Raw genomic sequence first — 55161 nt, forward strand, 5'->3', positions numbered from 1 at the left:
GCCGGAGTCGGGCGGTTACGTGGGCACGCCCACGATCCATGTCGACGGCACCGTGTGGTTCGGTCCCGTCCTGCGGGCGGTCCCGCGCGGTGCCGAGGCGGCGGAACTCTTCGACAGCTTCCGGGTGCTGGCCCGCCACCCCGACTTCTTCGAACTCAAGCGCACCCGCACCGGAGCGCTCCGCTTCGACTGAGCCCCGGTCGCAGGAGGTTGGGAACACCCACATGTCAAGTCCCCGGTCACACAGAGAGATTGGCTGATAAACGTCCCTCCGGTTCGACGGCCGTCCCCGGCTGGTGACACCTGTGACGGAACCGACGCAGAACCAAGAGCCGACCGCGGTCCGACGTCACAGGGGAACGCCGGACCGTGGCGGCCCCGGTGACCGGAACTTCGCGACAGACCCGCCGGGTTGTCCCTAGGGTGAAGCGGGCGCATCAGGCCGGAGGGGGACGGATGAGTACGACGGGCAGACCGCTGCCGTCACCGCCGCGGTACCGGAAGGACTCGGTGACGCGGCGCCTGTGCGCCTCCGCGCATCTCGACGACGCCTTCGCCCTGTACGTCGACCGGGCACTCACCGGAGACCGGCTGGACGCCCTGGGACCGAGCCTCGGCATCAACTTCGCCGCCCTCGCCCGGCACGCGCGCACGGCCCGCCGTCGGCGCGCGACCCCGGACCGCCGGCCGGCCTGTCTCGCGGCGGTCGTGCCCGTGGGCGGTTCTGGTGGGCGTGCGGGTGGTGGTCAACGGACACGGTTCGCTCGGATGGGTGACGATTTTCGGCCCTCTCGGCGGGTACGCGGCCGCCTGGATCCTGGTCCACCACAAGGAGTCCGTGGGCCGGGACACGGCCCGCGAGGTGAGCGGCTCGGCCGGGAAACCCGAGCAGGCCGCACCGCCGGTGGAGCCCGAGGCGGAGGCCTGGCTGAGCGAGCCGAAGGGCGCCGACGTCCTGCCGTACGCGGACGCGGCCGCCCAGACCACGCCGTTCGTCGGCAGCGGTTCGAAGACCGAGGAGGTGGTCTGGCAGCCCATCGACGTCAGCAGGCCCGCCGCGCCCCCGGTGGCGGCAAGCTCCCCCTGCTGCCCTTCGACGCCGTCGACCTGCACACCTACGTGGCCCGGCACATGGAGACCATCTCCGGACTCCAGGGCCTCGGGGTCAAGAACCGGCTCTACGTCCTCGGAGCCACGCAGGCTTCCTCTCCGAGCTGGTGCGGGCGGGGCTGCAGAACCCGGGCGCGGGCATGCGCACCCACCTCTGCCTGGAACGCATCGGCGAGGGCGGACGGATGATCGTCTCCAGGTACCTGCGGGCGATCCTCCACCCGCCCAGCCTGACCTGGGAGGTCCCCGCCTACGGGATACCCCCGCTGGACGGCCGCTTCGACCGGGTGGACCGGTTCCCGGTGGCGCCCGGCGAACGCTCGTGGGACCTCGTCAAGTACGCCACCTCGCACACGGGCCGCGAACTGCGCGGAGCCGTCGGCCGGTTCGCCGCCCGACGGCGCCGGCAACGCGATCACGACCGCGGGCTGACCCGGACGCGCCGGGCAATCACCGAACAGCACGTGCGGTACGACTACGGCGCCAAAGGCAGCCTGCGCGAGGACCTGGACGGGTGGGACGAGGCGGGCTGTGCCGAGCGCACGACGCGCGGGACTTCCTGTTCCGGCTCCAGCAGGGCGTGCTCGTCGCCACGGAGCGGTTCCTGGAGGACCCCCATGTCGACACCAGCTCGTACGACAAAGCCGTTCAGGTCATCAGCACACAGACCTACAACATCGGTAACGTCAGCGGTCCCAGCATCTTCGGCAACGACGGCCGGATCACCATGGGCGGTCGGCAGGGCCCCGGGCCGCACGGCGGCCCAGGTCCCCAAGGCGGCCCGGGACCCGCGGGATCCGGCCCGCCCGCGCCGTAGCCCAACCCCCAACGCCCCTCGGACCAGGAGTCAGGACACGACAGTGAGCACGTACAACTTCCACGGCAACATCAACGGCCCCGCCAACATGGGCGATCAGGTCCGCATCGACATCACCCACGGACTCAACCTGGAGGGCGTCATCCGCCTCTCCGAGGGGCTCCTCGACGCGCTGCGCGCCGAGTACCCGGGGCTCGTCGGCCACGGCGAGATCATCCGCGGCGCCCTGGCGGAGTCCGAGGCCGACGGCGGGCCCCCCAACCGGGGCCGGATCCGCTCGGCCCTGGAGACCATCAGCATCGGCGCCTCGGCCGGCAGCGGCAGCCTCGCCTTCGTGCAGCAGTTCATGCACGTCATGGGCCTGTAGGCGGCGCGTGGGGCCCCGCCGCCGACACGGGGCCCCACCCCGGTTCACCTGGCCCGCACCACCGCCCGTACCCCGTCCCCGAGGTTCCAGTAGTGCCGCGGCGGCGGCATCTCGCCCGGCTCGGTGCGCGGGCATGTACGCCTCGGGCAGCAGGAACCGGTCGTCGGCGAAGTCCCGCGCGACCAGCTCCCGTACGATCCCCTCCTGTTCCCCCGTCGCGCAGGTCGGGTAGTACCACTTCAGCGCCCGCTCCCTGTCCGGAGTGCGGACCCGGTACACCTCGCCCTGCGGATCGCCGCGGTGCAGAGCGCCCAGCCGGGCCGCGAGCGCGGCCGACGGGCCGGCATCCTGGGCGAGAGAGTCCAGGAACGGGCCGTCCACCCGGTGCCGGCCGCGCCGGCCCGTCGGCACACAGAGCCCGTCCAGGATCCGTAACCCCAGGGGCGCGGGGCCGAGGACCTCGCCGAGGTGGCGTAACCCGGCCGCGTGCTGAGCGGCGGCGAGGCTGCCGTAACCGGGCACGACGGGCCGGGAGCCGTGGGGCCGGCTAGGCGCCGAGCACGGCCGGCAGCGGCAGACGGGCCGCGTCGTACCGTTCCAGGAGCAGCCGCGCCACCTCGGGCGCCGGGCCCAGCACGCCCGCGAGGACGTCCGCGCCGGCCGCGCCGCGCGTGATGCGGTCCGGCAGGAAGCCGGGGGCCAGCACATATGGTGCGACGGCGACCCGCTCACAGCCGAGGGCACGCAACTCCCGTACGGCGTCCTCGGTGCGGGGCAGGGAAGCGGAGGCGAACGCAGGCCGCACGGCGCACCAACCGGTGTGCCACCACTCCCGCGCGATGTCGGCGATCACTGCGATCGCCTCCGGGTCGGAGGACCCCGCCGAGGCCAGCACGACCCCGGTCGAGGACTTGTCGGCGGGCGTCAGCCCCGCCTCGTACAGGCGCCGTTCCAGCGCCGACAGCAGCAGCGGGGACGGGCCGAGCACATCCGCCTGCCGGATCCTGAGCCGCGCCGGAGCGTCCCGCAGGACGGCCGGGATGTCGGCCTTGGCATGGAAGGCGCGGGTCAGCAGCAGCGGCAGCGCCACGACGTCCCCCATGCCCTCCGCCGCCAGCGACTCCAGGACCCCGTTGACGGAGGGGACGTTGAAGTCCAGGAAGCCGGTCTCCACGCGCAGGCCCGGCCGCAGCGACCGCACCCGCTCCACGAGGGCGTGCACGGTCGCGGCGTGCCGCGGATCGCGGCTGCCGTGGGCGATGATCAGGAGAACCGGCCTGTGCATGGGACGTCAGCTCTTCACCAGCAGGCCGCGGCTGCGCAGCACCCACCGCTCCAGCGGGCTGAAGATCAGCAGGTCGATGGCGATGCCGACGAACAGGATCAGGAAGATCGCCTCGAAGACCATGGACATGGAGCTGGCGTTGCGGCCGTTCTCCAGGAGCGCGCCCAGGCCGATGCCCAGGTCCGGCGAGGAGGCGATGATCTCCGCGGCCATCAGCGAGCGCCAGGAGAAGGCCCAGCCCTGCTTCAGTCCGGCCAGGTAGCCCGGCAGCGCGGCCGGCAGGACGATGTGCCAGGCGCCCTTCAGACCGGTCGCGCCCATCGTGCGACCCGCCCGCAGGAACAGCGGCGGCACCTGGTCGATGCCGGAGACCAGGCCGTTGGCTATGGACGGCACCGCGCCGAGCAGGATCACCGCGTACATCATCGAGTTGTCCAGGCCCAGCCAGATCACCGCGGGCGGCACCCACGCCACCGACGGCAGCGACTGCAGACCGGACAGGACCGGGCCGATGGCGGCACGCAGGAACTTCACCCGGGCCACCAGCAGGCCCAGCGGGGTGCCGATGGCCAGCGCGAACAGGAAGCCCAGCAGACCGCGCGAGACGCTGGTCCAGATGTAGCCGACCAGCGTGCCCTCGAGCCAGGCCCGCTTGAACTCGGCGCCCACGTCGGCGGGGGACGGCAGCTTGGTCGGATCGTCGACGATCTTGAATGAGATCAGGGCCTGCCACACCACCAGGACCAGCGCGGTGGCGACGAGCGGCGGCAGGATCTTGGTGGTGAAGGTCTGCCGGAGCGGCGTCCGGCCGGTGACGGTGGTCTCCAGGGCGTCCAGGCCCGCCTCGACGCTTCCCGCGTCCGCGGGGGTCTTCGTCTCAGTGCTGGCCATGACGGCGGATCTCCCCACGCAGGACTTCGGTGATCTCTAGCGACAGTTCGGCGACCGGCGCGTCCTCGATGCGCCGCGGCTGCGGAATGTCCACCCGCCACTCGCGGGCCACCCGGCCAGGGCGGGAGGACAGCAGCACGACCCGCTGGGCGAGCCGCACCGCCTCGCGCACGTTGTGCGTGACGAAGAGGACGGACACGCCCGTCTCCTCCCAGATCCGGGTCAGTTCGTCGTGCAGCAGATCGCGGGTGATCGCGTCCAGCGCCGCGAACGGCTCGTCCATCAGCAGCAGCTGGCTGTCCTGGGCGAGCGCCCGGGCCATCGCCACGCGCTGCCGCATACCGCCGGACAGCTCGTGCACCCGCTTGCCGTACGAGCCCTTCAGCCGTACGAGTTCGAGCAGCCGCTCGGCCCTGTCGTGGCGCTCGCTCTTCGCGACTCCCCTGAGCTTCAGGGCGAGTTCTATGTTCTTGCCCGCGGTCAGCCACGGGAACAGGGCGTGCTCCTGGAACATCAGAGCCGGGCGTCCGTGGGTCGTGATGCCGCCCGCGGACGGCTTGTCGAGTCCCGCCACCAGGTTCAGCAGGGTCGACTTGCCGCAGCCCGAGGCCCCCAGGAGAGTGACGAACTCGCCCGGGGCGACATCGAGGCTGATGTCGTCGAGGACGAGCTGCTGCCCACCCGGTGTCGCGAAGGACTTCGAAACGTGCTCGATGCGGGCGGCGTACTCGACTGCCTCGGCCTCGGCGGCCTTGGCGAGGGCTGTTGCCATGGTCGTCACCTCCTGGGAACTCGGATCCGGACTTACTTCGCGCCGAGACCGGCGTCGCTGACGGAGCGCTCACCCGCGGCCACGAGGACCTTGTTCAGGAGAGTGAGGTCGTAGATGCCGTCCAGCTTCGGGTTCTCCAGCAGGCCTGCCTGGACCGCGTGCCGGGCCTCGGTGTTGAGCGTCGCCGCCAGCGGGTCGTCGGTGAACCGGACGGACTTCCAGGCCGGGTCGAGGACGTCGGCGGGCAGGGCCTTGCCGGAGTCCGCCTCCAGCTGCTTGTTGGCCGCCGCCTTCGCCTCGTCGGGGTGGGCGTTGATCCACTTGTTGGTCTCGACGGAGGCCTTCAGCACGGCCTCGACGGCCTTCGGGTGCTCCTTGAGGAACTTCTGCGACACGATGATGTTCGTGATCACGAACTTCTTGTCGGGCCACAGCGCGGACTCGTCCAGCAGCACCTTGCCGCCCTCGGCGACCAGCTTGGACGCGGTCGGCTCCGGCACCCAGGCGCCGTCGACGGAGCCGGACCTGAAGGCGTCCGGGGTCACCTTGTTGTCCGTGCGGACGACGGAGACGTCACCCTTGCCGCTCTGTGCGTCGACCTTCCATCCCTGCTGGGCGACCCAGTTGAGGAACGCCACGTCCTGCGTGTTGCCCAGCTGAGGCGTCGCGATCCGCTTGCCCTTGACGTCCTTCAGGGACTTGATCTTCTTGGGGTCGACGACCAGCTTCACCCCGCCCGAGGCCGATCCGCCGATGATGCGCAGGTTCTTGCCGTCCGACTTCGTGTAACCGTTGATCGCCGGGGACGGGCCGATCCAGCCGATGTCGACGGAGCCCGAGTTGAGCGCCTCGATCTCGGACGGGCCCGCGTTGAAGAGCTGGTAGTCGGCCTTGGTCGCGCCCAGCTCCTTCTGGAAGAAGCCCTTCTGGTTGCCGACCAGCGCGGTGGCGTGCGTGAGGTTGCCGAAGTAGCCGATCCTGACGGAGCCCAGTCCGTCGATCTTCTTGGCCCCGGCGGCGATCTTGGCGGTGCTGTCGTCCTTGGCCTGGGAGCCGTAACCGCAGGCGGCGAGGGTGAGCAGGGGAAGCGCGGCGAGCGCGGCTATACCGCGGCGAAACAGCGGGGATCGGTTGGCAGGCACGGGAGGCGTTCCTCTCGTTGGCCCGGCGGTCACGGCCTGTCAGGTCGTGGCCGGGAGATCGGCAGGTCTTCGTTCACAGCGGTGGGGGGTGAGGGCGCGCGGGCAGTGCGCGTACGTCAGCACGCACATCGCGCCACCCCGCCCTGCCCGCTGCCGAGGGCGCCGCTGCCGATGCGGCCGCCCTCCTTCGCGAACGTCGAGTAGAAATCCGTCCGGTTCATGGTCAGAAGTCCCAGCCGTCGTCCGAGGCCTCGTCCTTGACCGGGTCGGGGGCCGCGAAGGACTCGCCGACCATGCCCGCGGTGAGCGTGGTGCCGTCGGCCGGGTCGATCAGGATGAAGGAGCCGGTGCGGCGCGAGTCGGCGTAGGAGTCGACCGGCAGCGGCTCGGCGGTGCGGACCTTCACCCGGCCGATGTCGTTGGCGACGAGCTGTCCCGGGTGCGGGTGCAGGGACAGGTCGTCGAGCGTGAGCCGGGACGGGATGTCCTTGACGATCGCCTTGACCGTGCGGGTGCCGTGCTTGAGCAGCACCCGGTGCCCGACGGTCAGCGGCTGGTCGGCGACGTGGCAGACGGTCGCCTCCACGTCCTGCGTGGTGGCCGGCGCGTCCTTCGTCGGCACGATCAGATCACCGCGCGAGACGTCGATGTCGTCCGCGAGGAGCACGGTGACCGACTGCGTCGTCCAGGCCACGCCGACCGGCTTGCCGAGCAGGTCGATGCCGGAGATCGTCGTGGTACGGCCGGACGGCAGGACGGTGACCGGGTCGCCGACCCGGAACGTACCGGCCGCGATCTGGCCCGCGTAGCCCCGGTAGTCCGGGTGCTCGGCGGTCTGCGGCCGGATCACGTACTGCACGGGCAGCCGGGCGTGGCAGTGCGCCAGGTCGTGGGCGACCGGGACGGTCTCCAGGTGCTCGAGGACGGTCGGGCCGCCGTACCAGTCCATGTTCGCGGACGGCTCCACCACGTTGTCACCCGCGAGCGCGGAGATCGGGATGGCGGTGACCTCGGGGATGCCCAGCTCGCTCGCGTACGCCGTGAACTCCTCGGCGATCGCGGCGAACACGGACTCCTCGTAGTCGGCGAGGTCCATCTTGTTGACGGCGAGGACCACGTGCGGCACACGCAGCAGCGCGGCGATCGCCGCGTGCCGGCGGGTCTGCTCGACCACGCCGTTGCGGGCGTCGACGAGGATCACGGTCAGCTCGGCGGTGGAGGCACCGGTGACCATGTTGCGGGTGTACTGCACATGTCCCGGGGTGTCGGCCAGGATGAAGCGGCGCCGGGGCGTGGCGAAGTAGCGGTAGGCCACGTCGATCGTGATGCCCTGCTCCCGCTCGGCCCGCAGGCCGTCGGTGAGCAGCGCGAGGTCCGGGCCGTCCTGGCCGCGGCTCGCGGACGCGCGCTCCACGGCCTCCAGCTGGTCGGTGAGGACCGACTTGGAGTCGTGCAGCAGCCGCCCGACGAGCGTGGACTTGCCGTCGTCGACGGAGCCGGCGGTGGCGAACCGCAGCAGGGTGGTGGCCGAGAGCGCCTCGGTCGTGGTGGTCATGGCTAGAAGTACCCCTCGCGCTTGCGGTCTTCCATCGCGGCCTCGGAGAGCTTGTCGTCGGCGCGGGTCGCGCCGCGCTCGGTCAGCCGGGAAGCGGCGATCTCGGCGATGACGGCGTCCAGCGTGGTGGCGTCGGAGTCGACGGCGCCCGTGCAGGACATGTCACCGACGGTCCGGTAGCGCACCAGGCGCCTGACGACGGTCTCGGTCTCCTTCGGACCGCCCCACTCGCCCGCCGTCAGCCACATCCCGGCCCGCTGGAACACCTCGCGCTCGTGCGCGAAGTAGATCTGCGGCAGCTCGATGCCCTCGCGGGCGATGTACTGCCACACGTCCAGCTCGGTCCAGTTGGACAGCGGGAACACTCTGACGTGCTCGCCGGGCGCGTGCCGGCCGTTGTACAGGTTCCACAGCTCGGGGCGCTGGCGACGCGGGTCCCACTGGGAGAACTCGTCGCGCAGCGAGAACACCCGCTCCTTGGCGCGGGCCTTCTCCTCGTCGCGCCGGCCGCCGCCGAAGACCGCGTCGAACTTCTCGCTCTGGATCTTCTCCGTCAGCGGAAGCGTCTGCAGCGGGTTACGGGTGCCGTCGGGACGCTCCTTGAGCACACCCCGGTCGATGTAGTCCTGGACGGAGGCCACATGGAGGCGCAGCCCATGTGCGGCGACCACACGGTCCCGGTACTCCAGCACCTCGGGGAAGTTGTGTCCGGTGTCCACATGGAGCAGCGAGAAGGGGATCGCGGCGGGCGCGAACGCCTTCAGCGCGAGATGCAGCATGACGATGGAGTCCTTGCCCCCGGAGAACAGGATCACCGGGTTCTCGAACTCGCCCGCCACCTCGCGGAAGATGTGCACCGCCTCGGACTCCAGCGCGTCCAGGTGCGAGAGGGCGTACGGGCTGGACGTGTCCTCGTGGTCTCCGTGCACGGAAGCGACGGTCGTCATGCCAGTCCCCTTTCGCTGAGCACGGCGTGCACCGACGCCGCGGACTCCTGGACCGTCTGGTTCTGGGACTCGATCCGCAGATCCGGCGAGACGGGCTCCTCGTACGGGTCGTCGACCCCGGTCAGCCCCGACAGCTCGCCCGCCGCCTGCTTGGCGTACAGGCCCTTCACATCGCGCACGGAGCACACTTCGACCGGGGTGGCCACATGCACCTCGACGTACGCCGTGCCGTTCTGCTCGTGGCGCCCGCGGACCGCGTCCCGGCTGTCCGCGTACGGCGCGATCACCGGGACCAGCGCCTTGACGCCGTTGCGGGCCAGCAGCTCGGCGACGAAGCCGATGCGCTGCACATTGGTGTGCCGGTCCGTACGGCTGAAGCCGAGGCCCGCCGAGATGAACTCGCGGATCTCGTCGCCGTCGAGCACCTCGACGAGGTGGCCCTCCGCACGCAGCCGGCCGGCCAGCTCGTAGGCGATGGTGGTCTTGCCGGCGCTCGGCAGACCCGTGAGCCAGACGGTGGCTCCGGTGGTCACGTGGTTCTCCTGGTCGTCGTGCTTCTCGGGGGCCGTCATCCGTGCAGCCCGCACTCGGTCTTGGCGCGTCCCGCCCAGCGGCCGGCGCGCGCGTCCTCGCCCTCCAGGACCCGGCGGGTGCACGGGGCGCAGCCGACGGAGGTGTAGCCGTCCATCAGCAGAGGGTTGGTCAGCACGCCGTGCTCGGCCACGTAGGCGTCGACGTCGTCCTGCGTCCAGCGGGCGATCGGGGATATCTTGACCTTCTGCCGCTTCTCGTCCCAGCCGACGACCGGGGTGTTCGCCCGGGTGGGGGACTCGTCGCGGCGCAGCCCCGTCGCCCAGGCGGCGTAGCCCTTCAGGCCCTCCTCCAGCGGCTGCACCTTGCGCAGCTTGCAGCACAGGTCGGGGTCGCGGTCGTGCAGCTTCGGGCCGTACTCGGCGTCCTGCTCGGCGACCGTCTGACGCGGTGTGAGGGTGATGACGTCGACGTCCATCACGGCCTCGACGGCGTCCCGGGTGCCGATGGTCTCCGGGAAGTGGTAGCCGGTGTCGAGGAAGACGACATCCACGCCCTTCAGCACGCGCGAGGCGAGATGGGCGACCACGGCGTCCTCCATCGAGGAGGTGACGCAGAACCGCTTGCCGAAGGTGTCCACCGCCCACTGGAGGATCTCCAGGGCGGAGGCGTCCTCCAGGTCGCGGCCCGCCTGCTCGGCGAGCCGCTTCAACTCCTCGCTCGTACGCTCTTCCTGAGCCGTCGTCATATCCGCTCGTCCCCTCCGTTGTCGGCTCGCTGAAGACCCCGGGCGAGCAGCCCGAGGAACTTCAGCTGGAATGCGCGGTTGCACGCCCCGCATTCCCAGGCGCCGTGACTCCCTTCCAGAGCTTCGCTCGGCCGGAGGTCCTCGTCGCCGCAGTAGGGGCAGTAGAAGGGTGCGGCCCGCTCGCTCACGACAGGGCCTCCTCGGAAGCGCGGGCAGCCCAGGTGGCGAACCGCTCGCCGTCCTCGCGCTCCGCCTGGTAGCGCTTGAGGACCCGCTCGACGTAGTCGGGCAGTTCCTCCGAGGTGACCTTCAGGCCGCGCACCTTGCGGCCGAAGCCCGCCTCCAGACCGAGGGCACCGCCCAGGTGCACCTGGAAGCCCTCGACCTGCTCGCCCTTGTCGTTGACGACCAGCTGGCCCTTGAGACCGATGTCCGCCACCTGGATACGGGCGCAGGCGTTCGGGCAGCCGTTGATGTTGATGGTGATCGGCTCGTCGAAGTCCGGGATGCGGCGCTCCAGTTCGTCGATCAGCGAGATGCCGCGCGCCTTGGTCTCCACGATGGCGAGCTTGCAGAACTCGATGCCGGTGCAGGCCATCGTGCCGCGCCGGAACGGGGACGGGCTCACCGACAGGTCCAGCGCCTCAAGACCGGCCACCAGGGACTCGACCTGCGCCTCCTCGACGTCCAGCACGATCATCTTCTGCTCGACGGTGGTGCGGACCCGGCTCGTGCCGTGCGCTTCGGCGACATCGGCGATCTTGGCCAGCAGCGTGCCGTCGACCCGCCCGACGCGCGGCGCGAAACCGACGTAGAACCGGCCGTCCTGCTGCCGGTGCACACCCACGTGGTCCCGCCAGCGCGCCACCGGCTGCGCGGGCGGCGGACCGTCGATCAGCTTCCGCTTGAGGTACTCGTCCTCCAGCACCTGGCGGAACTTCTCGGCGCCCCAGTCGGCGACCAGGAACTTCAGGCGCGCGCGGGTGCGCAGCCGCCGGTAGCCGTAGTCGCGGAAGATCGAGATGACGCCCTCGTAGGCGTCCGGGACCTCGTCCAGCGGCACCCAGGCGCCGAGCCGGACGCCGATCTTCGGGTTGGTGGACAGGCCGCCGCCGACCCACAGGTCGAAGCCGGGGCCGTGCTCGGGGTGGACGACGCCGACGAACGCCACGTCGTTGATCTCGTGCGCCACGTCCAGCAGCGGCGAGCCGGAGACCGCCGACTTGAACTTGCGGGGCAGGTTCGAGAACGCCTTGTTGCCGACGATCCGACGGTGGATCTCCTCGACGGCCGGGGTGCCGTCGATGATCTCGTCCGCGGCGATGCCGGCGACCGGGGAGCCGAGGATCACACGGGGCGTGTCGCCGCAGGCCTCGGTGGTGGACAGGCCGACCGCCTCGAGACGGTCCCAGATCGCGGGCACGTCCTCGATCCGGATCCAGTGCAGCTGGATGTTCTGCCGGTCGGTGATGTCCGCGGTGCCGCGCGCGAACTCCTGCGAGATCTCGCCGATCACCCGCAGCTGCTCGGTCGACAGCCGCCCGCCGTCGATGCGCACCCGCAGCATGAAGTACTCGTCGTCCAGCTCTTCCGGCTCCAGGATGGCGGTCTTGCCGCCGTCGATCCCGGGACGGCGCTGGGTGTACAGCCCCCACCAGCGCATCCGGCCGCGCAGGTCGTTGGGGTCGATCGAGTCGAATCCGCGCTTGGAGTAGATCGTCTCAATGCGTGTCCGCACATTGAGACCGTCGTCGTCCTTCTTGAACTGTTCGTTCCCGTTCAGCGGGGTGAAGTGACCTACGGCCCACTGCCCCTCACCGCGGTGACGACTCACCTTGCGGCGGGGCGCGGACGCGGCGGGGTTCTGCGGGGTGGCGGCCATGGTTGTACGTCCTTCGGACAGCGACGGATGGGGTCGGCGCGCAGCGCCGTCGATGAGGATGGCGGTCAGGTGACGGGCGGGAGGCTCTGACCTGCGCATATCGCGCACGCGGGCACGCGTGCGCGATATGCGCAGCAGGAATCTGAGACAGGGGGATCGGCGGTGCTGGAGCGGTCAGCTCGCCGGACAGATGGCGCTGGACATGCGGCCGAGGTCGACGTGCCGCCGACTCACCAAGGCAATTCCAGTTCCAGACATGACGGAAGCGTGTCACGGAGATCTGGACACAGTCCAGCTTCGTCCAAAATGCGGACACCCTTGTCCCGAAGTGTGGGACAAGGGTGTCGTCGGTCACATGTGCCGCGGGACGGCTTGTCCCGGCAGGTCAGGCAGGGTAAGCCCCGGGCCAGGGACCGGGTGCGGGCGCCTCGGGCTCCTCCTCGACTTTCGTGTCGAACAGCTTGAAGCCCCGCCGCTGGTAGTTGGCCATCGCGAACTCGCCGTCCTTGCTGCAGGTGTGCAGCCACACCCGCTTCGTCGGCGGCCGCTCGGGCCACCGCTCGGCCAGGTCCCAGGCGCGGGCGGTGCCGCACGCCAGCAGGGGGCCGCCGATCCCGCGGCCGCGGAAGGCGGGGATCAGCCCGAAGTAGACGATCTCGACCGCACCGTCGTCCTGGGGGTCCAGCTCGACGTACCCGGCGGGGGTGTCCCGGTCGTACGCCACCCACGTCTCCACACCGGGGCGGTCCAGGTGCTCCCGCCACCGGGCGTAGGTCCAGCCGAGCCGGTCGGTCCAGCGGATGTCGCCGCCGACGGAGGCGTACAGGAAGCGGCTGAATTCGGGGGACGGGACCTCGGCGCGGACGATCCGCACATCGCCCTCGGGGGCCGCGGCCGGCAGAAGGTCGGCAGGCGAGGTCTGTTCCAGGGACCAGGTGGTGACGGGGATGCTGCTCATGCGTGCCAGGGAATCATCCCGTCCGGCCGTCTGTCGATCGTCCGGGTCGCCCCGCAGGTCACTCCGGCCGGCGCCGCGGCCGGGCCGTCACCCCAGTGACCGGTCCAGCGCGGCCAGGGGCATCGCGAACAGCATCCGGTCCGACAGGGACCACACCTCGCCGGTCCCCTGCCAGTAGGACAGGGATCCCGCGGACGCGGCCCAGCAGTGGTGCGAGGCCTCCGAGCCGCAGTGTGCCGCCGTCGCCCCCTCGGTGTCCTGCCGCCACAGCCCGCCGTGGCCGTCCATGGATCCGGACGGCCGGCCCACGTACCAGGACGGTCGCGCCTGCCCGGGCTGCCGGTACGACAGCACGCCCCGGATCCCGGCCGCGTGCGTCCGGTAGGCCTCGACCGCGTCGACCCGGCCGGTGCCGTCGGCGGCGAGCAGGCCGGTGCGCGCGGGGTCCGTGCTGAACGCGTACCGCCACAGCCGGCTGTGCCGGTCGCCGCCGGGCGCGGTCCACTCGCCGGCGACGAGGGTGTCGGGTGCCGTGCCGCGGTCGAGGGAGAGGGCGCCGGGGCAGGGCGGGCCGGAGGCGGTGCAGCGGCCCGCGGCGAAGCGGTACGAGCCGACGGCGGGCATCACGTACCGGTAGCCGTCGGCGGACCAGCCGCCGGGCACCCGGCCGATCGCGGCCCCGTCCACCGTGGTGCGCTGGATGCGGTCGAGGTCGTACACGTAGAGCGCCTCGGCGCTGCCGCTCGTGGTGGTGACCAGCAGCTTGTCCTGGTGCCAGACCATCCCGGAGATACGGGAGGCCAGGCCCCGGTAGTCGCGGCCGCCGTCGACGGGCACCACCAGGAGCACCCAGCGGTAGGCGGGACGGCTCGGGTCGTCGGCGTCGACGAAGGCGACCCTGGCCAGGCCCCGTTCGGCGGCGGGCCCGGTGGTGGTGCTGTGGGTCCAGCCGGTGAGGATCACCCGGTGGGTGCCCCAGACGCCGTCGTCGTCGGCGTCCCCGGAGGTGGTCACCGAGGCCGGCCGCCAGGCGGTCGCGGTGGCATCGGACCGGTCCCAGCAGTAGGCGCGGTCGGTGTCCGGGGTGACGGGCAGGGTCGCGCGGTCCTCGGCGGTGCAGTCGGCGCCCTCGCGCAGGGTGCGGTCGGCGTCCTTCAGCACGGCGTCGACCCCGACCGGGTGGCCCATCGAGGCGGCGAGGCGGTTCAGTGTGGGTGCGGGCACCAGATGCTCCTGGAGCCGCAGGGGGCCGGTGTCGGCCGGGGAGGTCAGTGGCTTGAGCGCGCCGGGGTTCTCGGCGACCCCGGCCTGCGAGGCGCTGATCAGGGTGGCGGCCGCCGTCAGGGCCAGCGCGGTCCCGGCCAGGACCGCGCGCAGGGCCGCGCCCCGTCTGCGCCGGCGATGTCTGCCGCGATGCTTCATGTCTCCTCCACAGGCGGGCCAACTGCGCCTGGTGGTCTGTGCGTTGACCGAGGAGCAGGTGGGGAGGCCCGTAGCGATGCTACGGCAGTGAGGGGCGGAGCGGGGTGAAGACCCCGCAATTATGCGGAAGTCAGCCGAACGGGGCGGGTGCCGCACCTCGGAGTGCACCCGTGCGTGTCATCCGGCGCCTGCCTGGTGCCCGTCCCTGCGCGTCAGTCGGCCGCCGCCGCCCGTCGCCGTGCCACCGCCGGAGCCGTGGACTGGGGGAGCAGGTCGCAGGGGTCGCCCGGCAGCAGCACCTCGACCTCCACGTCCTCGCAGAAACGATACGGCCGGTGTTGCAGAAGGTCCCCAAGATATCGGCGAATTCTGGACATTTCTGCCCTTACGGTCACCGTTCTGGAGGGGTCGCCGAACAGGTCCTCGGCGAGGCCCGCCGCACCGCGCCCGGAGCGGTGTTCGGCGAGCAGATAGAGCAACTCGGCGTGCCGGGGGCTGAGTTCGCGGGACCAGGACCCCGCTGTGGCGGCGACGGTCACCGAGCTGCGGACCGGCCGCCTCAGGTCCAGCACGATCCGGGTGGTGCCGGCCGGCGGTTCCTCCTCGGCCGCCCGCAGCAGCCAGCCCCCGGCCAGCGGCTCCACCGCGCACGAGCCGAGCGAGGGCAGCCACCGGTACCCCGGTGTCAGGGACTTGGGCAGCGTGACCCGCCGTACATAGGGCATGCCGGTCACGGCGGCCGCCCAGCCGTCCCGGTCCACCACCAGCGCCCGCCCCTCCAGCCGGGCCAGCACCGGCGCGGCCATCGTGCGCAGCCGCTCCAGCGAGGCCAGGTGCAGCTCGCGCAGGTGCGCCTCGGCGAGCTTGGCGACCGAGTCCACCCAGGCGAGGGTCGCCGGATGCATGGTCTCCAGCGGGCCGCTCACGTCCACCACGCCGATCAGCCGGCCGTCCCTCGGGTCGGTGATCGGGGCGCCCGTGCAGGTCCAGGAGGCGTGCGAGCGGACGAAGTGTTCGGCGGCGAAGACCTGTACGGGCCGCCGCACCACCGCCGGGGTGCCCACGCCGTTGGTGCCGACGACGTCTTCCCGCCAGTCGGCGCCGACCATGAACCCGAGGCTGTCGGCCTTGCGCAGGACCGGCGGGGAGCCCTCCCGCCACAGCACGCGCCCCTCGGCATCCGCGACGACCATGATGTGCTGGGCCACGTCCGCGACCGAAAGCAGACCTTCGCGCAACACCGGCAGGATGTGCCTGAGCGGTGACTCCTCGCGTCTGTGCCGCACTTCGTCCAGGGACAGCGGCCGGGATCTGAAGTCGTGGTCGGGGTCGACCCCGCTGCGCAGCATCCGTCCCCAGGACTGCTCGATCACCGGCCGGGGCGCGATCCGCGCACGTTGTCCGGCGAGTGTCGCCTCGCGCAGCTCGCTCAGCACCCGCGCCGCCTGCGCCGCGTCCACGGCGAACAGGCGCGCCACGTTCATCGGCGGGTTCACCACTGGGGTCCTCCCGGAAAGGCGATCGAACACACTTGTCAAGCCATTCCGGCGGCGGATTCCGGTCCGGCTGCGGGTCTCATACTGCCGCCTGGATCATGCCGGAGGCACACACTCCGCGCACACACACCACCAAGTTGCAACCCCCTGCAACCCTGGTGAACCGTACGAGGGTGGCCGAGACTTGACCATGACGCCGCCTCCGAGCGGCGTTCGTGGCCTCGAACGGGCCTGTGAGGCGGGGGTGGTGCCGTGTCGGCGCAGCACCACCCTCGCTGGGGCGGGGGCGTCCGCGACAGGGGGTGCGGCCCGGTGCGCGTCGGCGTCTGCGGGGTCGTCGTGGCTGGTCGGGCAGTTCCCCGCGCCCCTGAGTCGGCAACGGCGCCCTCGGCTGGTTCGTGGACCCTCTTACGGCACCGGCCGTGCCCGCTCCACCACCGATTCAAGATCCAGGCCCGTCGGCAGTGTGCCGAAGGACGCGCCGTGATCGCCGCCGAGGCGGGAGGCGCAGAACGCGTCGGCGACTTCCGGGGGTGCGTACCGCACCAGGAGTGAGCCCTGGAGCACCAGTGCGAGGCGCTCGACCAGGCGTCGCGCCCGGCCCTCGATGCCGTCCAGGTCGGCGAGTTCGGTGAAGAGGTCCTTCACCGCACGGTCCAGCCGGTGGTCGGCGCCGTGTGCCAGGCCGATCTCGGTGAGGCAGGCGTCCAGGGCGCCCGGCTCGCGCTGCAGCGCCCGGAGCACGTCCAGCGCCTGTACGTTTCCGGCGCCCTCCCAGACGGAGTTCAGCGGCGACTCGCGCACCAGCCGGGGCAGGCCCGACTCCTCGACGTACCCGTTTCCGCCCAGGCACTCGGCGGCCTCCACGGCCAGCGGTGCGCAGCGCTTGGTGATCCAGAACTTGGCGGCCGGCACCGCGAGCCGCAGGAAGGCGCGCTCCTGCTCGCCTCCGTCGTCGTAGGCGGCCGCGAGCCTGAGGGTCAGCGCGGTCGCGGCCTCGGACTCCAGCGCGAGATCGGCCAGCACGTTGCGCATCAGCGGCTTGTCGACCAGCTTGCCGCCGAAGGCCTCCCGGTACGTGCAGTGGTGGACGGCCTGCGCCACCGCCTGCCGCATCAGGCCCGCCGAGCCGAGCGCACAGTCCAGCCGGGTCGCGGCGACCATCTCGATGATGGTGCGCACCCCGCGGCCCTCCTCGCCGACCCGGCGGGCCCAGGTGCCGTCGAACTCGACCTCGGCGGAGGCGTTGGACCGGTTGCCCAGCTTGTCCTTGAGCCGCTGGATCAGGAACACGTTGCGGGTGCCGTCGGCGAGGACGCGCGGGACGAGGAAGCAGGTGAGACCGCCTTGTCCCCGGGAGGGGGATGCCTGGGCCAGGACCAGGAAGCCGTCCGACATCGGCGCCGAGCAGAACCACTTGTGTCCCCTCAGCGTGTACGTCCCCGCCTCGGCGAGCGGCCGGGCCTCGGTGGTGTTCGCCCGTACGTCGCTGCCGCCCTGCTTCTCGGTCATGCCCATGCCGAACAGGGCGCCGGGCTTGAGTGCGGCGGGCCGCAGCTCACGGTCGTAGACCGTGGACGTCAGCCGCGGCTCCCACTCGGCCGCGAGCGCGGGGTCGGCCCGCAGCGCGGGCACGGCCGCGTGGGTCATCGACAGCGGGCAGCAGTTGCCCGCCTCGACCTGCGTCCAGATCAGGAACCCGGCCGCCCTGCGCACATGCCCGGCGGGCCGCGTCCAGGCGCCGGTCAGCCCCGCACCGACACCCTTGCCGAGCAGCCGGTGCCAGGCCGGGTGGAACTCGACCTCGTCGATCCGGTGGCCGTACCGGTCGTGCGTGCGCAGCCGGGGCGGGTGCTCGTTCGCCTGCACCCCCCATTCCTGCACCTGTGCCGAACCGGAGGCCCGGCCGAGCGTGGACAGCTCGTCGCGCACCTCGTCCAGAACGTCCGGAACGGTGTGCCGCTCGACCGCCTCCACGAGGGCCCGGTCGGCGGTGAAGAGGTCGTAGCCCGCCAACGCGGGAGGCTGGTTCGTCACGGTGTGAGTCGAGTTGCCTGCCATGATGGCGAATCTACCCGGGACGGTGGCGACGGGGTCTCCAGAGTGGCACAACGGCGCCCGCGGACGCGTCCGCGCCGGTCACCGGCCCCGGAAGGTGAGGTCGGTCCGCCGTGGCGGATACCGTTAGGTCGTGCAGTCAGGAAGTGAAACCCCCGAGCGGCCCGCGGGCCGGCTCCACCGGGCCAGAGCCCTCTACCGCAACGTCTCCAAGCGTAGGACCGCCTGGCTGCTGCTGAAGGACACCGTCAACTCCTGCATGGAGTACCGCATCCTGGGCCTGGCGGCCGAGGCGGCGTTCTTCACGCTGCTGTCCGTGCCGCCGCTGCTGCTGAGCCTCATCGGCCTGCTCGGCTACGTCGACGCCTGGACCGGCGCGGACACCATCCAGAGCCTGGAGACCAACCTCTTGGAGGCCTCCCGCACGGTCCTGTCGGACAAGGGTGTCAAGGAGATCGCCGAGCCGATCCTGCACGACGTGATGAAGGGCGGCCGGCCGGACGTCATCTCCATCGGCTTCCTCTTCGCCCTGTGGTCGGGCTCCCGCGCGGTGAACGTCTTCATCGACACGATCACCGTGATGTACGGCCTCGACGGTGTCCGCGGCATCGTCAAGACCCGGATGATGTCCTTCCTGCTGTTCATCGTGGCCCTGCTGATCGGCTCGGTCGCGCTGCCGCTGATGGTGGCCGGACCGGACGCGGTGGTACGGATCGTGCCCTGGTCGGAGACGGGGATCCAGGTCCTCTACTGGCCGGTCGTCATGGTCCTGTCCATCGTCTTCCTGACGACCCTCTACCACGTGTCCGTGCCGGTCCGCTCCCCCTGGATCGAGGACGTGCCCGGCGCCCTCGTCGCCCTGGCCATGTGGGTCCTGGGCAGTTTCCTCCTCCGCATCTACCTCACCAACACCATCGAGGGCGCCACGATCTACGGCTCGCTCGCCGCCGCCGTCGCCGTCCTCCTGTGGATCGGCGTGTCCGCCTTCGCCGTGCTCGTCGGCGCCGCGGTGAACGCCGCGATCGACCGGGTCTGGCCGGCCGCGGCCACGGCAGCCGCCCGCGAGGCCAACGAGCGGCTGCGCGAGGCGCAGGTCGTCGAGTACGTCGCCCGTGCCGCCGCGGCCCGCGAGTCCGACCCCGAGGACCCCGACATGCCCTCCGAGTTCCCCGAGCGCTGGTCCCGCTTCCTGCCCCCGGAGGACGTCACGGCCCGCCTGCGCACCCACGCGAAGAACCCGCACCACCCGCACAAGGGGCACGAGGTGAAGGGCGCGAACGGCACGAACGACGGGACACCGCCGCACGGACACTGACCGCGGCACGAAACGGCCCCTCACACCACCACAGCACCGCGAAGCGGCTCCTTTCGACCGCAGTACCGGCGCGAAGCGACTCTTTCTCACTGCCGCGAAGGCGCGAGGCCGGACCGCTGCGATGGCGCGCTGCCGCTGCTTCTCCCCGTCGCGATGGCGTGCGGTTGCTCCTTCTCGCCGCCGCCACGGCCCGTACCCCGATGGCGGTGACCGGCGGCCGGTGCGCGTGTCACGGCCGCTCCGCGGCAGCGTCGGGCTTCCACACTCCCTCCGCCGCGGCCTCCCGCACGAACGCGCCGAAGTCGCGCGGCTCGCGGCCCAGCACCTCCCGTACTCCGTCCGACAGGTGGGCGTTGTGGCCGTCGAGCAGGGACTCGAAGAGGTCCACCACGAAGTCCAGCTCCTCGGGCGGCACCCCGAAGCCGGCCAGCCGCTCGCCGTACTCCCGGGCCGGCACCGCCCGGTAGGACAGCTCCCGCCCCGTCGCCGCCGCGATCTCGGCGACCGCCTCGCCGAAGCTCAGCAGCCGGGGTCCGGACACCTCAAGCACCTGCCCGACGTACCGGTCACCCGCGCCGATCGCCGTGACCACCACGTCCGCGATGTCCCGCGCGTCGATGAACGGCTCGCGCACCGCCCCGCCCGGAAACACCAGCTCCCCGTACTCCCGCAGCTCCGCCACCAGCGGACCCTCGCTGAAGTTCTGTGAGAACCACGAGGCCCGTACCACCGTCCAGTCCGCCCCCGACGCGCGCAGCGCCTCTTCGGCGGGCCGCGCCTGCTCCTTGCCCCGCGCCGACAACAGCACCAGCCGCCGAACCCCCAGACCGACGGCCTCGCGGGCGAGTCGCCCGACCGCGTCGGCCGCGTCCGGCGCCCCCACGTCCGAGGGACAGAGCAGGTACGCCGCGTCGGCGCCGCGCAGCACCCGCGCCCACGTCGAGTCGTCCCGCCAGTCGAAGCCGTACGCCCGCGAGGCCGCCCGTACCGTCATCCCGGCCGCCCGCGCGGCCTCGGCAACCCGGCTGCCCGTACGACCGGACGCGCCGGTCACCACCACTGTCCATCCGTGTTCACTGCCCGTGTTCCGCGTCATGTCCGTCAGTCAACTGCGGCCCCGGGCAAGGAACCATCGCCGAGCGGCTCACCCGCATACGCGCGCGTCTACGCTGACCCCATGGACGCACTCGCAGGCCTGCTGGACGGCCCACGCGCGCGTGGCGCCTTCATGATCCGCGCATGCTTCGAGCCGCCGTGGGCGGTGCGCGTGGAGGACCAGGCCCCGCTGACGGTCATGCTGATGGCCCGCGGCGACGCCTGGATCACCCCCGACGGCGGCGACGAGCGGGTGCGTCTGCGCCCCGGGGACCTGGCGATCACGCGCGGCCCGGATCCGTACACCTGCGGCGACGCCCCGGACACCGCCCCGCAGGCGCTGATCCTGCCCGGCGGCGAGTGCCGCTACCCCGACGGCCGCACCCTGAACGGCTCCATGGACCTCGGCGTGCGCACCTGGGGCGACCGCCCGGACGCCCCGACGGTGATGCTGATCGGCACCTACCTGATGCAGGGCGAGATCAGCGGCCGGCTGCTGGACGCCCTGCCTCCACTGCTGACCCTCCCGGCCGACCTGTGGCAGTGCCCGCTCACCCCGTTCCTCATGGAGGAGATCGTCCGCGACGAACCCGGCCAGGAGGTGGTCCTGGACCGCCTGCTGGACCTGCTGGTGATCAGCGCGCTGCGGGCCTGGTTCTCCCGCCCCGAGGCGGCCGCGCCCGCCTGGTACCTGGCCCTCGGCGACCCGGTCGTCGGCCGCGCCCTGCGCCTGATCCAGGACGACCCGGCGCACCCCTGGACGGTGTCCGTGCTCGCCGCCGAGGCCGGGGTGTCCCGCGCGGCTCTCGCCCGCCGCTTCACCGACCTGGTCGGCGAACCCCCGATGGCCTACCTCACCGGCTGGCGCCTGGCCCTGGCCGCCGACCGGCTCCGCGAGACCGAGGACACCCTCGCCGCCATCGCCCGCCGGGTCGGCTACGGCAGCGCCTTCGCCCTGTCCAGCGCCTTCAAGCGGGTGTACGGCGTCAGCCCCCAGGAGCACCGCACCCGGGCGGCGTAGCCTGGCGTGCGTGTACGAGGAGCGGCCGTCCCGGCTGACCGGCGCGGTGGTGTGGCAGCGCACCCCGCAGGACCTGGAGGGTGTCCGCCCGGTCCTGCCCGACGGCTGCATGGACCTGCTGTACAGCGAGGGCCGGCTGCTGGTCGCCGGACCCGACACCCGCGCGTACGTCCCCGGGGGCCCGCCCCGCGCCTGGGCGGGCATCCGCTTCTTCCCCGGCACCGCGCCCGCTCTGCTCGGCGTACGGGCGCACGAACTGCGCGACGCCCGTGTCGAGTTGGCGGACCTGTGGCCCGCCGCCCGGGTACGGCGGCTGTGCGACCGTGTCGAAGCGGCCCCCGCCCCGGCGGCGGCTCTGGAGGACGTGGCCCTGGACCTGTCCGCACGGTCGGCGGCAGCGCCCGACCCGCTCCTGCGCCACCTCGTGGAGAGCCTGGGCGCGGGCCGCCCGGTCGCGGCGACCGCCACCGAACTCGGCATCGGCGCCCGCCAGTTGCACCGTCGATGCCTGACCGCCTTCGGCTACGGCCCCAAGACCCTGGCCCGTGTCCTGCGCCTGCAACGCGCCCTCACCCTGGCCCGCTCCGGTATCCCCTACGCAGAGACGGCGGCCCGCGCCGGATACGCGGACCAGCCCCACCTCGCCCGTGACGTGCGGGAGTTGGCGGGCAGGACACTCGGCGAGCTACTCGGCGGCTAGCGGCGCGAACAGATCGACGCCGTTGCCGTCGGGGTCGTGCACGGTGGCGTACCGCTGCCCCCAGAACGCGTCCCACGGCTTCAGCTCCCCGTGGTACCCGGCGCCCACCAGATCCTCGTACACGGCGTCGACGCCGCCCGGCGAGTCGCACCGGAAGGCCAGCCCGACCCGCCCTCCGGCGGCGGGCGGCCGCCACCCGGAGTGGAACGACCGGACCGTCTCCTCGGTGTCCAGCGCGAGCACCGGTCCGCCGGGCAACTCGGCCTCGACATGAGGCTGTTCCTCCGCCCCGTCCGGGAAGACCAGCCCGAGGCGGCGGTAGAAGGCGAGCGAGGCGGCCAGGTCGGAGGCCACCACGCCGATCACTGCGAATCGTGGAGTCATGCGGCCACCGTAGGCAGGAGGGGAGCACCTGGTCTTGAAGGAATCGGACACGACCGTCCCAGTGGATAAGCGGTTGCCTGCGCGTCCTCGAAGCCGGAATGATCCGTCTGTTCGAGGATGGGGGAGTGGCTGTTGGCGGACGTGTTCGTGTGCGACCGGTGCGGTACGGAACTGACCGTGCCCGTGTCGAGGGTCGCGTTTCCCGTGCGGGCCCGGCAGCTCTATGGGCACGAGATGCTCCCGGCGCTGATGGAGTCGGGGACGTACGCCGTCGATCCCGAGCGCCGTGGCGGGCCCTGGCGCCCGTGGGGCGAGGTCGGTGAGGAGGGGGCGGCGGCCGAGGGGGTGTTCGCTCCGGTGCACGCTCTGCCTTCGGGGCCGCCGGGTGCGGTCGTCGTCGCGCCGGGGGACATCCGCGGCACCGTACTGATCCCGGACCGCTGCGACGGCTACTGCCTGGGTCTGGACGGCAGGGACGGCCCGAACCTGGCCTGTGAGGAGTGCGGCCGGCCGGTGGCGACCCGGATGGACGACTGCTCGATCTGGCAGGCGGTGTGGCTCGAACCCACCGCCGTACGCCGTGTCCCGGGCCCGGCTCCCCGGATCACCGACTGGGGCACCCTGGTGGAGGAGCGGATCAGCACGCCGCCCGTCGAGCAGCCCGGGTACTGGAGCCCGCAGTGGGAGGCGGCCGCCGGTGTCGCCCTCGCCCACCTGCTGGTGGCCTCGTCCGGCGCACCCGTCGCCCTGCCCGAGGGACTCCTCACGGACGTGTTCGGCCGTGTGCTGCACGCGCTGCTCCCGGCCGGTCGGCCGGCACGTGCGGCGGCCCTGGCCGGCCCGGGCCTGCCCGCCGCCGCGCCCGGCATCGCCCTGGTCCCGGCGCACCCGCAGACGGGCGAGCCCTGGCAGCCGCCCGCCGGCCCGGCGACCGTGCCGCTGCCCGCCGACGTATGGCTGGGCCTGGCCTTCCCCGAGGACCGGTCGCGGCTGCCGGTGACCGGCGGACTGCCCCGCGACGTCCAGCGCGACGACCCCCTGCCGCTCCACCCGAACTGGCTGTTCCGGCCGGACCGGGACGTGTTCCTGTACACGCTCGCCCGGCTGCCCGCCGTACGGCAGCCATGGCTGCGCCGGATCTACGACCGGGCGCGGAAGAACTTCCTTCTGGTCTAGGGGCTCAGCCGAACGTCACCGGCCCCTGTGCCGTCCGCACGGTGAAGGAGATCGCGAACGGCCCCTGGGTGACCGTGAGTTCGGTGCCCAGGGCCGACAGGTGGGATCGGACCTCCTCCGGGTCGGGGGCCGTGGCCGTCACCTCGAGGAGAGGGGTGACGGGCAGGCCCGAGGCCGCCGGGTGCGGTGAGTCGCCCCAGTCGATGAGGAACGGGACCAGCCCGGAGGGGTGCGTGGTGCCGCTGTCGGTCAGCCGCCACCGGAGCAGAGTGCCGTCGGGGGTGCGACGGCTCATCGGGTGGACCGGCCCCGGGTCGTACCCCCGCGCACGGGCTGTCGTGATCGCCGCCTCCAGACGGGGCGGGCTGATCGCCCAGGTCACCGTGCGCGGACCGGCCAGCCGGTCGACTCCGAACGGCCGCAGCTCCACCGGCTCCGCCTGCTCCGGATCCGGCCCGATGATCTCCAGGTAGCTCCGGCCGCCCAACGCGACCAGGTGGTTCCGCGTCCCCAGCTCGACGTGCACCCCACCGGGCGCGGGTGTCACCCCGGTCCGCCGCGCGAAGTCGGCGACGGTCGCGGCGAGATCGGGCGTGGCGAGGACGAGGTGGTCCAGCAGTGGAGGAATGGGCTTCATTCCGCGGGAGGTTACGGGAACGGCGCCTCGGTGCGGAACACCTGACCACAACCTGAATCCCCGAAACCCGGGCGTTTCCAACAGGGCGGACGGGCCGTTGAGTTCGTTGCTCCCGTGTCGCGAACAGTGGAACTCGATCACATGACTCCTCGGCTGCTGATCTGCACCCGCACCACCGACTACCGCCACGACTCCGTACCGGACACCGTCAACGCCCCGTGCGCGCTAGGGGAGTTCGCCGTCGAGCACACCGAGGACCCGGCATCTGCCCACCGTCCGGGACTTCACCGACGAGTGGTACGACTTCCGGTCCAGCCCGCGTGGACGCGCGCGGGTGCTGCTGCGTGCCGACGAGACGTCGTGCGAGGGGGCGGGATGGGCGCCGACCATCCGCCGGCGTGGTGCCGTGGGCAAGGTGTCGGACGTGTGTTCCATACGGCTCTCGGGCGCGCCGCCGAGGCCTACCGGGGTCCGGCCTTCCTGGCCCGCCTGGGCGGCGGGGTGGACTGGGTGGTGCGGCGGTCCGAGTGACGTTTCTGCGGTGAATGCGTTGCGCCATTGGAGTGAGTAAAGCTCGCGTAGAGCGCAGGTCATGTGCATATCTAGAGATGCTCTTGTCTTGGCAAAGGGCGTCGAGGTGCGGGGCACCACCCCGTGCCACCCACCCACAGGAGGAGCCGGACCTTGACTTACGGGAATCAGCTGCGCGAGCGGATCGCCGGGCCCGGGACCACACCGCTGATCGGCGTGCACGACATGTACTCGGCCTCGATCGCGGCCAAGCACTACGACGGGATGTTCGTCTCGGGCTTCGGCTTCGCGGCCTCGTACTACGGGCTGCCGGACATCGGTTTCATCGCCTGGCCGGACATGGTGGCCTTCGTCCAGCGGCTGCGGGGCGCGTTCCCGCACCACCATCTGCTGGTCGACATCGACGACGGCTACGTCGACCCCGAGGTCGCCTGTCATGTCGTGGAGGGGCTGGAGCGGATCGGCGCCTCCGGGGTGATCCTGGAGGACCAGAAGCGGCCCCGCCGCTGCGGGCACGCCGACGGAAAACAGGTGCTGCCGCTGGAGGAGTACCTGGAGAAGCTGGAGAGAGTCCTTGCGACCCGCAAGGACCTGGTCGTCGTCGCCCGGACGGACGCCACCGACGAGCACGACATCCTGCACCGGGCAGAGCGGCTCGCCGCGACCGACGCCGACGTGGTCCTGGTCGACGGGGTGCGCAGCGTCGAGTGGATCGAGCGCATCCGCAAGGTCGTCGGGGACAAGCCGCTGCTGTTCAACCAGATCGCCGGCGGCAAGTCGCCCCGCCTGTCGCTGGGCGAGCTCTCCGACCTCGGCGTGGACGTCGCGATCTACAGCACCCCCTGTCTGTTCGCCGCCCACGAGGCGATCGACTGCGCGCTCGCCGAGCTGAAGGCGGCCGACGGCCGGCTGCCGCACGTGGACCCGGCGAGCGGGATCGGCGTGAGGGCGTCGACCAGTCTGCTGGAGCGCAACATCGACCCCGAGCGGCGCCAGCCCGAGGGCGTGGGCGTATGACGGGCGCCGTACCCCGGCTCGGGGCGGCCGCGTTGCTCGCGATGACGCTCCTGTGCGCCGGTGCCGTGCCCGCGGTCGCGAACGGGGGCCTGATCACCGTCATCGACAACTCGCAGAAGGGCACCGACAGCTCGGAGACCGACTCCACCCTGGAGATCGACCGCGCGGGCAACGCCAACACCGGCAGTGGCACGGCGGGCAGCGACCACGACGGCAGCGCCGTGGAGGTGGTGAAGGCCATCTTCGGAGTCGGGGAGCAGGACGGGGACGACTGAGGAGAAGATCAGGGTGACGGCCGGGGACCCCGTGCGGGAGGTGCCCGGCCGTCCCGCTGCCCGGCCGCCGCCACCTCGGCGAGCGGCTGACGGACCGCGGTCGGCGCGGGGGCCGCCCAGCGGGCCTCGGGCAGGTCGTCGAAGCCGACCACGCTCACCTCGTCCGTCCGGCACCCTGAGCCCCCGTTCGGCCGGCGCCGCGTACGCACGGAGAGGGCGCGGGTGGGCCTTTCGAAACTCCGAACAGCCGGAGGCCGGCGGTCACTTCGGCGCGCCGGGCGTCACCCGCGTCCGCCCGTACCGGCGCATGGCGGCCGTCCGCCGGTCGATCGTCACCGCCTTCCAGCGGATGCCGGCTTCGAACAGGGTCATCGGCACGTCGCCGAGTACCACCTCGGCCAGGACGTGACTTACACCGCGTACACCTGAGGCAGCGGCCGGAACCGCGCCCAGCGGTGGCTCCCGAGGGCGGAGGCGGCGACTCGGCTCCACCTCCGGCGGCTACGACCGGCTCCGCTTCGGCACGCTCATGTACGCCGAACGGGCCGCCCTACGCCATTCGGCCGTACGCCGGGTCCGTGCACCGGAATACAGCCCCGCGATGTGGTGCTCTGAAGTGGACGGTGCACGCGCACGGCGAAGGGCTGGTGGGTGATGACGGCAGACCTGACGGGCCCCGTGGTCATGACGCCGCACGGGGCCGTACGCGGCCGCTACGAGCGGGGCGTCGCGGTGTTCCGGGGCATCCCGTACGCCGCCCCGCCCTTCGGTCGCCGTCGCTTCCGGCCGCCCGAGCCGCCCGAGCCCTGGGACGGGGTGCGCGACGCCGGATCCTTCGGGTCCACGGCGCCGAAACCGCCGTACACCGGGGCGTTCGCCCAGTACCTGGCCGACCCGGTCGTCGCCGGAGACGACTGCCTCAACCTCAACGTGTGGACCCCCGAGCCGGGCCAGGGGGCCCGGCTCCCGGTCCTCGTCTGGCTCCACGGCGGCGCTCTGACCAGGGGATCCTCGGCGGTCCCGGTCTACGACGGCCGCACCTTCGCCCGCGACGGCGTCGTCTGCGTCTCGGTCAACTACCGGCTGGGCGTCGAAGGCTACGGGCTGTTCCCGGACGCGCCCTGCAACCCCGGCCTGCGTGACCAGCTCGCCGCCCTGCGCTGGGTCCACGAGACGATCACGGCGTTCGGCGGCGACCCCGGCAACGTGACCCTGTGCGGACAGTCGGCCGGCGCGATCAGCGTCGGCGCCCTGATCGCCGCACCCCAGGCCCAGGGCCTGATACGAAGGGCCGTCCTGCAGAGCGGACCGCCGGAGGTCTCGGAGCGGGACAAGGTGCGGCGCATGGTCCGCCGCATGGCCACCCGACTGAGGATCCCCGCCACCGCCGGGGCCTTCGCCGACGTCGACCGCGACCTGCTGCTGCGCACCCAGGCCGAGGTGGGACGGCTGAGCAGTCCGGTGCTGGGCGGCCCCGCCTTCGGCATCGTCGTGGACGGCGACCTCGTACCCCGCGACCCGCTCAAGGCCCTGATCGACGGCCAGGCCGCCCGGGACATCGGCCTGCTCATGGGCTGGACCCGGGACGAGTACCGGCTGTGGCTGGTCCCGGGCGGACTCATGGAGCGCGTCGACCGGCTCGGGCCCGTCGCCCTGGCCGGCGCCATGGCCCGCTGCCACGTCGGCCACGAGGTGCCGCGCGGCTACCGATCCCTGCACCCGGAGGCCGGCACCGCCGAGATCGTCGGCCAGATGGTCACCGACCACCTGCTGCGCATCCCGCTGCACCGACTGGCCGACGCCCGGCCCGGCAGCTCGTACCTGTACGAGTTCGCCTGGCCGTCCCGCCTGCCCGGCCTCGGCGCCTGCCACGCCCTGGAACTCGGATTCGTCTTCGACACCGCCGACGTGCCGGAGTCGGCCAAGCTGGCCGGCGAAGGGGCTCCGCAGGAGCTGTGCGAGGCGATGCACACGGCCTGGGTGCGGTTCGCCGCGACCGGGGATCCCGGCTGGCAGGCCTGGGACGCCACCCGTCCGGTACGGATCTTCGACGACGGTGTCCCGCACACTGCCTACGGTCCACGGGATGCGGACCTCGCCGTGTGGGCGACCGCACCCACCGTCCCGGAACCGGCACCCGCCGCCGACTTCCGGGCCCCCGGAGCCGAACTCGCCTCGGCGGTACGCCGCTTGCGCCGTTCGGTCGGGGCGCTACGCCGCTGAACGGCAGGCGCCCGCCCCGGTCGGCGGGTGGGGGAGACGGGCCAGGGGCAATCGCCGCTGTTCCCGAGGTCCGCCGCGGACCGGCAGGACGCGGACACCTGGCGGCACGGCGGCCGCGAGGGAGGCCGAAACGGTGGTCAGGCCGCAGCCGGCGGCGACGAGACGGAGCTTGGCCGGCCAGTCACGGGCGGTGCGGGCGATCTCGGGCCGCTCGTCCAGGCCCGGCCGGACGCCCATCAGCCCGTCCTCTCCCGTGGGACTTGTCGCGGGACCTGCTCGCCGACGCCTGCTGAGCCCCGTGGGCCGGCGCACTTCATCCGTCCGCGGTCAGCTCCCGTTCGGCCACCGCGCGGAAGCTGTGCGGCGGGCGGCCGGTGAGGCGCCGGACGGTGTCGGTGATCCGGTCCTCGGCGCCCTGGGCGATGGCGCGGTCCATGCCGGCCAGCATGGCGGCGACTCCATCGGTATGGACGCGGCCAGGCGATCGCGCATCGCGTCCGGTGAGGTCTGGGTGGGCATGGAATCCTCCGTCCCGTACGATACGGACCAGTGGTCCGCTTCCATGACGATACGGACCGCTGGTCCGGATCGCAAGGGAGGAACCACGTGACCGAGCGCAGACCGCGCAAGGACGCGACGCGCAACCGGGCGGCCGTCTTCGCCGCCGCCGACGCGCTCTTCGCCGAGTGCCAGAGCCCCGAGAGCGTCACCATGGCCGACATCGCGGCCGCGGCCGGCGTCGGCAAGGCGACCCTCTTCCGTGCCTTCGGCGACCGCACCGGCCTGATCCGCGCGCTGTACGAGGCGCGGCTCGAACCGGTCAGGAACGCCGTCGAGGAGGGCCCGTCACCTCTGGGGCCCGCCACGGCGCCGCTGGTGCGCGTGCCGGCCCTGCTCGACGCCGTCCTGTGCTTCAAGCTCGACAACCGTCACCTCGCACTGGCCCTGGAGCGGACCGGCGCGGACAGCCCCTACCAGGCCGAGCACTACGAGCGCTGGCACGCGCTCCTCCGGGACCTGCTGGAGCAGACCCCGCACCTGGCCGGCACCGGCAGCGCGGACTTCACCGCCCACGCGCTGCTCGCCGCCACCCGGGCCGACCTCGTCGCGTACCTGGCCGGCGGGAGGGCCGTGCCCCGGGAGGAACTGCGGGTGCAACTGGCGAACTTCACCGCCTCGGTCCTCGGCACCCGTCATCCCGGCATGCCCGCATGAGGGGGGATCACCCGGGGCGTTCGGAGCACAGGCAGCCGACGCCCCGCTCGATCCACTCCTGGCAGGCCCATTCGGGATGCCGCTCGATCAGCAGCGCCCGGACCTCGGCGACCGTCTCGTCCTCGCCCATCGCGCGGTTCCGCCGCCATGTCTCGTCGCGCAGCTCGCGCAGGTAGTCGCGGACGTCGTCGAGCCCCGCGGGCCGCTGACGGCGCCCCTGGTGTGGCCCCGGCCGGTCGGCCGCAGCCGGGTCGTGGTCGGATACGACCGGCGCCCGCCCGCCACCTCGGAGGCGAGGGCGAGGACCTGCTCGACGGCGGCCTCGGCGCCACGAGCGGGCAGCCGCGCATGGCGATGTGACCCCTTCGGAGGCGCTCCTCGGTGCAGGACGGACACCCCTCAGCCGCCCACCACCGCCACGGAGTCCCGCACCACCACATGCGTGCCGAGCAGCAGATGCACGTCCGCCGACTCGGCGCCGTGCCCCAGCGCCGTACCCACCGCCAGCCGCCCCAGCTCCTCGTACGGGACGTGCACGGTGGTCAGCGCCGGGTGCAGGTCGCGGGCGAACGGGACGTCGTCGTACCCGGCCAGCGACACGTCCCCCGGCACCCGCAGGCCGGTCTCGTGCAGCGCGGTGAGCGCGCCCGCCGCGACCACGTCCGTGGCGGCCACCACAGCGGTGAACTCCAGCCCCTGCTCCAGCGCCCCGCGCATCAGGCGGTGGCCGCAGTCACGGGTGAAGTCGCCGTGCAGCAGCAGTTCCGGGTCCGGCTCCAGACCCCGGGCACGGTGGGCGGCGAGGTAACCGCGCTCGCGGCCCTGGGCCGTGGAGTGATCCGGTTCGCCGCCGAGGAACAGTACGCGGCGGTGGCCCTGGGCGAGCACATGGGTCACCAGGGCGTGGGCGCCGCCCTCGTTGTCGTACTCGATCACCGTCACCGGTGCGCCCGGGTCGAGCGGCGGTCGCCCGCACAGCACCAGCCGGGAGCCCGCCGAGGCCAGCGAGTCGGCGATCCGGCGGGTACGTTCGCGGTATGCGGGGGTGTCCGCGGCGCCGCCGACGAGGATCACCGCGGCCGCGCGCTGGGCGCGCATCATCTCGATGAACTCCAGCTCGTGCCGCGGGTCCCCGTCCGTGCTGCACACCAGGCACAGATGGCCGAGCCGGGCCGCCTCGCGCTCCACACCCCGGGCCATGTGCGCGAACGCCGGTCCCGTGATGTCCTCCAGCACGAACGCCAGCGCCGGCGTCCCGGCCCCCGCGATCGCCTTGGCCCGCGCGTCGGCCACGTAGTCCATCTCGCGGACCGCCCGCAGCACCCGGGTACGGGCCGCCGCGCTCACCGGATACACCCCGCCCAGCACCCGCGACACCGTGGACGCGGACACCCCGGCCCGCGCCGCCACGTCCCGGATGGTGCTCCGCCCGACCCCACCGCTCTTCCTGGTCATCGCCCGCCCCCTCCCCAGGGGAACTTGCCCAGCACGGACCGATTCCAGTGCCGGGAGGATGGCGCCCCAAAGGGGCGCGGGGAACTGCGCGACCAGCCCAGAACAACCCGCACCCGCCCGAAGTCCGAACCCCCTACGGCGAGAGGGCGGACCTCACACCACCCCCGCTATCGCGGCGATCCCCTCCGGCCCCACCCTGCAGCACCCCCCGATCAGCCGAGCCCCCGCCTCCCGCCACGCAGTGACCTGCTCCGCGCCGAACGTGGTCCGCCCCCGCCACACCCGCGCCTCCGCGTCCCAGACCTCCCCGCTGTTGGGATAGACGACGACCGGCTTGCCCGTCACCCGGGCCGCGGTCCCGACGGCGTACGCCACATCGTCCGGGGCACAGCAGTTGACCCCGACGGCGATCACCTCGTCCACGTCGGCGGCCGGCGCGAAGGCCTCCTCAAGGGGCTGCCCGGCACGAGTGCGTCGACCGTCGACGGTGTACGAGAGCCACGCCGGCACCCCCAGCCCCCGCACCGCCCGGAGCAGCGCCACCGCCTCGTCGGTGTCAGGGATGGTCTCCAGGGCCAGTACGTCCGGAGCGGCGGCGGAAAGCACCTCCAGCCGCGGCCGGTGGAAGCGCTCGAGGTCCTCGACGCTCAGCCCGTACCTTCCCCGGTACTCGGACCCGTCCGCGAGCATCGCCCCGTACGGCCCGACCGACGCCGCCACCCACAGCGGCCGCGCCGCCCCCGCGTCCCGCGCCCGCCGGGCCGCCGCACGGGCCAGTTCCACGCTCGACGCCAGCAGCCGCGCGGCGTCCTCGCGGCCGATCCCGCGCCGGCCGAAGCCCTCGAAGGTGGCCTGGTAGCTCGCGGTGATCGCCACATCCGCGCCCGCCCTGAAGTAGGCGAGGTGCGCCTCGGTGATCGCCTCGGGCCGCTCGGCGAGCAGCCGCGCCGACCACAGCTCGTCGCTCAGGTCGTGCCCGGCCGACTCCAACTGGTTGGACATGCCGCCGTCGAGCACCAGCGTCCCGGCGGCGAGGGCATCGGCGAGGCGGGGGGAGGTGTCGCTGCTCATGACATGACGCTAGTCCAGGCAGCGAGGGAACACGGAGACAGGGTGAGGCGTGCGGCTACTCCCGCGCCGCGTGCCGCCCGCCCCCGCGCTGCCCCTTGCCCCGGGTGCGCGCGGTCGCCGGGAACACCAGCGCGCCGAGCAGCCCGAGCGCGAGGACGTACGGCCACCAGCCGAAGCGGCCCGCCGCGCCGTGCGTGGCCCGGGTGTCCCCGGCTCCCGGGCCGGTGGCGGTCCCGGCTCGGGTGCCGGGGCCGGTGCCGTACTGCAGGGTGGCCCCGCGCTCCGCCGTGATCGCGGGCGGGTCGGGGCTGGTCACGGTGGTGTGCGGGTGGTTGCCGCCCGAGGTGCGCACGATCTGCCGCTGCCGGGACCTCGGCGGTGTGAAGTCGCTGTCCCCGGTGAGGATCAGCGTGCCGCCGCCGCGCACGGTGAGCGTGCCCCGGCCGTGGAAGACGCCTTCGTACGTGCTCGTGCCGTCTTGGGTGCCGGGCGCGGCGGAGGGGGGCGTGCCGGTCGTGAGGGCGAGCGCGACGAGGGCGCAGACGCTCGCCGCTGTCCTGGGGGTATGGATGCGCACGACTGGGAGACGGACGGGCGGTCCGTGGATAACAGAAAGTCGGCCATGGAGAAATCGCTTACCCCCTGTCCCGTCGGACCCGTTGACCTCCGGAGGGCTCACCCTTACCTTTTCGACGTTCGGTATGGCACATGACGTACGATATGTCGAACTCCCTGGTGCGCCGAACCCCTTGCTCGCCCGGCATCTGGTGCCGAAGCGCCGTGCGGGTGGGATGAGTCCCCTGGGGCGCCCCGACCGGAACCGGGGCGTCCCAGGCCCGCCGGAACCCGGGTGCCCCGGGTCCGTCAGGAAAGGGAAGCCGCCGCCGTGATCGAACTGCCCGCCGACGACCGCTCCGCGAGCCCGTACACCGGCTACACCCGCGCCCACTGGGAGAAGGCCGCCGACGCCCTGCTCGCCGCCGTCGAGCCCTACGCCACCCCCGACCGCGCCCTCTACCACCTCCCCGGCGACCGCACGAGCCGCTCGGGCCGTCTCTCCGACGGCCTGGAGGGGTATGCCCGCACGCTCCTGCTGGCCGCGTTCCGCCGGGACGAGATCGCGCTCGGCCGCTACGCCGTAGGCCTTGCGGCCGGTCCGGGCGGTGCCTGGCCGCGGATCACCGACCGCGGCCAGCCCCTGGTCGAGGCGGCCTCGATCGCCCTCGCCCTGCGCCTGACCCGGCCACTGCTGTGGGACCGCCTGGAGCAGTCCGTGCGCGAGCGGACGGCGCACTGGCTGGCGGACGCGCTCACCGCCGAACCCTGGCCCTGCAACTGGGAGTTGTTCCCGGTCACCGTGGGCGGCTTCCTGGCCGAGATCGGCCATGAAACCGAGGCGGCCCGCACGGCGATCGACCGCGGCCTGCGCCGCATCGAGCGATGGTACGTCGGCGACGGCTGGTACACCGACGGGGACGGCCGCAAGTTCGACTACTACAACGGCTGGGCCATGCACCTGTATCCGGTGCTGCACGCGTGGCTGGCCGACGACGCCGAGCCGCTGAGGCTCTACGGCGACCGGCTCGAACGCCATCTGGCCGACTACGCCCGCCTGTTCGGCGGTGAGGGGGCCCCGCTGCACCAGGGCCGCTCACTGACCTACCGCTTCGCGACGACGGCCCCGCTGTGGCTGGGCGCGCTCACGGGCCGTACGCCGCTGGCGCCGGGACAGACACGGCGGCTGGCCTCCGGAGCGCTGAAGTACTTCCTGGACCGCGCGGCCGTGGACTCCCGCGGACTGCTGACCCTCGGCTGGCACGGCCCCGACGAGTCCGTTCTGCAGAGCTACTCGGGGCCGGCCTCGCCCTACTGGGCGAGCAAAGGCTTCCTCGGCCTCCTGCTGCCCCCGGACCACGAGGTGTGGACGGCGGCCGAGGAACCGGGCCCGGCGGAGCGCGCCGACGCGGTCACACCGGTCACGGGCCCCAACTGGCTGCTGCAGTCCACGCGTTCGGACGGCGTGGTCCGCCTCCACAACCACGGCAGTGAGGACATCCGCTACGACCCCCACTACACGCGGTTCGCGTACTCCACGGTCACCCGGCCCTGCGGACCGCCGCCCGACAACGTCCTCATGGTCGGCGGCGACCCGGTCCGCACGGGCATCGTGCCGCTCGGCGTGGGGGAGGACTGGGCGGCCTCCCGGTACCCGGTGGGTTCCGGGACGCGGGTGACCAGCCTCGTCGTGGCCGACGGCGCGGTGGAGGTGCGGGCCCATCTGGTGGCGGGCGCGGCTCCCGGCACCGAGGTGAGGATCACGGGGTGGGCGCCGGGGGAGGGCGAGTCGGCCGAACTGGTGCCGGTCCACGGCCTGTCGGAAGGTCTCGTCCTTTCCGGCGTGACCGGCGCCGCGCCCACCCTGTTCGTCGCCCTCGCCCGCCTCACCGCGGAACCCGGCCCCCCGCCCCTCACGGACCTGGTGAGCGTGGAGGTCCAGGGGGACTACGACCTGAGGGTCCGCTGGACCTCGGGACGGCTAGGGCACTTCCGCTTCACGGCCCCGGACGACGGCTCGGCGGACGCGTCGTGGTCGGTCGTGCCCGGCTGACGTCAGTCCTCGCGGCCCACCGAGGTCAGCGACATGTCCGCATAGCGCTCGCCCGCCACCTGGCTCGCGATCGGCTCCAGCAGCGCCAGCTCGTCGGCGCTCAGCGTGATCCGGGTGGCCGCGGCGTTCTCCAGCAGGCGGCCGCGCTTGCGGGTCCCCGGGATCGGCACGACGGTCAGACCGTGGACCTGGGCCCGCTGCTGCACCCAGGCCAGGGCGATCTGCGCCGCGCTGGCGCCGTGCTCCGCCGCGAGCCGGTGCAGGGGAGCCAGCAGGGCGGCGTTCGCCTTGGCGTTGTCGCCGCTGAAGCGCGGCAGCAGGTTCCGGAAGTCGCCGCTGGAGAGGTCCTTGCCCGCGTCGCTGAAGGAACCGGTCAGAAAGCCCCGGCCGAGCGGCGAGTACGGCACGAAGGCGACACCGAGCTCGGCCGCCGCGCCGACCGCGCTGCGCTCGACGTCCCGGCTGAAGAGCGACCACTCCGACTGCACGGCGGTGATCGGGTGCACGGCGTACGCCTCGCGCAGCTCGGCACCGGTGACCTCGCTCAGGCCAAGGTGCTTGACCTTGCCCTCCCGGACCAGTTCGGCCATGGTGCCGACGGACTCGGCGAGCGGGACGGCGGGGTCGCGACGGTGCATGTAGTAGAGGTCGATGACGTCGACGTCCAGACGGCGCAGGCTCGCCTCGACGGCCTTCCTGATGTAGGCCGGGTCGTTGCGGATGGCCCGGTAGCTCGGGTCGTCGGCGCGGAATGCGAAGCCGAACTTGGTGGCCAGCGTGATCTCGTCGCGGTGCGCGGCGACGAACGGCGCGAGGAACTCCTCGTTGGCGCCGGCGCCGTACATGTCGGCGGTGTCGATGAGGGTGACGCCCGCCTCGACGGTGGCCTCCAGCGTGTCGCGGGCCGCCGCGTCGTCCGTCTCCCCGTAGGCGGCGCTGATGCCCATGGCGCCGAAGCCCTGGACGCCGACCAGGGGCCCGCCGTTGCCCAGCCCGACCTTGCCGATCTTTTCGATGGCGCTGCTCATGATGGTGTTCCGGCCTTTCCGGCGCCCGCCGGGCGCCCCCCGTGAAAGTCGATCCCGGCGGTGTTGTCGATCACCGCCGCGCCGGCCACGCTAGATCATTGGAGTGCACTCGAAGCAAGGCGGTTCGACGCGACGCCGGGCGCTACGGGAGTGTGCGGGGCACGGTCCGCTCGTAGATGGCGCCGCCGGGTGCGTACCAGCCCGCCTTCTTCCGGACGGCCGGGCTCGGGTCCTGGGCGTGGGACGTCTCCAGGGCTTTGGCGGCGCGCACCTCGGTATGGGCGAACTTGCCGACCAGTTCGGCGGCCCTCGCGCGCACGTGCGGGTCGGGGTCCGAGGCCAGGTGCCGCAGCGCGGGTTCGAGGACCTGGCCCGCGCCCGGTGCGCAGGTGTCGCCCTTGCACCGGTCGCAGGCCAGCGCGTGGAACGCGGCGGTCCTGACCCGGGCGTCCGGGTCGTCGGCCATGGCGATGAGCAGGTCCATGGAGTCGGTGTCGACCAGATGGTCGAGGAGACGGCAGCAGCCCTCACGGACGGCCGGATTCCCGTCGCCCAGGCCGCCCCGGACGGCGCCCACGGCGTCCTCGCCGCGCCGCAGCAGCTCGTGGTAGGCCGCGACCGCGCGCTGCGGATCGCCCAAGCACGCGACGAGGGACTCGTTGTCCACTCTGACGAATCCAAGCATGACGCCAGCATCGAACCGCGCCTCGTGCCCCCGCAAAGGGATTTCTCCCGGACCGGCCCGCGACCGCCCGCCACGTTTCGGCGTCCGCCGAAACGAACGGCGCCTAGCGTGGGCGTATGACCGCAGAGCCCGCCGTGACCTCGTTCGCCGCCCTCCACCACCGCCCCGGCGAGCCGCTGCTCCTGCCCAACGCCTGGGACCACGCCTCGGCGGCCGCCCTCGCGGCCCGGGGTTTTCCGGCGATCGCCACGACGAGCCTCGCCGTGGCGGCGGCCGCCGGGCTGCCCGACGGCCGGGGCGCGACCCGCGAGCACACCCTGCGCCTCGCCCGCACGCTCGGCGCGGAGCCCTGGCTGCTCTCCGTCGACGCCGAGGACGGCTTCGGCGACGATCCGGACGAAGTCGCCCGACTGGCAGACCGGTTGTGGGATCTGGGGGTCGTCGGCATCAACCTGGAGGACGGCCTCGGCCCCGCCGAAGCGCACGCGGCGAAGATCGCCGCGGTGAAGGCCGCCGTGCCCGGCCTGTTCGTCAACGCCCGTACGGACACGTACTGGCTGGGCGACGGCGACGAGACGGACACCCTGCGCCGCCTCGACGCCTACCGGCAGGCGGGCGCCGACGGGCTGTTCGTGCCCGGACTGACGGACCCGGACCGGATCGGCACCCTCGTCCGCCACGTCGACGCCCCGCTCAACGTCCTCTACTCGCCCACCGGCCCCACCGTGCCCCGGCTCGCCGACCTCGGCGTCGCCCGCGTCAGCCTCGGCTCGCTGCTCTACCGACGGGCACTGGGAGCCGCGCTGGACGCGGTCGCCGACATCGCGGCCGGCCGGGTGCCGGGCGGCACGACCCCGTCCTACGCCGAGGTGTGCGCGCTGGGAGGGGGCGCGCCCTGAGCCCCTGGCGCCTCAGGGGGGCGAAGGCGGTGACGGTGCGGTTCCACTCGCGGGTGTTGTCGTAACCCGCGGACAGGTATGGGTACTTGGCGCTCAGGCGCTCAGGCGCTCAGGCGTGCCGTCGGACGGCGAGAGCCGTGGTGGACGGGTCGTAGTCGCTGCGGGCGGCGTAGCGGCGTGTCGAGACGCCCAGTACCGCGCCGATTCCGCAAGGACGCGGCCTTACCGCGCTGCCCCCGGGGCGTCCGCCGCGAGCAGCGTCTGCGTCAGCCGGTCGGCGAACGCGACGGGGTGTTCCAGGGTGCCCAGATGGCCGCCGGGGAATTCGGCGAAGGGGCTTCCGGTGCGCTGGGCGACCGCCTGCGCGGTGCGGTGGAGGACCTGGCCCCGTGAGTCGGCGCCCGCGGCCACGGTGAGGCCGGTGGGTGCGGAGAACGCCGGGGTGTATGCCGTGAAGGGGCGCAGGACGTGGGCGAGGAAGACGGCCATGGGGCTCGGCGGCCCGTCTTCGGCGGAGGCGTGCTGTCCGGCCGTCAGCCGCTCGATCAGGTCCGCCCGCTCGTGCGCCCCGTCCGGCAGCAGCGTCACACACGGCGGCTCGTGCGCCACCACGTGCGCCAGCCGCCCCGGATGCCGGGCGAACAGGTCGAGTACGGCGATGCCGCCGGAGCTGGACCCGAACACATGGGCCCGCTCGCCCGGCGGCAGCACCGTCTCCAGCACCCGGTGCGCCCCGTCGCTCCAGTGGGCCGGACGCTGGTCCGGGACGGGGCGTCCGAGCCGTCCGTGGGCGAGGCCGAGGGGGTCGTACGTCACGACGGTGAAGCGTTGTGCCAGCCGCTCGGTCAGGGGGCCGAGTCCCATGGGGTGCCCGGCCCCGCCGGGCACGAGCAGCAGGACGGGGCCGTTGCCCGTCGTGTCGTAGTGGAGCGGGTCAATCATCGGTGTGCGTCTCCCGGGGCCAGTGGGTGAGGGCGAGGTGCAGGGCTTCGACCGCCTTGTCCCAGGAGGCCCGGACGTCCCGGTCCGCGCCGAAGCCGCCCGCGGACTCCAGGGCGCAGTACCCGTGGAAGGTGCTGCGCAACAGGCGTACGGCGTCGGTCAGGTCGGGTTCGTCGAGGCCGTAGGCGCGCAGCATGCCGTAGGTGATCTCGGCCGTGCGGCGCAGGGCGGGGGAGTCGGCGATCAGGTCCTGGTCGATGCGGATCTGGGTCGCCGCGTACCGACCGGGGTGCTCCAGGGCGTAGGCGCGGTAGGTGCCCGCGAACGCGGCCAGCGCGTCCTTGCCCGCCCGGCCGGCCACGGCCGCCGCGATCCGGTCGATCAGCTCGCCGCCCGCGTGCAGCGCGAGCCGGGTCCGCAGGTCGCTCAGGCCCCGGACGTGCGAGTACAGGCTCGCGTCCTTCACGCCGAAGCGCCGGGCCAGCGCGGACAGGCTGACGTTCTCGAAGCCCGCCTCGTCGGCGAGGTCGGCGGCCGCCGCGACCAGCCGGTCGGCGGTGAGTCCCGCACGGGCCATCCGACACCTCCTCCTTGGGTACTTAGGAGGAATCCTAGGGCATCTAGGTTCGGGGTGTCGCCCGAGCGGCGCAGTGCCTGCCGGTGGCGGCGACCAGTTGCATGTCCTCCGCCCTCAGCCGCAGGGCATGGCGGGACGTGTCCCTGCCCCGCGCCGGGTCCGGGTCCCAGAGCCAGACGGTGTCGCCGCTCGCCTGGAAGGAGAGCACGGGATGGGTCGTGGGCACCGGTCCGTTGATGACGGGAATCTTCGCGTCGAGCGGTTCGACGCAGACGAGTTCGCCCCGGATGCCGAAGTACGCGGCGGGGTAGCGCTGCGGTCGAACGGTTCCGGTATCACCCGTGGCCCGTCCCGGTGATGGTCACAGCACTCCTCGCCCGCGCTCCGGCAGGTCCCCGTGTCCTGCGGGCGAAGGGCGGGCGAGCTCAGCCGATCGGCTGTGGAGGTGGCGGTGTCCGAGGTCGCCGAGGTACTCGCCGGCGGCGAGGGGCAGGGCGCCCGTCGCGAGGGTGGCGAGGAGTCGTCCCGTGGGTCGCATGCGGCTCATGGTGTGGTCAACATGGTTGTTTTTGAAGGAAGTTGAGAAAACCGCTCACCATGAGTGCGTGACATAGGGTTGGCCGGGGGGACGGGGGAAGGACGGGGAGACCGAGGTGGAGAACGAGGCGCGACGGGGCCAGGAGCCCACGAAGTCGGCGAGTGCGTCGACGGCCCGATCGCCGGGAAGACGGCGGGATTTCGGGATCTTCTGGGTGGCCCAGACCCTCTCCGTTCTCGGAGACTCCTTCTCCCTGATCGCCCTGCCGCTGCTGGTCCTGGAAGCCACCGGATCGGTGGCGCGCATGGGGCTGCTGACCGCCGTGGGCGGCGCCGCCTCCGTGCTCGCCGCCGTCTTCGCCGGGGTGGTGGTGGACCGGGTGGACCGGCGGCGGCTGCTGATCATCTGCGATCTGGCTCGCATGGTCCTGTACGGACTGATCCCGTTGGTCTGGGTCTTCGGCCCGCACATCTGGGTGCTCTATGTGGTGCTGCCCGTGTGCGAGGCCGTCGGCATGTTCTTCTCCGTCGGGTACGTCACCGCCGTCCGTGGTCTGGTCGGCACGGACCGACTCACCGAGGCCAACGGCCGGTTGAACTCGACCGCCGCCGCGGCGGGAGTCCTCGGACCGCTCTTCGCGGGCCTGGTCGCCGCCTGGACGGGGCCCACGGCCGCCGTCGCCGTCGATGCCGCGAGCTTCGCCGTCTCCGCCGCCTGCCTGTCCGTCGTACGCCTGGCCCCGCGACCCGCCGACGACGGACCCGACCCCCGGCGCGGCACCGTGTGGCAGGACCTGCGCACCGGGGTCGCCTTCCTGCGCCGGCACCCGGTCCTGCGCACGCTGACCGTGCTGCTGTTCGTCTTCGGCTTCCTCACCCTCGGCCTGACCGACCTGCTGATCTACCACCTCAAGCACGACCTCGGTCACCGCGACGGCACGGTCGGCACCGTCCTCGCCGTCGGCGCGCTCGGCACCATCGCCGGATCCCTGCTCGTCGCCCGCCTGCGCCGCCTGATGGGCTTCGGCCCCCTCTGGATCGGGTCGGTCGCGGTCGGCGGCCTCGCCGTAGCCGGTATCGGCGCGGCGACCACGGTCCCCGCGGTCGCCGCGCTCACCGTCGCCTTCCTGGCCTGCGTCGCCATGGCGGGCACCTGCTCCATGTCCCTGCGCCAGGAGATCACCCCCGAGCACCTCCTCGGCCGCGTCACCTCCGCCTACTGGACGCTCACCTACGCCGCCGCCCCCGTCGGAGCGGCCGTCCTCACCTGGGCGGCCGAAAGTCACGGCACCACATCGGTGGCCCTGGTGACGGGCGCGAGCTGTGTCCTGATCGCGGCGGCCGCGCTGGTCACACCGGTCCGGCGGGCCGACCGCCCCTGACCCCGCTCAGCCGCACCCGGCCCGCAACGCGGCCAGTGCCGACCAGGCCGCACCGCGCTCCTCGCGGTCGTACACCCGCGATGCGACGGCCCGGTCACCGCCGAACACGACGTGGCACAGCGGCAGATACGACAGATCGCCCCACCACTCGCGCGTATGCTCCCGCGCCAGTGTCAGGCCGCAGCCGGCACAGGTGATCCACGCAACAGCACGCTCAGCCCGCCTTCCTGCTCCCCGATGTCCCAGCATCCCCGCACCTCGTCCACGTCCTCGGGGGAAGGAGGCAGAGCGGCGAGACGGTGCCAGACGGCGGCCTCGTCGTCGTACGACGGCTCGGCCGGGCCGGGAGGTGTTCCGCAGTCGTTCATGCTCGGATTCTGCGGGCCGAGACCGCGGCCGGCCCGGTGCCAGGGCTCCGGCCGGCCGCGGAGGGCGTCAGGACCGCGTCGGTCAGCCGATCTCGGAGAAGACGAACGAGAACCGCGCGGGTTCGGCGCGCAGGTGGTACGGCGGCAACGGGCCCGGGCCGCAGGACTGCGAGCCCAGGCCGTGCTGGCCGTGGTCGAGGTTGACCCAGACCCCCGCGCCGGAGGGGGAGAGGTCGGTGCGGTGGGCGGCCGCGTCCAGCTGCTCGGTGGTCCAGCGGCGGGCGGTGAGGAAGAACTCCGGATCGCCCTCGATGCGCAGGCCGCCGATCTCCGCCCAGCGGACGTCGGCTCGGGCGCCGTTCTCCTGCGGACGGACGTAGGGCGTCTGCAGATCGTCCACGGTCGACTGCCAGCGGCCGATCATGGACGCCGTCCTGCTGTCCGGATACGCCTCACCGGGGCCGCCGCCGTACCACCGGACCTGGTCGGCGGCGGACAGTGCGAACCGGATGCCGAGCCGGGGCAGCGGCACCGTCCAGTCGCCCTGCGGTGTCACGGACACGGTCAGCCGCAGCCGGTTTCCGTCCGAGGTCCAGCGGTACTCGGCCGACAGTCCGATGTCCCGGGCGGCCGGCGCCACCCGGGTGCGTACCGTCAGCGCGTCGTCGCCCGGCTCCACCGCGTCCAGCCGGTGCCGCATCCGGTGCAGGCCGAGCCGCCGCCACAGCAGGCCGTGGCGGACGTCGGTCTGCCAGGCGGCGCCGTCGTCGTTGTCGGTGACGGCCCGCCACACGTCCAGGCGCAGCCCGGTGACGTCCACCCCGCCGACCGTGAGCAGTGCGCCGGTGCGGGCGTCGAAGGAGGCCGGGCCGAGGGTGATCAGACCGTCGCCGGGCACCGGCCCGTCGGTCGCCGCGACCGACGGCACCTGCCGCGGGGACACGGCGAACTGGCCCCATGCGACGACATGGCCCCGCGGCGCCCAGGGGGTGTCGGCGGCGAGCAGCGCCCGTACCGTCCAGTGGGCCTCGCCGGCCGCTTCGGCGACCGGTGGCTCGGGCAGCTTGACCTCGGCCGACTCGCCGGGTGAGAGCGCGGGCACCGACAGGGTTCCCGCCCCGACCGGCTCGCCGTTCACCTCGTACGTCCAGGTGAAGACCAGCGCCGACAGGTCGGCGAAGTCGTACTTGTTGGCGACGCGGACCGTGCCGCCCGTGCGGTCGCCCTCGATGGCGACCGGTTCGATCACCTTCTTGTACTCGACGAGGCCGGGGGAGGGCCGGCGGTCCGGGAACAGCAGGCCGTCGCAGACGAAGTTGCCGTCGTGCAGCTCCTCGCCGAAGTCGCCTCCGTAGGCGTAGCCGTACCGCTCGTCCTCGATGCCGTGGTCGATCCACTCCCAGACGAATCCGCCCTGGAGCCGGTCGTACGACTCGAAGATCCGCTGGTAGTCGGCGAGTCCGCCCGGGCCGTTGCCCATGGCGTGGCCGTACTCGCAGAGAATGAACGGGAGTTCGCGGCGTTTGTGCGGGCCGCCGTCCCGGCCGCGGCCGATCCGCTCGACCTCGGCGTGGTCGGCGTACATCCGTGCGTAGACGTCCGTGTCACGGCAGGTGAGGTCACCCTCGTAGTGCAGGAGCCGTGAGGAGTCCCGCCCGCGGATCCACTCGGCCATCGCGGTCAGGCCCCGGCCGGTGCCGGCCTCGTTGCCGAGGGACCAGATGACGATCGAGGGGTGGTTCTTGTCCCGCTCGACCGTACGGGCGGCACGGTCCAGCAGGGCCGGGGTCCAGCGGTCGTCGTCGACGGGGTTGTCCCGCCAGCCCTGCTCGGTGAAGCCGTGGGTCTCCAGGTCGCACTCGTCGATCACCCACAGGCCCAGCTCGTCGCAGAGATCGAGGAAGGCGGGGTGGGGCGGGTAGTGGGAGGTGCGGACGGCGTTGATGTTGTGCCGCTTCATCAGCAGCACGTCCTCGCGCATGGTCTCCAGATCGAGGGCCCTGCCGCGCACCGGGTGCCACTCGTGCCGGTTGACGCCCTTGAACAGGACCGCCCTGCCGTTGACCTTGATCAGGCCGTCGGAGAGTTCCACCGTGCGGAAGCCGATGCGCAGCGGCACCCGCTCGCCCGCGGTGGCCAGCACACCGTCGTACAGCCCCGGCGTCTCCGCCGTCCACGGCTCGACCGGCACCGTCACCGACTCGCCGGTCGCGGCCTCGACACCGAGCTCCGGCACGGTCACCCGGCCGTCCACCTCGGAGTCGACGCACAGGGTGCCGGTTTTGGTGACATGGTCGTAGGAGGCGTGCACGAAGAAGTCCAGGGCGCAGCCCGCGGGGCGGTGCAGCAGGGTGACGTCACGGAAGATACCGGGCAGCCACCACTGGTCCTGGTCCTCCAGGTACGAGCCCGCCGACCACTGATGGACCCGGACCGCCAGCACGTTGCCCGCGGCCTTCAGCAGATGGCTCACCGCGAACTCGTGCGGCAGCCGGGAGCCCTTGAACTCGCCGAGGTCGGTGCCGTTCAGCCACACCCGGGCGCAGGACTCCACGCCGTCGAAGCGCAGCACCGCCCCGCCCTCGTCCGGCCAGTCCTCCGGCAGGTCGAAGACGCGCAGGTGGTCGCCGGTCGGGTTCTCGGTCGGGACCCGGGGCGGGTCGACCGGGAACGGGTAGAGGTGATTGGTGTAGACGGGGGAGCCGTGCCCCTGCAGGACCCAGTGGCCGGGGACCGACACGTCCGCCCAGCCGCCGGCGTCGTACCCCTCCTGCGCGAAGGAGTCGTCCTCGGCGTCGGCCGTGTCCGACAGTCTGAAGCGCCAGCCGCCGTTCAGTGAGAAGGACTTGGCGTCCGAGGACGCGTACCGGGCGCGGGGCGGCAGCGCCCCCGATCCCGGCGAGACGTCCTCGACGTACTCGGTGGTCGTGCGGATGGACATCGGTCTCCTAGCTCAGCCCTTGATACCGGTCTGCGCGATCCCTTGCTCCAGCCAACGCTGGAGCAAGAGGAACACGAACAGCAGAGGCAGGACGGAAATGGCGGTCGCCATGAAGATCAGGTGGTAATTGACGGTCTGGTTGGTCCTGACCGATGACCAGCGGCCGCAGGAAGGCGTTCCAGCCGCCGAGGAACGTGATCGTCGCGACGGCGACCGCTCATGACCAGCTTGCCGGCGGCGGCCAGGTCCGCTGCGGCCCGGAGTGTCGATCGGCGGCCCTCGGTCAAGGGGGGCTACCGCCTGGTCCAGGCCTCGTTGGGGCCGCCGTTGCAGCTGTAGAGGATCACGCCGCTGCCGTCGGCGGTCGCCTGTCCGCTCACGTCCAGGCACTTGCCCGAAGCCTCGTTCACGATCTGCCCGTTGGCGTTCAGCAGCCAGCGCCGGGTGCCGTCATTGTCGTAGGCCGCCGTGGTCGTCAGGCCCGAACTCCCCGCCGTCAGATAGCCGTTCTCGCCCTTCAGCGCACCCCGGGCGTCGTACGACCACGACTGTCCGGCCGCACCGGTGCAGGTGCTGATGCGGGCGCCGGACGCGTCCGCCGTCAGGCACTTGCCGGACTGCCTGCCCTGCCAGGCACCGGTCACCGCCGAACTGCCGTGTCCCGCCTGATCGAGGACGTACGTCGTCACGGAGCGGGCCGCGAGGGTCGCGGACACCGTGCCGCCGCGCACGGACGGCCTGGTCACGTCCGCCCAGTCCTCGGTGGCCGAGGTGCGCACCGCCTGCGCGGCGCGCACCGGGGTGCGGCTGTTGAAGTGCAGGTTCAGCGGTGTGTCGGTGGTGTTGTGGTTGTTGACCACGACGACCCATGAACCGTTCCGGTCGTAGCTCGTGACTTCGACGCCGCCGGGCGTGCCCGTCACGTTGTGCGCCACCGAGCCCGGCTTCACGAACTTGCTGTACTGGCCCAGCGCGTAGTACCGCTTCGTGAAGTACAGCTTCTGGTCGCCGTTCGTCGCGTAGTCGGGGTCGTAGTAGATCAGGCCGTCGTTCCAGCCCTCGTCGTTCCTGCTGTACGGATCGCTGCCGTACCCGCTCGCCAGCGCCACCCACCACTGGAACGCGGAGTCGTGGGAGGTCGCGAAGTCCTTGTAGATGATCCGGGACATCAGCAGGGCGTTGTCGATGGTCGGGTCGTACTCCTGGTTCCAGCCCGTCGTGCCCTTGCCGAAGCAGCAGATCTCGGTCGCCCAGGACTCCTTGCCCGCCGACCGGGACGTCTCGTGGACCTTGCCCAGCTCACCGTCGTCCGGGTCGTCGTACGTGTGGTGGGCCAGCTTGGACACGTACGGGGCCGTGCCCGGCTGGGAGATCCACTGCGGCAGTTCGCTGTTGAACTGGGTCGTCCTGCTGGACTCGTCGGCGATGATGCCGGTCTTCTGGTGCCGTGCCCGCTGCTCGGCACCCAGCGCGCGCACGATGTCGTCGCGCCGGCCGACCGGGACCGGCATGCCCTCCTGGCCGCAGTCCGCGAAGCTGTTGTCCGGCTCGTTGAAGGGGCTGATGTAGTCGAGCCGCACGCCCTGCTGGGCGAAGTGATCGGTCACGTCGGCGACGTACTTGGCGAAGTCGCCCTCGTTCTCCGCCTTCAGCAGGCCGCCGCAGCTCTTCTGGTTGGTCGTCCACCGTGCGGGCGCGCTGTTCACGAAGCCGATCAGGTCCTCGACCCCGTATTCGGCCGCGTACTTGAGGAACCTCCGCCCGCCGTTGTCCTTGCTCCAGTCGTAGGTGCCGTCGGGGCCCAGGAAGTCCTCGGGGGCGCGGGCCGGGGTGGAGACCCCGGTGCCGCCACCGCCGATGTTGTAGCGGTACGAGCTGAGGTCCAGGCCCCGGGAGGAGAACAGCAGCCTGGCGACCCGGGCCTGGACGGCCGGCGAGAAGTGCTGGAGGTCGTTGACCCACCAGGCGCCGGAGGCACCGATGTCGTCGATGGTCTGGGCGGCGTGGGGGGAGACCTCGGCGGGGACGGGCGCGTCGGCGGCGCTCGCGGGCGGGGAGGTGAGCAGGGCCGCGGTGACAGCCAGTGCGGCCGAGGCTGCGGGCAGGAGGGATCTCCTGGTGCGGTGCTGAACCGTGCGGAGGTGAGACACGTGCATCCCTTCCGTCGTCATGAAGGCGGTGCGGTACGGCTCCTTGCCTGTGCGGTGGTGCGGGTCCGCTGCCCGACGGACTGCAGCGCCCCCTCCAGCGCGAACGTGGCCGCGCCGAGGGACACCGGGTCGGTGGGGATCGGGGAGAGGACGATCTCGGTGGCGGCCAGCGGCCGCCTGAGCGCGTGCCGGGCCACGGCCGCGCGCACCTCGCCGAGCAGCGGCTCGCCCAGCCGGGATGCCACCCAGCTGCTGAGCACGACCACTTCGGGGTTGAGGAGGTTGATCAGGTCGGAGATCCCGGCGCCCAGGTAACGGGAGGTGTCCTGGACCACCTTGAACGCCACCGGGTCGTTCGCGGCCACCGCCCGGGCCAGCGCGTCGATGGTGGCCGTCTGGTCCCCGGGGTGCAACAGCGGGGACAGCGGGCTCAGTTCGCGCAGGTTCTGCATGATGCCGGGCGCGCCGACATACGTCTCCACGCAGCCGTGGTTGCCGCAGTGGCACAGCCGCCCGTCCAGCACGAGCGTGGTGTGGCCCCACTCGCCGGCGCTGTTGCTCACCCCTCGGTGCAGCCCGCCGCCGAGCGCGAGTCCGGCGCCGACACCCGTGCCGAGGTTCACCACCACGGCGTCCCCGCGGCCGCGCGCCGCCCCGAACCACAGCTCGGCCACCGCGCAGGCGCGCAGCGGATTGTCCAGGTGCAGGGGATACGCGATGTGTTCGGCGAGCAGGTCGAGCAGCGGAACGTCGTGCCAGTTCCAGTTGGGCGCGTATTCGGCGACGCCGGTGTCCCGGTCCACCTGGCCCGGCACGCTCACCCCGACGCCGAGCACCCGGGCCGACTCGACACCGGCCTGGGCGACCACCGAGCCGACGGCGGCGGCGACATGGCCGACCACCTGTTCCGGGCGGCTCTCGCCGGGCCGCATGTCCTCGTCGGCGCGGGCCAGCACGTTCAGCGCCAGGTCGAACAGCTCGACATGGACATACGTCTCCGCGATGTCGACACCTATCAACGCGCCCCCCGACGCGTTGACGGCGACCAGCCCGCGGGGGCGGCCCCCGGCGGAGTCCTCGAAACCGACCTCGGTGATCATGCGCAGGTCCAGCAGTTCACCGACGAGCGTGGCGACCGTGGCCAGGCTCAGCCCGGTGGCCGCCGCGAGCTCCTGCCGGGAGGTGGGAGACTCGGCGATGATCTGGCGCAGCACCTCGTAGCGGTTCGCGGTGCGGATGTCGCGTGATGTGCGCTTCACGGAGCTGCCCCTCCCGTCCCGTCCGGCCGGCCGGGGCGGGATCGGCTCCGGCGCGGCGCCAGGTTATGGGCCGACAAGGGCTTTCGACAAGGGGTTAGGAAAGGGGGTGGAGAAAGTGCCGCCCCCCGGCGACCGTCAGTCTCCGAGCACGCCCCGTACGAAGGCGTTGGCGAACGTGCCTGCGGGGTCGAGGGTTTCGGCCAGGGCGCGGAAATCGGCCAGACGGGGATACCGTCCACGCAGGACCGCCGGCGGGACGGCGAACACCTTTCCCCAGTGCGGGCGCGGATCGAAGGCGTCCAGTGCCTCCTCCACCCGGCGCACCACCGGCAGCACGGCCGCCGTGTCCTCGATCCAGGTGAAGTGCAGGGTCACCGAGTCGCGGCCGTGGGCCGGGCCGAGCCACTGCGGGTCGGCGGCGACCGCGCGCACCTCGCAGACCAGCAGGACGCCGGCGACCGTGGACCGGATCCGGTCGAGCGCGCACAGCGCGTCGAGCGCGGCCGGCCTCGGCAGCAGATACTCCGACTGCAGCTCCGCGCCGCTGCTGGGGGTGAACTCCGCCCGGAAGTGCGGCAGCCGCTCGTGCCAGGGCCCCGGCACCCCGAACTGCTCCGTACAGTTGACCGTCGGCATCCCCGGCACGGGGTGCAGCGCCTTGGTCGCGGGCGGGGCCCAGGGAAAGTCCACCGGTGCCTGGTCGGTGCGGCGCTTGACCCACACCTGCCGGAAGCCCGGCTCCCGCCAGTCGGTGAACAGGCTCACGCTGTACGCCGACGCCGCCACCGCCTCGTAGTCCAGCCCGGCGAGCGGCAGCTCGGTGAACACGTGCTGCTCGACCTCGTACGACGGCTCCAGGTCCAGGGTGAGCGCGGTGACGACGCCGAGCGCACCGAGCGAGGTCACCGCACCGTCGAAGCGGGCGTCGCCCCGGCCGATCGGCACCGTGGAACCGTCCGCCGTGACCAGCTCCACCTCCCGTACCGCCGCGGCCAGCGGTCCGTTGCCGACGCCCGAGCCATGGGTGCCGGTCGCCACCGAGCCGGCCACCGAAATGTGCGGCAGCGAGGCCATGTTGGGCAGCGCGAGGCCATGCGCGTGGACCGCGCGGGCGAGCTCCGCGTACCGGACGCCGCCCGAGACGCGCACCGTACGGGCCGCGCCGTCCACGTCGATGACCGGGGGCAGACCGGCGATCGACACGAGCACTCCGTCGGCGCCGGGGTCGGCGATCCGGTTGAAGGAGTGGCCGCTGCCCAGTACCCGTACCTTCGCGCTGCCGGCCACCAGGGCTCGGAGCGCGTCCAGCGTGTCCGGGCGGTGGAACTCCCTGGCCGTGTAGGTGATGTTGCGCGCCCAGTTGGCGACCGTCTGCGCCGGCTCCGTCATTCCCGTCGTCCCTCCGAGTGCGTGTCCGTTGACCCTCTCATTCACCGAGACCTACCGTAGAAACCGTTTGCCACCCGCGCGTCACCGAGCCGGAAGGCCACGTCCTTGCCCGAGCGCCTCCAGGCACTGTTCGCCATGACGGCCCAGAACGTGCCGCACATCTTCCCGCCGGAGCTGCTCGCCCGGCTGCGCGAGCACGTGGAAATCGATCCCGCTCTGGTGGCGCACGACTTCACCGAGCCCCGGGTGCGGCGGACGCTCGCCCGCACCGAGGTCCTGATCACCGGCTGGGGCTGCCCCCGTCTGGACGCCGACGTGCTGGACGCGGCCCCGCGACTGCGCGCGGTGCTGCACGCGGCCGGCTCGGTCAAGGGCTTCACCACCCCCGAGGTCTGGCGGCGCGGCATCGCCGTCTCCTCGGCCGCCGCCGCCAACGCCCTGCCCGTCGCCGAATACACCTTGGCCGTGATCCTGCTCGCCGGAAAGGACGTCTTCGCCTCCCGCGACCAGCTGCGCACCCGCCGCACCTTCCCGTACGGCGGCATCGTCCCCGGCATCGGCAACCACGGCCGCCGCGTCGGCGTCGTGGGCGCCTCCCGCATCGGCCGCCGTCTGATCGAACTGCTCCGGCCCCACGACCTGCGGGTGAGCCTCACCGACCCGTACGTCGAGCAGGCCGAGGCCGCACGGCTCGGTGTGCCCCTGCTGCCCCTCGACGACCTGCTGCGCACCTCGGACATCGTCACCCTGCACGCCCCGCACACCGCCGAGACCCGGCACCTGATCGGCGCCCGCGAACTCGCCCTGATGCCGGCCGGATCCGTGCTGATCAACACCGCGCGCGGCGCCCTGGTCGACCACGACGCGCTGATCGGGGAACTGCGCACCGGGCGCCTGAACGCCGTCCTCGACGTCACCGACCCCGAGCCGCTGCCCGCCGACTCACCCCTGTTCGACCTGCCCAACGCCTTCGTGACCCCGCATCTCGCCGGTTCCCAGGGCAACGAGCTGGCCCGGCTGGGGCGGACGGTGGTGGAGGAGGCGGGCCGGCTGGCGACGGGCGACGCGCTGCTGCACGCCGTCGACCACGCGGCGCTGGAACGGGCCGCGTGACGGCGGATCCCGCGCGGACGGCCGTACCCGCCGTGCGGCCGCCCTCGAAGGGCGACCCGAACACACGACGGAGGCGGGCCGAGCGGTGGCGAAGAGGGCCCGGCCCGGTACGGGACCGGGCGCCTCGACCGCGCGGGACGTCGCCGCGCGCCGGAGTCCGGGCGACGGCGGTCTCCCGGGTGCCGGGCGGCACCCACTCGCCGCGACCGACAGGATCGCCTCCGGCGTGATGCGGGCCCCGCGCGAGGCGGGCCGCCGCATCCCGGACGACGCGGCGGTGGCGGCCTGCGACGACATCCCGGTCGCCCGTGACGTCCGTCCCGCCCTCACCACGGTCCACGTCCCGCGGGAGGAACCGGGCCGCGCCGCCGTCCGTCTCGCCCTCCGCCGCGCCGCACCTCCCGACAGCCGGCACCTGGTGCTGGGCACGCGCGTGGTGCTGCGGGACTCCACGCGGAGCGAAGTGAACGGGCTCCCGCGCACGGCGTGACCGCCCGGCCGCCCTCGCTAAGGACGCAGTCGCGGGGAAAGGTGCGCGGACAGCGCGCGGAGAAAATCCGGCGCGTCGAAGATCTCGCCCGCGGAGGCGACGCCGACCGTCTCGGTCCGTCCCGTCAGGATGCGGTCGACCGCTTCCACCGCGAGCGGCGCGGTGACGGCGTAGATGTCCCGGCCGCCGGCCACCGCACGCCGTTGCCTGCCGCCGCGGCGCACGACGGCGTCCACGAGGAAGGTCTGCGCGGACCGCCCGGACTCGTCGGCGGGGGTCGGCGCCGGTGTGTCCGGGGCCGTCACCTCCTTGGCCGCCTCGACGGTCATGTAGGTGCGCACGTCGGGGATGGGCAGATGGCTGGGCACGGTGACCACGTCGGCCATCGTGAACTCCCCGATGACGGCTCGAGGGCCCAGCGGGGCGGGGAAGGGCCACTCGAGGGCCGGCGGGCCGTCCTCGCGGTACTCCAGCCGCCCGTTCGTATGGACGATGCGCCGGGCGCCCCGTCGCTCGCGGGTGACCGCGCTGGTCGCTCGCGACCCGGCGGTGGGGTGCCAACTGCTCAGCGCGTACGCGATGTGCGCCTCGTCGGCCGCCGTCCAGTCGCCCATCGCGGCCGTGACCAGCAGATCGCCGAGTCCGCCGTAGAAGGCCATCGCGGGCACGATCACCGCTCCCGCCGCGCGGGCGCGGTCCGAGAAGCGTGTGAACGTGTCGACATTGGCCTCGATCTCGGCCGCCACATCCACATACGGGATCCCCGCGCGCAGTGCCGCCTCGATCACGGGGGCGGCCGTCGCGGCGAAGGGCCCGGCACAGTTGATCACGGCCGCGCTACCGTCCAGCGCCCGGTCCAGCGAGGCCGGATCGTCGACCGACGCCGGACGGACGTCCGATCCGGGACCGGTCGCCGCCAGCACCTTCAGCCGGTCGGCGTCCCGTCCGGAGAGCACCGGGACGAACCCGCGCTCCCGCAGTTCCGCCACCACGAACCGGCCTGTGTGCCCGTACGCGCCGAACACGGCCACCGTCTGCCTCGAACCCATGGTTCCCCCGTCGTCAAATGACTTGCCGCTGTCTGTCGTTGACATCCTGACGACGACGGATGCCCCGCACGAGTGTCCGGAACGACATGACCCGTACAATTCCGGACGTGAACACCGTCGCGCTCGCCGTCACCGACGGGATGCTGCACTTCGAACTGTCCATGGCGTACGAGGTCTTCGGCACCGCTCCGGCCGGCCTGACGGAGCCCTGGTACGACCTCGCCGTCTGCGGCCCGGCCGCCGTGCGGGCCGGTCTGTTCCGGCTGGAGCCCGACCACGGTCTCGACGGGCTCGTGCGCGCCGGCACCGTGATCGTCCCGGGCTGGGCCGACGTCGACACGGACCCGCCCGCCGACCTGGTCGACGCGGTGCGCGCGGCCCACGAGGCGGGTGCCCGGGTGGCCTCCCTGTGCACGGGCGCGTTCGTGCTGGCCGCCGCCGGCCTGCTGGACGGCAGGCGCGCCACCACGCACTGGGCGCACACCAGGGACCTGGCCGACCGCTATCCCCGAATCGAGGTGGACCCGGACGTCCTCTACGTGGACAACGGCAGCGTGCTCACCTCCGCCGGCAAGGCCGCCGCCCTGGACCTGTGCCTGCACCTCGTCCGCCGCGACCGCGGCTCGTCGATCGCCAATGCCGTCGCCCGCCGCCTGGTCGTGCCGCCGCACCGGGACGGCGGCCAGGCCCAGTTCGTCACCACCCCGGTGCCCGCCCCGGGCCATCACCCGCTCGCCGCGCTGCTGCCCTGGGTGCTCGCCCGCCTCGACCAGCCGCTGACCGTGGAGGACCTGGCCCGCCAGGCGCGGATGAGCTCGCGCCACCTGGGCCGCCACTTCAGGTCGGCGACCGGTACCACCCCGCTGCAGTGGCTGCTGACCCAGCGGATCCGACGCGCCCAGGAGCTGCTGGAGACCACCGGCGACAGCGTCGACTCCATCGCGACGGCCACCGGCATGGGCACCGCCACCACACTGCGCCGGCACTTCAACCGCACGGTCGGCGTCCCGCCGGACACCTACCGCCGCACCTTCCGCGCGCGCACCCTCCCCGGCCGGAATGATTGACCCGCCGGGATGCGGATTTCGTTGATAAATGGTCGATCGATGGAGTGTTTCGGCAAACAGATAGCCTTCTGGATGCGCTTTCAGTAGATTTACCGCTCATGACCTCACGGCCCCTCCCCGCCCAGCTCCCCCGGACCGACCTCACCCGGCACCGCCGCCTGCGCGAGCAGGGCAGTCTGGAGCGCGCCGATCTCGACGCGATCCTGGACGCCGGGTTCGTCTGTCACCTGGGGGTGGTGGTCGAGGGGCGGCCGCTGGTCGTGCCCACCGTGTACGGGCGGGACGAGCGGCACCTGTACCTCCACGGTTCCGTGGCCAGCCGCAGTCTCGCGGGCGGCACCCCCGTCTGCGTCACCGTCACCCACGTGGACGGCCTGGTCCTCGCCCGCTCCGTCTTCGAGCACGGGGTCAACTACCGCAGCGCCGTGATCCACGGCGAGGCCCGCAAGGTCACCGACCCCGACGAGAAGCTGGAGGGGCTGCGCCGGCTCACCGAGCACGCGACGCCCGGTCAGTGGTCGTACGCCCGGCGGCCCAGCCGCAAGGAGCTCGCCGCCACCACCCTCCTCGCCCTCTCCCTGGAAGAGGCCTCGGTCAAGATCCGCACCGGTGCCCCCGACGACGGCGACGGACCCGACGCCGAACTGGGTCTGTGGGCCGGGACCCTGCCGCTGACCGCGGTCTGGGGCGCCCCCGTGGCCGACCCGCTGCTGCCCGCCGACGTCCCCGTTCCGGGACACATCGCGCGGCGCGAGGGGACCCGGCACGGCTGACGCTCGGGCGGGGGCATACGGTGAGGAGCCGAACGCCTGAGCCGGGAGGAGATACGGGATGGGCAGCCGCACCGCGCTGGTCGAGGATCTGATGGAGCGCTTCCCGCATGTGCCGCGGGAGGCCGTCTTCAAGGAGGACCTGCTTCGCGGCGGTGTCGCCTTCGACCGATCGGCCCTCAGTGACAACGAGGGCGGGGACGTCAAGCCGAAGTCGTACTTCATCTTCTCCTTCGACCACGGCACCCTGCCCGAGCTGGGCGAGGCCGCGCTCAGGCGCCCGCCCGAGGAGATCATCCTCACCGGTGGCCCGTACGACCTGCGCCGCACCGTGGTCTCCGTACGGGTGAACCCGGCCTCGCCGTACCGGGTCGCCGCCGATGACGCGGGGCAGCTCGGGCTCTACCTGGACGGGAAGCGGATCGCCGACGTCGGCGTGCCGCCGATGCCGGAGTACTACCGGCACACCCTCTCCAACGGGAAGTCCGTGATGGAGGTCGCCCCGACCATCCAGTGGGGCTACCTGATCTACCTGACCGTCTTCCGGGTCTGCCAGTACTTCGGCGCCAAGGAGGAGTGCCAGTACTGCGACATCAACCACAACTGGCGCCAGCACAAGGCCGCGGGGCGCCCCTACACCGGGGTGAAGGACGTCGACGAGGTCCTGGAAGCGCTGGAGATCATCGACCGCTACGACACCCAGAAGGCGTCCACCGCCTACACCCTCACCGGCGGCGCGATCACGTCCAAGGTGGCGGGCCGCGACGAGGCCGACTTCTACGGCCACTACGCCAAGGCCATCGAGGAGCGCTTCCCGGGCCGCTGGATCGGCAAGGTCGTCGCGCAGGCGCTGCCCAAGGCGGACGTGCAGCGGTTCAAGGACTACGGCGTCCAGATCTACCACCCCAACTTCGAGGTGTGGGACCGCCGGCTGTTCGAGCTGTACTGCCCCGGCAAGGAGCGCTACGTCGGCCGGGACGAGTGGCACCGCCGCATCCTCGACTCCGCCGAGGTGTTCGGCGCGCGCAATGTGATCCCCAACTTCGTGGCGGGTGTGGAGATGGCCGAGCCGTCCGGCTTCACCACCGTCGACGAGGCCATCGCCTCCACCACCGAGGGCCTGCGCTTCTTCATGTCGCACGGCATCACGCCCCGCTTCACCACCTGGTGCCCGGAGCCCACCACCCCGCTCGGCAAGGCCAACCCGCAGGGCGCGCCGCTGGAGTACCACATCCGGCTCCTGGAGGCCTACCGGGCCACGATGGACGAATTCGGGCTGTCCTCCCCGCCCGGCTACGGTCCGCCCGGACCCGGCCGTGCCGTCTTCTCCGTCAGCTCCTTCATGGACAGCCTGCCCGCCCAGGAGCCTGCCCAGGTGTGATCCGCGCCGATCGGTCGCCGCGACGGTGAGCCGAAGGGCGCCCGCGTCCGTATCAGAGGCCGGAGTTGTGGGCCGAGCGGGCGCGGTCACGTCGCGCGACCTCACGGTCACCGGATTTGAATACGCCGCTTGTCAGTTGTGTCGGTGACGTGAAAGGCTCCTGCCCGCCGCGAGGTTCCCCCAACTCGGTTCGTTCTGTGGTGAGTTGACCTCGCTCGTGGATGCAGGAGTCCCATGCCCGACCTGCCGACCCCCCAGGACGCCACCGAGGCCGCGCTGTTCTCGGAGTGCTGGGACGCGGTGCTCTCGTACGCCGACCTGTGCACCTCCGGCTCGCTGACCGCTCATCAGCTGGCCACCGAGGCGTTCACCCTCGGCATGCGCGAGGTGCGTGCCGCCGGAGCCACCTCGGTGCGCGGCCCCGGCAGGC

Annotated in this window: 54 protein-coding genes and 6 pseudogenes (2 of these 60 only partly in view); 21 read left to right on the forward strand and 39 right to left on the reverse strand. The window is 72.5% G+C overall.

Features of this window, described 5'->3' with window-relative positions:
* Positions 1–193: the end of a mycothiol-dependent nitroreductase Rv2466c family protein gene (locus tag AVL59_RS12145; RefSeq protein WP_067302695.1), read on the forward strand. It extends 455 nt beyond the left edge of the window; the window shows 193 of its 648 coding nt (coding positions 456–648); its start codon lies beyond the left edge, outside the window; it ends in the stop codon at positions 191–193.
* A gap of 290 nt (positions 194–483) precedes the next feature.
* Here the strand turns inward: AVL59_RS12145 and AVL59_RS54105 are convergent, their stop codons facing one another.
* On the reverse strand, positions 484–1131 hold the full coding sequence (locus AVL59_RS54105; RefSeq protein ID WP_237281486.1) for a hypothetical protein: 648 nt from the start codon (positions 1129–1131) through the stop codon (positions 484–486).
* 493 nt (positions 1132–1624) lie between these two features.
* On the opposite strand from AVL59_RS54105, the gene AVL59_RS54110 reads away from it, so the two are divergent.
* Both AVL59_RS54110 and AVL59_RS12155 read left to right on the forward strand, forming a co-directional pair.
* Entirely contained in the window at positions 1625–1927 is a 303-nt protein-coding gene (locus AVL59_RS54110; protein ID WP_237281487.1) for a hypothetical protein, read from the forward strand.
* Positions 1928–1970: 43 nt separating this feature from the next.
* Positions 1971–2294 (forward strand): hypothetical protein, encoded by a 324-nt coding sequence (locus AVL59_RS12155; RefSeq protein WP_067302698.1) that lies wholly within the window; start codon positions 1971–1973, stop codon positions 2292–2294.
* A gap of 547 nt (positions 2295–2841) precedes the next feature.
* Here AVL59_RS12155 and AVL59_RS12160 read toward each other — a convergent pair.
* From AVL59_RS12160 to AVL59_RS12225, 15 genes are all read right to left on the reverse strand, one after another.
* A complete protein-coding gene (locus tag AVL59_RS12160; protein WP_067302701.1) occupies positions 2842–3579 on the reverse strand; it encodes a sirohydrochlorin chelatase in 738 nt (245 codons plus the stop codon).
* A 6-nt stretch (positions 3580–3585) separates the two neighbouring features.
* Positions 3586–4470: an ABC transporter permease gene (locus AVL59_RS12165; protein WP_067302704.1), complete on the reverse strand. Its 885-nt coding sequence runs from the start codon at positions 4468–4470 to the stop codon at positions 3586–3588.
* Entirely contained in the window at positions 4457–5242 is a 786-nt protein-coding gene (locus AVL59_RS12170) for an ABC transporter ATP-binding protein (RefSeq protein ID WP_067302707.1), read from the reverse strand. Before AVL59_RS12170 ends, AVL59_RS12165 begins: the two co-directional genes overlap by 14 nt.
* Before the next feature lie 32 nt (positions 5243–5274).
* Complete coding sequence (locus tag AVL59_RS12175; RefSeq protein ID WP_067302709.1) at positions 5275–6384, reverse strand: aliphatic sulfonate ABC transporter substrate-binding protein; 1110 nt, start codon at positions 6382–6384, stop codon at positions 5275–5277.
* Between the two features lie 223 nt (positions 6385–6607).
* Complete coding sequence (locus tag AVL59_RS12180) at positions 6608–7939, reverse strand: sulfate adenylyltransferase subunit 1 (RefSeq protein ID WP_067302712.1); 1332 nt, start codon at positions 7937–7939, stop codon at positions 6608–6610.
* Between the two features lie 2 nt (positions 7940–7941).
* Positions 7942–8886 carry a sulfate adenylyltransferase subunit CysD gene (gene cysD / locus AVL59_RS12185; protein ID WP_067302715.1) on the reverse strand — a complete coding sequence of 315 codons (945 nt, stop codon included), beginning with the start codon at positions 8884–8886 and terminating at the stop codon, positions 7942–7944.
* Positions 8883–9458, reverse strand: a complete 576-nt coding sequence (cysC, locus tag AVL59_RS12190) for an adenylyl-sulfate kinase (RefSeq protein WP_067302718.1) — start codon at positions 9456–9458, stop codon at positions 8883–8885. Before cysC ends, cysD begins: the two co-directional genes overlap by 4 nt.
* Positions 9455–10165 (reverse strand): phosphoadenylyl-sulfate reductase, encoded by a 711-nt coding sequence (locus tag AVL59_RS12195; RefSeq protein WP_067302721.1) that lies wholly within the window; start codon positions 10163–10165, stop codon positions 9455–9457. The genes cysC and AVL59_RS12195 overlap by 4 nt, the downstream gene beginning before the upstream one ends.
* The gene (locus tag AVL59_RS12200; protein ID WP_067302724.1) at positions 10162–10353 is read right to left on the reverse strand and encodes a hypothetical protein; all 192 of its coding nucleotides are present in this window, start codon (positions 10351–10353) and stop codon (positions 10162–10164) included. Before AVL59_RS12200 ends, AVL59_RS12195 begins: the two co-directional genes overlap by 4 nt.
* On the reverse strand, positions 10350–12047 hold the full coding sequence (locus AVL59_RS12205; protein ID WP_067302727.1) for a nitrite/sulfite reductase: 1698 nt from the start codon (positions 12045–12047) through the stop codon (positions 10350–10352). The genes AVL59_RS12200 and AVL59_RS12205 overlap by 4 nt, the downstream gene beginning before the upstream one ends.
* A gap of 174 nt (positions 12048–12221) precedes the next feature.
* Positions 12222–12305, reverse strand: coding sequence for a putative leader peptide (locus tag AVL59_RS56005; RefSeq protein ID WP_309486338.1), 84 nt, complete (start codon positions 12303–12305; stop codon positions 12222–12224).
* 127 nt (positions 12306–12432) lie between these two features.
* Complete coding sequence (locus AVL59_RS12210) at positions 12433–13005, reverse strand: GNAT family N-acetyltransferase (RefSeq protein ID WP_067302730.1); 573 nt, start codon at positions 13003–13005, stop codon at positions 12433–12435.
* A gap of 87 nt (positions 13006–13092) precedes the next feature.
* A complete protein-coding gene (locus AVL59_RS12215; RefSeq protein WP_067302733.1) occupies positions 13093–14427 on the reverse strand; it encodes a hypothetical protein in 1335 nt (444 codons plus the stop codon).
* Between the two features lie 212 nt (positions 14428–14639).
* Positions 14640–15911: a GAF domain-containing protein gene (locus AVL59_RS12220; protein ID WP_208870588.1), complete on the reverse strand. Its 1272-nt coding sequence runs from the start codon at positions 15909–15911 to the stop codon at positions 14640–14642.
* A 420-nt stretch (positions 15912–16331) separates the two neighbouring features.
* Positions 16332–17984, reverse strand: coding sequence for an acyl-CoA dehydrogenase family protein (locus AVL59_RS12225; RefSeq protein ID WP_067302739.1), 1653 nt, complete (start codon positions 17982–17984; stop codon positions 16332–16334).
* A 130-nt stretch (positions 17985–18114) separates the two neighbouring features.
* Here AVL59_RS12225 and AVL59_RS12230 point away from each other — a divergent pair, with 130 nt between their 5' ends.
* Positions 18115–19296 (forward strand): YihY/virulence factor BrkB family protein, encoded by a 1182-nt coding sequence (locus tag AVL59_RS12230; RefSeq protein WP_208870354.1) that lies wholly within the window; start codon positions 18115–18117, stop codon positions 19294–19296.
* Positions 19297–19525: 229 nt separating this feature from the next.
* Here AVL59_RS12230 and AVL59_RS12235 read toward each other — a convergent pair whose 3' ends face one another.
* The gene (locus AVL59_RS12235) at positions 19526–20392 is read right to left on the reverse strand and encodes an NmrA family NAD(P)-binding protein (RefSeq protein WP_067302742.1); all 867 of its coding nucleotides are present in this window, start codon (positions 20390–20392) and stop codon (positions 19526–19528) included.
* A gap of 81 nt (positions 20393–20473) precedes the next feature.
* Here AVL59_RS12235 and AVL59_RS12240 point away from each other — a divergent pair, with 81 nt between their 5' ends.
* Positions 20474–21412 carry an AraC family transcriptional regulator gene (locus tag AVL59_RS12240; protein WP_067302744.1) on the forward strand — a complete coding sequence of 313 codons (939 nt, stop codon included), beginning with the start codon at positions 20474–20476 and terminating at the stop codon, positions 21410–21412.
* A gap of 10 nt (positions 21413–21422) precedes the next feature.
* The gene (locus AVL59_RS12245) at positions 21423–22112 is read left to right on the forward strand and encodes a helix-turn-helix transcriptional regulator (RefSeq protein WP_067302747.1); all 690 of its coding nucleotides are present in this window, start codon (positions 21423–21425) and stop codon (positions 22110–22112) included.
* Here the strand turns inward: AVL59_RS12245 and AVL59_RS12250 are convergent.
* On the reverse strand, positions 22098–22496 hold the full coding sequence (locus AVL59_RS12250) for a VOC family protein (RefSeq protein ID WP_067302750.1): 399 nt from the start codon (positions 22494–22496) through the stop codon (positions 22098–22100). The two genes, AVL59_RS12245 and AVL59_RS12250, sit on opposite strands and share 15 nt — an antisense overlap.
* 132 nt (positions 22497–22628) lie before the next feature.
* Here AVL59_RS12250 and AVL59_RS12255 point away from each other — a divergent pair, with 132 nt between their 5' ends.
* Positions 22629–23672, forward strand: a complete 1044-nt coding sequence (locus AVL59_RS12255; protein ID WP_237281488.1) for a hypothetical protein — start codon at positions 22629–22631, stop codon at positions 23670–23672.
* A gap of 4 nt (positions 23673–23676) precedes the next feature.
* Here the strand turns inward: AVL59_RS12255 and AVL59_RS12260 are convergent, their stop codons facing one another.
* Entirely contained in the window at positions 23677–24309 is a 633-nt protein-coding gene (locus AVL59_RS12260) for a VOC family protein (protein WP_067302755.1), read from the reverse strand.
* Positions 24310–24559: 250 nt separating this feature from the next.
* Between AVL59_RS12260 and AVL59_RS56830 the strand changes: the two are divergent.
* The 3 genes and pseudogenes from AVL59_RS56830 to AVL59_RS12275 all read left to right on the forward strand — a co-directional run.
* Positions 24560–24840, forward strand: a pseudogene (locus AVL59_RS56830) (ThuA domain-containing protein); the annotation flags it as partial.
* A 153-nt stretch (positions 24841–24993) separates the two neighbouring features.
* Positions 24994–25857: an isocitrate lyase/PEP mutase family protein gene (locus AVL59_RS12270; RefSeq protein ID WP_067302757.1), complete on the forward strand. Its 864-nt coding sequence runs from the start codon at positions 24994–24996 to the stop codon at positions 25855–25857.
* Positions 25854–26132 (forward strand): hypothetical protein, encoded by a 279-nt coding sequence (locus AVL59_RS12275; protein ID WP_067302759.1) that lies wholly within the window; start codon positions 25854–25856, stop codon positions 26130–26132. The genes AVL59_RS12270 and AVL59_RS12275 overlap by 4 nt, the downstream gene beginning before the upstream one ends.
* Positions 26133–26185: 53 nt before the next feature.
* On the opposite strand, the pseudogene AVL59_RS47900 reads toward AVL59_RS12275, so the two are convergent.
* Positions 26186–26345: pseudogene (locus tag AVL59_RS47900) on the reverse strand (substrate-binding domain-containing protein); the annotation flags it as partial.
* A gap of 441 nt (positions 26346–26786) precedes the next feature.
* On the opposite strand from AVL59_RS47900, the gene AVL59_RS12280 reads away from it, so the two are divergent.
* Complete coding sequence (locus AVL59_RS12280) at positions 26787–28355, forward strand: carboxylesterase/lipase family protein (RefSeq protein ID WP_208870355.1); 1569 nt, start codon at positions 26787–26789, stop codon at positions 28353–28355.
* Here AVL59_RS12280 and AVL59_RS12285 read toward each other — a convergent pair.
* Positions 28344–28622: pseudogene (locus AVL59_RS12285) on the reverse strand (LysR family transcriptional regulator); the annotation flags it as partial. The gene AVL59_RS12280 and the pseudogene AVL59_RS12285 overlap by 12 nt on opposite strands.
* A 46-nt stretch (positions 28623–28668) precedes the next feature.
* Positions 28669–28859, reverse strand: a pseudogene (locus AVL59_RS47905) (ergot alkaloid biosynthesis protein); the annotation flags it as partial.
* Positions 28860–28961: 102 nt separating this feature from the next.
* Here AVL59_RS47905 and AVL59_RS12290 point away from each other — a divergent pair.
* Complete coding sequence (locus AVL59_RS12290) at positions 28962–29570, forward strand: TetR/AcrR family transcriptional regulator (protein WP_067302764.1); 609 nt, start codon at positions 28962–28964, stop codon at positions 29568–29570.
* 7 nt (positions 29571–29577) lie between these two features.
* Here AVL59_RS12290 and AVL59_RS55530 read toward each other — a convergent pair whose 3' ends face one another.
* From AVL59_RS55530 to AVL59_RS47915, 4 genes and pseudogenes are all read right to left on the reverse strand, one after another.
* On the reverse strand, positions 29578–29700 hold the full coding sequence (locus tag AVL59_RS55530; protein ID WP_257785080.1) for a hypothetical protein: 123 nt from the start codon (positions 29698–29700) through the stop codon (positions 29578–29580).
* A gap of 269 nt (positions 29701–29969) precedes the next feature.
* Complete coding sequence (locus AVL59_RS12295) at positions 29970–31025, reverse strand: LacI family DNA-binding transcriptional regulator (RefSeq protein ID WP_067302766.1); 1056 nt, start codon at positions 31023–31025, stop codon at positions 29970–29972.
* A gap of 153 nt (positions 31026–31178) precedes the next feature.
* Entirely contained in the window at positions 31179–32096 is a 918-nt protein-coding gene (mmuM, locus tag AVL59_RS12300) for a homocysteine S-methyltransferase (protein WP_067302769.1), read from the reverse strand.
* A 241-nt stretch (positions 32097–32337) separates the two neighbouring features.
* A pseudogene (locus AVL59_RS47915) lies at positions 32338–32673 on the reverse strand (autotransporter); the annotation flags it as partial.
* 312 nt (positions 32674–32985) lie between these two features.
* Here AVL59_RS47915 and AVL59_RS12310 point away from each other — a divergent pair.
* A complete protein-coding gene (locus AVL59_RS12310) occupies positions 32986–34704 on the forward strand; it encodes a DUF2264 domain-containing protein (protein ID WP_208870589.1) in 1719 nt (572 codons plus the stop codon).
* Between the two features lie 2 nt (positions 34705–34706).
* On the opposite strand, the gene AVL59_RS12315 is transcribed toward AVL59_RS12310, so the two are convergent.
* Entirely contained in the window at positions 34707–35732 is a 1026-nt protein-coding gene (locus tag AVL59_RS12315) for an aldo/keto reductase (RefSeq protein WP_067302776.1), read from the reverse strand.
* Between the two features lie 142 nt (positions 35733–35874).
* Complete coding sequence (locus AVL59_RS12320; protein WP_067302779.1) at positions 35875–36417, reverse strand: HEAT repeat domain-containing protein; 543 nt, start codon at positions 36415–36417, stop codon at positions 35875–35877.
* 116 nt (positions 36418–36533) lie between these two features.
* Here AVL59_RS12320 and AVL59_RS12325 point away from each other — a divergent pair, with 116 nt between their 5' ends.
* Positions 36534–37316: an isocitrate lyase/PEP mutase family protein gene (locus AVL59_RS12325; RefSeq protein WP_067302782.1), complete on the forward strand. Its 783-nt coding sequence runs from the start codon at positions 36534–36536 to the stop codon at positions 37314–37316.
* Between the two features lie 222 nt (positions 37317–37538).
* Here AVL59_RS12325 and AVL59_RS12330 read toward each other — a convergent pair whose 3' ends face one another.
* The 4 genes from AVL59_RS12330 to AVL59_RS52080 all read right to left on the reverse strand — a co-directional run bounded on the left by AVL59_RS12330 (position 37539) and on the right by AVL59_RS52080 (position 39373).
* The gene (locus AVL59_RS12330; protein WP_067302785.1) at positions 37539–38258 is read right to left on the reverse strand and encodes an alpha/beta fold hydrolase; all 720 of its coding nucleotides are present in this window, start codon (positions 38256–38258) and stop codon (positions 37539–37541) included.
* On the reverse strand, positions 38251–38835 hold the full coding sequence (locus tag AVL59_RS12335; protein WP_067302787.1) for a TetR/AcrR family transcriptional regulator: 585 nt from the start codon (positions 38833–38835) through the stop codon (positions 38251–38253). The genes AVL59_RS12330 and AVL59_RS12335 overlap by 8 nt, the downstream gene beginning before the upstream one ends.
* 43 nt (positions 38836–38878) lie before the next feature.
* Entirely contained in the window at positions 38879–39061 is a 183-nt protein-coding gene (locus AVL59_RS52075; protein WP_159399899.1) for a hypothetical protein, read from the reverse strand.
* Positions 39062–39196: 135 nt separating this feature from the next.
* Positions 39197–39373 (reverse strand): hypothetical protein, encoded by a 177-nt coding sequence (locus tag AVL59_RS52080; RefSeq protein ID WP_159399900.1) that lies wholly within the window; start codon positions 39371–39373, stop codon positions 39197–39199.
* Between the two features lie 115 nt (positions 39374–39488).
* On the opposite strand from AVL59_RS52080, the gene AVL59_RS12340 reads away from it, so the two are divergent.
* The gene (locus AVL59_RS12340; RefSeq protein ID WP_067302789.1) at positions 39489–40754 is read left to right on the forward strand and encodes an MFS transporter; all 1266 of its coding nucleotides are present in this window, start codon (positions 39489–39491) and stop codon (positions 40752–40754) included.
* A 173-nt stretch (positions 40755–40927) separates the two neighbouring features.
* Here AVL59_RS12340 and AVL59_RS12345 read toward each other — a convergent pair whose 3' ends face one another.
* From AVL59_RS12345 to AVL59_RS12365, 6 genes and pseudogenes are all read right to left on the reverse strand, one after another.
* Positions 40928–41122 carry a hypothetical protein gene (locus AVL59_RS12345; RefSeq protein ID WP_067302792.1) on the reverse strand — a complete coding sequence of 65 codons (195 nt, stop codon included), beginning with the start codon at positions 41120–41122 and terminating at the stop codon, positions 40928–40930.
* Positions 41123–41204: 82 nt separating this feature from the next.
* Positions 41205–44063 carry a glycoside hydrolase family 2 TIM barrel-domain containing protein gene (locus tag AVL59_RS12350; RefSeq protein ID WP_067302794.1) on the reverse strand — a complete coding sequence of 953 codons (2859 nt, stop codon included), beginning with the start codon at positions 44061–44063 and terminating at the stop codon, positions 41205–41207.
* A 12-nt stretch (positions 44064–44075) separates the two neighbouring features.
* Positions 44076–44274, reverse strand: a pseudogene (locus AVL59_RS47920) (carbohydrate ABC transporter permease); the annotation flags it as partial.
* A gap of 82 nt (positions 44275–44356) precedes the next feature.
* Positions 44357–46219, reverse strand: a complete 1863-nt coding sequence (locus AVL59_RS12355; RefSeq protein WP_208870356.1) for a glycoside hydrolase — start codon at positions 46217–46219, stop codon at positions 44357–44359.
* Positions 46220–46230: 11 nt separating this feature from the next.
* Entirely contained in the window at positions 46231–47472 is a 1242-nt protein-coding gene (locus tag AVL59_RS12360) for an ROK family transcriptional regulator (RefSeq protein WP_067302797.1), read from the reverse strand.
* 135 nt (positions 47473–47607) lie between these two features.
* A complete protein-coding gene (locus AVL59_RS12365) occupies positions 47608–48861 on the reverse strand; it encodes an FAD-binding protein (RefSeq protein ID WP_067302799.1) in 1254 nt (417 codons plus the stop codon).
* 105 nt (positions 48862–48966) lie between these two features.
* On the opposite strand from AVL59_RS12365, the gene AVL59_RS12370 reads away from it, so the two are divergent.
* Positions 48967–49974 (forward strand): hydroxyacid dehydrogenase, encoded by a 1008-nt coding sequence (locus AVL59_RS12370; RefSeq protein ID WP_067302802.1) that lies wholly within the window; start codon positions 48967–48969, stop codon positions 49972–49974.
* An 85-nt stretch (positions 49975–50059) separates the two neighbouring features.
* Positions 50060–50464 carry a substrate-binding domain-containing protein gene (locus AVL59_RS12375; RefSeq protein WP_067302804.1) on the forward strand — a complete coding sequence of 135 codons (405 nt, stop codon included), beginning with the start codon at positions 50060–50062 and terminating at the stop codon, positions 50462–50464.
* Between the two features lie 17 nt (positions 50465–50481).
* Here the strand turns inward: AVL59_RS12375 and AVL59_RS12380 are convergent, their stop codons facing one another.
* A complete protein-coding gene (locus tag AVL59_RS12380; protein ID WP_067302807.1) occupies positions 50482–51513 on the reverse strand; it encodes a saccharopine dehydrogenase family protein in 1032 nt (343 codons plus the stop codon).
* 107 nt (positions 51514–51620) lie between these two features.
* Here AVL59_RS12380 and AVL59_RS12385 point away from each other — a divergent pair, with 107 nt between their 5' ends.
* From AVL59_RS12385 to AVL59_RS12400, 4 genes are all read left to right on the forward strand, one after another.
* Entirely contained in the window at positions 51621–52580 is a 960-nt protein-coding gene (locus AVL59_RS12385) for a helix-turn-helix domain-containing protein (protein WP_099053048.1), read from the forward strand.
* Positions 52581–52678: 98 nt separating this feature from the next.
* Entirely contained in the window at positions 52679–53353 is a 675-nt protein-coding gene (locus AVL59_RS12390) for a pyridoxamine 5'-phosphate oxidase family protein (protein WP_067302812.1), read from the forward strand.
* A 58-nt stretch (positions 53354–53411) separates the two neighbouring features.
* Complete coding sequence (locus tag AVL59_RS12395; protein ID WP_067302815.1) at positions 53412–54731, forward strand: radical SAM protein; 1320 nt, start codon at positions 53412–53414, stop codon at positions 54729–54731.
* Positions 54732–54965: 234 nt separating this feature from the next.
* Positions 54966–55161, forward strand: the 5' end (the start) of a protein-coding gene (locus tag AVL59_RS12400; protein ID WP_067302818.1) for a cellulose-binding domain-containing protein. It continues 1304 nt past the right edge of the window; only the first 196 of its 1500 coding nucleotides appear in the window; it begins with the start codon at positions 54966–54968; the stop codon falls past the right edge of the window.

The sequence above is a fragment of the Streptomyces griseochromogenes genome (assembly GCF_001542625.1).
Classification (GTDB): Bacteria; Actinomycetota; Actinomycetes; order Streptomycetales; family Streptomycetaceae; genus Streptomyces; species Streptomyces griseochromogenes.

What these genes read in the sequence shown, in the direction of transcription:
- AVL59_RS12160 (WP_067302701.1), bottom strand. Translation starts at nt 3,579, where the DNA reads ATGCACAGGCCGGTTCTCCTGATCATCGCCCACGGCAGCCGCGATCCG.
- AVL59_RS12165 (WP_067302704.1), bottom strand. Translation starts at nt 4,470, where the DNA reads ATGGCCAGCACTGAGACGAAGACCCCCGCGGACGCGGGAAGCGTCGAG.
- AVL59_RS12170 (WP_067302707.1), bottom strand. Translation starts at nt 5,242, where the DNA reads ATGGCAACAGCCCTCGCCAAGGCCGCCGAGGCCGAGGCAGTCGAGTAC.
- AVL59_RS12180 (WP_067302712.1), bottom strand. Translation starts at nt 7,939, where the DNA reads ATGACCACCACGACCGAGGCGCTCTCGGCCACCACCCTGCTGCGGTTC.
- cysD (WP_067302715.1), bottom strand. Translation starts at nt 8,886, where the DNA reads ATGACGACCGTCGCTTCCGTGCACGGAGACCACGAGGACACGTCCAGC.
- cysC (WP_067302718.1), bottom strand. Translation starts at nt 9,458, where the DNA reads ATGACGGCCCCCGAGAAGCACGACGACCAGGAGAACCACGTGACCACC.
- AVL59_RS12195 (WP_067302721.1), bottom strand. Translation starts at nt 10,165, where the DNA reads ATGACGACGGCTCAGGAAGAGCGTACGAGCGAGGAGTTGAAGCGGCTC.
- AVL59_RS12205 (WP_067302727.1), bottom strand. Translation starts at nt 12,047, where the DNA reads ATGGCCGCCACCCCGCAGAACCCCGCCGCGTCCGCGCCCCGCCGCAAG.
- AVL59_RS56005 (WP_309486338.1), bottom strand. Translation starts at nt 12,305, where the DNA reads ATGTCTGGAACTGGAATTGCCTTGGTGAGTCGGCGGCACGTCGACCTC.
- AVL59_RS12210 (WP_067302730.1), bottom strand. Translation starts at nt 13,005, where the DNA reads ATGAGCAGCATCCCCGTCACCACCTGGTCCCTGGAACAGACCTCGCCT.
- AVL59_RS12215 (WP_067302733.1), bottom strand. Translation starts at nt 14,427, where the DNA reads ATGAAGCATCGCGGCAGACATCGCCGGCGCAGACGGGGCGCGGCCCTG.
- AVL59_RS12220 (WP_208870588.1), bottom strand. Translation starts at nt 15,911, where the DNA reads ATGAACGTGGCGCGCCTGTTCGCCGTGGACGCGGCGCAGGCGGCGCGG.
- AVL59_RS12225 (WP_067302739.1), bottom strand. Translation starts at nt 17,984, where the DNA reads ATGGCAGGCAACTCGACTCACACCGTGACGAACCAGCCTCCCGCGTTG.
- AVL59_RS12235 (WP_067302742.1), bottom strand. Translation starts at nt 20,392, where the DNA reads ATGACGCGGAACACGGGCAGTGAACACGGATGGACAGTGGTGGTGACC.
- AVL59_RS12240 (WP_067302744.1), top strand. Translation starts at nt 20,474, where the DNA reads ATGGACGCACTCGCAGGCCTGCTGGACGGCCCACGCGCGCGTGGCGCC.
- AVL59_RS12250 (WP_067302750.1), bottom strand. Translation starts at nt 22,496, where the DNA reads ATGACTCCACGATTCGCAGTGATCGGCGTGGTGGCCTCCGACCTGGCC.
- AVL59_RS12260 (WP_067302755.1), bottom strand. Translation starts at nt 24,309, where the DNA reads ATGAAGCCCATTCCTCCACTGCTGGACCACCTCGTCCTCGCCACGCCC.
- AVL59_RS12275 (WP_067302759.1), top strand. Translation starts at nt 25,854, where the DNA reads ATGACGGGCGCCGTACCCCGGCTCGGGGCGGCCGCGTTGCTCGCGATG.
- AVL59_RS12280 (WP_208870355.1), top strand. Translation starts at nt 26,787, where the DNA reads ATGACGGCAGACCTGACGGGCCCCGTGGTCATGACGCCGCACGGGGCC.
- AVL59_RS55530 (WP_257785080.1), bottom strand. Translation starts at nt 29,700, where the DNA reads ATGGGCGAGGACGAGACGGTCGCCGAGGTCCGGGCGCTGCTGATCGAG.
- AVL59_RS12295 (WP_067302766.1), bottom strand. Translation starts at nt 31,025, where the DNA reads ATGACCAGGAAGAGCGGTGGGGTCGGGCGGAGCACCATCCGGGACGTG.
- mmuM (WP_067302769.1), bottom strand. Translation starts at nt 32,096, where the DNA reads ATGAGCAGCGACACCTCCCCCCGCCTCGCCGATGCCCTCGCCGCCGGG.
- AVL59_RS12315 (WP_067302776.1), bottom strand. Translation starts at nt 35,732, where the DNA reads ATGAGCAGCGCCATCGAAAAGATCGGCAAGGTCGGGCTGGGCAACGGC.
- AVL59_RS12320 (WP_067302779.1), bottom strand. Translation starts at nt 36,417, where the DNA reads ATGCTTGGATTCGTCAGAGTGGACAACGAGTCCCTCGTCGCGTGCTTG.
- AVL59_RS12325 (WP_067302782.1), top strand. Translation starts at nt 36,534, where the DNA reads ATGACCGCAGAGCCCGCCGTGACCTCGTTCGCCGCCCTCCACCACCGC.
- AVL59_RS12330 (WP_067302785.1), bottom strand. Translation starts at nt 38,258, where the DNA reads ATGATTGACCCGCTCCACTACGACACGACGGGCAACGGCCCCGTCCTG.
- AVL59_RS12335 (WP_067302787.1), bottom strand. Translation starts at nt 38,835, where the DNA reads ATGGCCCGTGCGGGACTCACCGCCGACCGGCTGGTCGCGGCGGCCGCC.
- AVL59_RS52080 (WP_159399900.1), bottom strand. Translation starts at nt 39,373, where the DNA reads ATGCGACCCACGGGACGACTCCTCGCCACCCTCGCGACGGGCGCCCTG.
- AVL59_RS12345 (WP_067302792.1), bottom strand. Translation starts at nt 41,122, where the DNA reads ATGAACGACTGCGGAACACCTCCCGGCCCGGCCGAGCCGTCGTACGAC.
- AVL59_RS12350 (WP_067302794.1), bottom strand. Translation starts at nt 44,063, where the DNA reads ATGTCCATCCGCACGACCACCGAGTACGTCGAGGACGTCTCGCCGGGA.
- AVL59_RS12355 (WP_208870356.1), bottom strand. Translation starts at nt 46,219, where the DNA reads ATGCACGTGTCTCACCTCCGCACGGTTCAGCACCGCACCAGGAGATCC.
- AVL59_RS12365 (WP_067302799.1), bottom strand. Translation starts at nt 48,861, where the DNA reads ATGACGGAGCCGGCGCAGACGGTCGCCAACTGGGCGCGCAACATCACC.
- AVL59_RS12380 (WP_067302807.1), bottom strand. Translation starts at nt 51,513, where the DNA reads ATGGGTTCGAGGCAGACGGTGGCCGTGTTCGGCGCGTACGGGCACACA.
- AVL59_RS12390 (WP_067302812.1), top strand. Translation starts at nt 52,679, where the DNA reads ATGACCTCACGGCCCCTCCCCGCCCAGCTCCCCCGGACCGACCTCACC.
- AVL59_RS12395 (WP_067302815.1), top strand. Translation starts at nt 53,412, where the DNA reads ATGGGCAGCCGCACCGCGCTGGTCGAGGATCTGATGGAGCGCTTCCCG.